At 58.4% G+C, this 55997-nt stretch carries 54 protein-coding genes, 1 tRNA gene and 1 pseudogene (2 of these 56 cut by a window edge); 33 read left to right on the top strand and 23 right to left on the bottom strand.

The features are described 5' to 3' along the window. A protein-coding gene (gene pyk / locus ACKZ62_RS05355; protein ID WP_032890873.1) for a pyruvate kinase crosses the window boundary here: on the bottom strand, nucleotides 1-379 show its beginning. Its footprint begins 1073 nt before the window's first position; only the first 379 of its 1452 coding nucleotides appear in the window; the start codon lies at nucleotides 377-379; the stop codon falls past the left edge of the window. Nucleotides 380-554: 175 nt separating this feature from the next. Between pyk and ACKZ62_RS05360 the strand changes: the two genes are divergently transcribed. Continuing rightward, complete coding sequence (locus ACKZ62_RS05360; protein ID WP_032890874.1) at nucleotides 555-929, top strand: tol-pal system YbgF family protein; 375 nt, start codon at nucleotides 555-557, stop codon at nucleotides 927-929. A 225-nt stretch (nucleotides 930-1154) separates the two neighbouring features. Next, nucleotides 1155-1514, top strand: a complete 360-nt coding sequence (locus ACKZ62_RS05365; RefSeq protein WP_095185774.1) for a PilZ domain-containing protein — start codon at nucleotides 1155-1157, stop codon at nucleotides 1512-1514. 61 nt (nucleotides 1515-1575) lie between these two features. Here ACKZ62_RS05365 and ACKZ62_RS05370 read toward each other — a convergent pair whose 3' ends face one another. Genes ACKZ62_RS05370 through ACKZ62_RS05395 form a run of 6 tightly spaced genes read right to left on the bottom strand, consistent with a single transcriptional unit; the run spans nucleotide 1576 to nucleotide 8237 of the window. Then, the gene (locus ACKZ62_RS05370) at nucleotides 1576-2907 is read right to left on the bottom strand and encodes a DUF58 domain-containing protein (RefSeq protein ID WP_179179924.1); all 1332 of its coding nucleotides are present in this window, start codon (nucleotides 2905-2907) and stop codon (nucleotides 1576-1578) included. 7 nt (nucleotides 2908-2914) lie between these two features. Further along, the gene (locus tag ACKZ62_RS05375) at nucleotides 2915-3910 is read right to left on the bottom strand and encodes an AAA family ATPase (RefSeq protein WP_095185772.1); all 996 of its coding nucleotides are present in this window, start codon (nucleotides 3908-3910) and stop codon (nucleotides 2915-2917) included. Beyond that, on the bottom strand, nucleotides 3907-5064 hold the full coding sequence (locus ACKZ62_RS05380) for a DUF4350 domain-containing protein (protein WP_447096413.1): 1158 nt from the start codon (nucleotides 5062-5064) through the stop codon (nucleotides 3907-3909). Before ACKZ62_RS05380 ends, ACKZ62_RS05375 begins: the two co-directional genes overlap by 4 nt. Continuing rightward, the gene (locus tag ACKZ62_RS05385) at nucleotides 5061-6581 is read right to left on the bottom strand and encodes a DUF4129 domain-containing protein (RefSeq protein ID WP_095185770.1); all 1521 of its coding nucleotides are present in this window, start codon (nucleotides 6579-6581) and stop codon (nucleotides 5061-5063) included. Before ACKZ62_RS05385 ends, ACKZ62_RS05380 begins: the two co-directional genes overlap by 4 nt. Next, nucleotides 6568-7548: a stage II sporulation protein M gene (locus ACKZ62_RS05390; protein WP_447096414.1), complete on the bottom strand. Its 981-nt coding sequence runs from the start codon at nucleotides 7546-7548 to the stop codon at nucleotides 6568-6570. The genes ACKZ62_RS05385 and ACKZ62_RS05390 overlap by 14 nt, the downstream gene beginning before the upstream one ends. After that, the gene (locus tag ACKZ62_RS05395) at nucleotides 7545-8237 is read right to left on the bottom strand and encodes an RDD family protein (RefSeq protein ID WP_099602761.1); all 693 of its coding nucleotides are present in this window, start codon (nucleotides 8235-8237) and stop codon (nucleotides 7545-7547) included. The genes ACKZ62_RS05390 and ACKZ62_RS05395 overlap by 4 nt, the downstream gene beginning before the upstream one ends. A 167-nt stretch (nucleotides 8238-8404) precedes the next feature. On the opposite strand from ACKZ62_RS05395, the gene sbcB reads away from it, so the two are divergent. Continuing rightward, nucleotides 8405-9832: an exodeoxyribonuclease I gene (gene sbcB, locus ACKZ62_RS05400; RefSeq protein ID WP_095185768.1), complete on the top strand. Its 1428-nt coding sequence runs from the start codon at nucleotides 8405-8407 to the stop codon at nucleotides 9830-9832. Between the two features lie 89 nt (nucleotides 9833-9921). Here sbcB and mvaT read toward each other — a convergent pair whose 3' ends face one another. After that, nucleotides 9922-10296 (bottom strand): histone-like nucleoid-structuring protein MvaT, encoded by a 375-nt coding sequence (gene mvaT / locus ACKZ62_RS05405; protein WP_003175830.1) that lies wholly within the window; start codon nucleotides 10294-10296, stop codon nucleotides 9922-9924. Between the two features lie 350 nt (nucleotides 10297-10646). Here mvaT and purU point away from each other — a divergent pair, with 350 nt between their 5' ends. Together purU and ACKZ62_RS05415 are read left to right on the top strand one after the other, a co-directional pair. Next, on the top strand, nucleotides 10647-11495 hold the full coding sequence (purU, locus tag ACKZ62_RS05410; protein WP_015885632.1) for a formyltetrahydrofolate deformylase: 849 nt from the start codon (nucleotides 10647-10649) through the stop codon (nucleotides 11493-11495). 86 nt (nucleotides 11496-11581) lie between these two features. After that, complete coding sequence (locus ACKZ62_RS05415; protein WP_163033193.1) at nucleotides 11582-11752, top strand: hypothetical protein; 171 nt, start codon at nucleotides 11582-11584, stop codon at nucleotides 11750-11752. A 6-nt stretch (nucleotides 11753-11758) separates the two neighbouring features. On the opposite strand, the gene ACKZ62_RS05420 is transcribed toward ACKZ62_RS05415, so the two are convergent. Further along, nucleotides 11759-12523 (bottom strand): methyl-accepting chemotaxis protein, encoded by a 765-nt coding sequence (locus tag ACKZ62_RS05420; protein ID WP_371260758.1) that lies wholly within the window; start codon nucleotides 12521-12523, stop codon nucleotides 11759-11761. Between the two features lie 93 nt (nucleotides 12524-12616). Further along, nucleotides 12617-13648: pseudogene (locus ACKZ62_RS05425) on the bottom strand (HAMP domain-containing protein); the annotation flags it as partial. Nucleotides 13649-13838: 190 nt separating this feature from the next. Between ACKZ62_RS05425 and ACKZ62_RS05430 the strand changes: the two are divergent. Continuing rightward, complete coding sequence (locus tag ACKZ62_RS05430) at nucleotides 13839-15317, top strand: helicase HerA-like domain-containing protein (protein ID WP_447096415.1); 1479 nt, start codon at nucleotides 13839-13841, stop codon at nucleotides 15315-15317. Nucleotides 15318-15321: 4 nt separating this feature from the next. Here the strand turns inward: ACKZ62_RS05430 and ACKZ62_RS05435 are convergent, their stop codons facing one another. Beyond that, nucleotides 15322-15777 carry a DUF721 domain-containing protein gene (locus tag ACKZ62_RS05435; protein WP_032890886.1) on the bottom strand — a complete coding sequence of 152 codons (456 nt, stop codon included), beginning with the start codon at nucleotides 15775-15777 and terminating at the stop codon, nucleotides 15322-15324. 294 nt (nucleotides 15778-16071) lie between these two features. Between ACKZ62_RS05435 and secA the strand changes: the two genes are divergently transcribed. The 3 genes from secA to ACKZ62_RS05450 all read left to right on the top strand — a co-directional run bounded on the left by secA (nucleotide 16072) and on the right by ACKZ62_RS05450 (nucleotide 21112). After that, entirely contained in the window at nucleotides 16072-18807 is a 2736-nt protein-coding gene (gene secA / locus ACKZ62_RS05440; RefSeq protein WP_032890888.1) for a preprotein translocase subunit SecA, read from the top strand. Between the two features lie 124 nt (nucleotides 18808-18931). Further along, the gene (gene argJ, locus ACKZ62_RS05445; protein WP_032890890.1) at nucleotides 18932-20149 is read left to right on the top strand and encodes a bifunctional glutamate N-acetyltransferase/amino-acid acetyltransferase ArgJ; all 1218 of its coding nucleotides are present in this window, start codon (nucleotides 18932-18934) and stop codon (nucleotides 20147-20149) included. Nucleotides 20150-20167: 18 nt separating this feature from the next. Further along, entirely contained in the window at nucleotides 20168-21112 is a 945-nt protein-coding gene (locus tag ACKZ62_RS05450; protein WP_122680777.1) for a Nudix family hydrolase, read from the top strand. 78 nt (nucleotides 21113-21190) lie between these two features. Here ACKZ62_RS05450 and ACKZ62_RS05455 read toward each other — a convergent pair whose 3' ends face one another. The 3 genes from ACKZ62_RS05455 to ACKZ62_RS05465 are packed head-to-tail and all read right to left on the bottom strand — an operon-like array spanning nucleotide 21191 to nucleotide 24772. Then, a complete protein-coding gene (locus tag ACKZ62_RS05455) occupies nucleotides 21191-21769 on the bottom strand; it encodes a cob(I)yrinic acid a,c-diamide adenosyltransferase (RefSeq protein ID WP_095185765.1) in 579 nt (192 codons plus the stop codon). 2 nt (nucleotides 21770-21771) lie between these two features. Beyond that, on the bottom strand, nucleotides 21772-23808 hold the full coding sequence (locus ACKZ62_RS05460) for a sensor histidine kinase (protein ID WP_032890895.1): 2037 nt from the start codon (nucleotides 23806-23808) through the stop codon (nucleotides 21772-21774). A gap of 46 nt (nucleotides 23809-23854) precedes the next feature. Next, nucleotides 23855-24772, bottom strand: a complete 918-nt coding sequence (locus tag ACKZ62_RS05465; RefSeq protein WP_447096416.1) for a putative 2-dehydropantoate 2-reductase — start codon at nucleotides 24770-24772, stop codon at nucleotides 23855-23857. Nucleotides 24773-24895: 123 nt separating this feature from the next. Between ACKZ62_RS05465 and ACKZ62_RS05470 the strand changes: the two genes are divergently transcribed. Both ACKZ62_RS05470 and ACKZ62_RS05475 read left to right on the top strand, forming a co-directional pair. Continuing rightward, nucleotides 24896-25381, top strand: coding sequence for a YajQ family cyclic di-GMP-binding protein (locus tag ACKZ62_RS05470; protein WP_003175814.1), 486 nt, complete (start codon nucleotides 24896-24898; stop codon nucleotides 25379-25381). A 136-nt stretch (nucleotides 25382-25517) separates the two neighbouring features. Then, nucleotides 25518-26357 carry a mechanosensitive ion channel family protein gene (locus tag ACKZ62_RS05475; protein ID WP_032890899.1) on the top strand — a complete coding sequence of 280 codons (840 nt, stop codon included), beginning with the start codon at nucleotides 25518-25520 and terminating at the stop codon, nucleotides 26355-26357. A 267-nt stretch (nucleotides 26358-26624) separates the two neighbouring features. Here the strand turns inward: ACKZ62_RS05475 and ACKZ62_RS05480 are convergent, their stop codons facing one another. Next, on the bottom strand, nucleotides 26625-27965 hold the full coding sequence (locus ACKZ62_RS05480) for an OprD family porin (RefSeq protein WP_095185764.1): 1341 nt from the start codon (nucleotides 27963-27965) through the stop codon (nucleotides 26625-26627). Nucleotides 27966-28707: 742 nt separating this feature from the next. On the opposite strand from ACKZ62_RS05480, the gene ACKZ62_RS05485 reads away from it, so the two are divergent. After that, the gene (locus ACKZ62_RS05485; RefSeq protein ID WP_032890903.1) at nucleotides 28708-29133 is read left to right on the top strand and encodes an HIT domain-containing protein; all 426 of its coding nucleotides are present in this window, start codon (nucleotides 28708-28710) and stop codon (nucleotides 29131-29133) included. Between the two features lie 3 nt (nucleotides 29134-29136). Next, nucleotides 29137-29343: a SlyX family protein gene (locus tag ACKZ62_RS05490; protein WP_032890904.1), complete on the top strand. Its 207-nt coding sequence runs from the start codon at nucleotides 29137-29139 to the stop codon at nucleotides 29341-29343. Nucleotides 29344-29413: 70 nt separating this feature from the next. Here ACKZ62_RS05490 and ACKZ62_RS05495 read toward each other — a convergent pair whose 3' ends face one another. Continuing rightward, nucleotides 29414-30016 (bottom strand): cold-shock protein, encoded by a 603-nt coding sequence (locus ACKZ62_RS05495; protein ID WP_032890906.1) that lies wholly within the window; start codon nucleotides 30014-30016, stop codon nucleotides 29414-29416. 426 nt (nucleotides 30017-30442) lie between these two features. Between ACKZ62_RS05495 and ACKZ62_RS05500 the strand changes: the two genes are divergently transcribed. The 20 genes from ACKZ62_RS05500 to ACKZ62_RS05595 all read left to right on the top strand — a co-directional run bounded on the left by ACKZ62_RS05500 (nucleotide 30443) and on the right by ACKZ62_RS05595 (nucleotide 45509). After that, nucleotides 30443-30916 (top strand): Dps family protein, encoded by a 474-nt coding sequence (locus ACKZ62_RS05500; RefSeq protein ID WP_003193874.1) that lies wholly within the window; start codon nucleotides 30443-30445, stop codon nucleotides 30914-30916. Between the two features lie 180 nt (nucleotides 30917-31096). After that, nucleotides 31097-31438: a ribbon-helix-helix domain-containing protein gene (locus ACKZ62_RS05505; RefSeq protein ID WP_095185763.1), complete on the top strand. Its 342-nt coding sequence runs from the start codon at nucleotides 31097-31099 to the stop codon at nucleotides 31436-31438. A gap of 179 nt (nucleotides 31439-31617) precedes the next feature. Further along, entirely contained in the window at nucleotides 31618-31839 is a 222-nt protein-coding gene (locus ACKZ62_RS05510) for an FmdB family zinc ribbon protein (RefSeq protein WP_010208103.1), read from the top strand. Nucleotides 31840-31946: 107 nt separating this feature from the next. Next, nucleotides 31947-33722, top strand: coding sequence for an aspartate--tRNA ligase (aspS, locus tag ACKZ62_RS05515; protein WP_032890910.1), 1776 nt, complete (start codon nucleotides 31947-31949; stop codon nucleotides 33720-33722). Between the two features lie 135 nt (nucleotides 33723-33857). Next, entirely contained in the window at nucleotides 33858-34604 is a 747-nt protein-coding gene (locus ACKZ62_RS05520) for a YebC/PmpR family DNA-binding transcriptional regulator (protein WP_032890912.1), read from the top strand. 157 nt (nucleotides 34605-34761) lie between these two features. Further along, nucleotides 34762-35286 (top strand): crossover junction endodeoxyribonuclease RuvC, encoded by a 525-nt coding sequence (ruvC, locus tag ACKZ62_RS05525; protein WP_032890913.1) that lies wholly within the window; start codon nucleotides 34762-34764, stop codon nucleotides 35284-35286. 68 nt (nucleotides 35287-35354) lie between these two features. Further along, on the top strand, nucleotides 35355-35966 hold the full coding sequence (ruvA, locus tag ACKZ62_RS05530) for a Holliday junction branch migration protein RuvA (RefSeq protein WP_003175802.1): 612 nt from the start codon (nucleotides 35355-35357) through the stop codon (nucleotides 35964-35966). Then, nucleotides 35967-37025: a Holliday junction branch migration DNA helicase RuvB gene (ruvB, locus tag ACKZ62_RS05535; protein ID WP_003175801.1), complete on the top strand. Its 1059-nt coding sequence runs from the start codon at nucleotides 35967-35969 to the stop codon at nucleotides 37023-37025. 139 nt (nucleotides 37026-37164) lie between these two features. Further along, entirely contained in the window at nucleotides 37165-37620 is a 456-nt protein-coding gene (ybgC, locus tag ACKZ62_RS05540) for a tol-pal system-associated acyl-CoA thioesterase (RefSeq protein ID WP_032890914.1), read from the top strand. Between the two features lies 1 nt (nucleotide 37621). After that, nucleotides 37622-38317: a protein TolQ gene (tolQ, locus tag ACKZ62_RS05545; RefSeq protein ID WP_032890916.1), complete on the top strand. Its 696-nt coding sequence runs from the start codon at nucleotides 37622-37624 to the stop codon at nucleotides 38315-38317. 23 nt (nucleotides 38318-38340) lie between these two features. Further along, the gene (tolR, locus tag ACKZ62_RS05550) at nucleotides 38341-38793 is read left to right on the top strand and encodes a protein TolR (protein WP_160384999.1); all 453 of its coding nucleotides are present in this window, start codon (nucleotides 38341-38343) and stop codon (nucleotides 38791-38793) included. Further along, the gene (gene tolA / locus ACKZ62_RS05555) at nucleotides 38793-39866 is read left to right on the top strand and encodes a cell envelope integrity protein TolA (protein WP_032890917.1); all 1074 of its coding nucleotides are present in this window, start codon (nucleotides 38793-38795) and stop codon (nucleotides 39864-39866) included. Before tolR ends, tolA begins: the two co-directional genes overlap by 1 nt. A gap of 17 nt (nucleotides 39867-39883) precedes the next feature. Then, nucleotides 39884-41164 (top strand): Tol-Pal system beta propeller repeat protein TolB, encoded by a 1281-nt coding sequence (tolB, locus tag ACKZ62_RS05560; RefSeq protein ID WP_032890919.1) that lies wholly within the window; start codon nucleotides 39884-39886, stop codon nucleotides 41162-41164. Between the two features lie 55 nt (nucleotides 41165-41219). Next, the gene (gene pal / locus ACKZ62_RS05565) at nucleotides 41220-41720 is read left to right on the top strand and encodes a peptidoglycan-associated lipoprotein Pal (RefSeq protein WP_003209827.1); all 501 of its coding nucleotides are present in this window, start codon (nucleotides 41220-41222) and stop codon (nucleotides 41718-41720) included. 6 nt (nucleotides 41721-41726) lie between these two features. Further along, nucleotides 41727-42563 (top strand): tol-pal system protein YbgF, encoded by an 837-nt coding sequence (gene ybgF, locus ACKZ62_RS05570; protein WP_032890921.1) that lies wholly within the window; start codon nucleotides 41727-41729, stop codon nucleotides 42561-42563. 164 nt (nucleotides 42564-42727) lie between these two features. Further along, entirely contained in the window at nucleotides 42728-43375 is a 648-nt protein-coding gene (gene queE / locus ACKZ62_RS05575) for a 7-carboxy-7-deazaguanine synthase QueE (RefSeq protein ID WP_095185762.1), read from the top strand. 1 nt (nucleotide 43376) lies between these two features. Further along, nucleotides 43377-44054 carry a 7-cyano-7-deazaguanine synthase QueC gene (gene queC / locus ACKZ62_RS05580; protein ID WP_447096417.1) on the top strand — a complete coding sequence of 226 codons (678 nt, stop codon included), beginning with the start codon at nucleotides 43377-43379 and terminating at the stop codon, nucleotides 44052-44054. A 63-nt stretch (nucleotides 44055-44117) separates the two neighbouring features. Beyond that, nucleotides 44118-44193 (top strand) — tRNA-Lys (locus ACKZ62_RS05585). A gap of 190 nt (nucleotides 44194-44383) precedes the next feature. Further along, nucleotides 44384-44962 (top strand): NAD(P)H-dependent oxidoreductase, encoded by a 579-nt coding sequence (locus ACKZ62_RS05590; protein ID WP_032890927.1) that lies wholly within the window; start codon nucleotides 44384-44386, stop codon nucleotides 44960-44962. 163 nt (nucleotides 44963-45125) lie between these two features. Next, the gene (locus tag ACKZ62_RS05595; protein WP_032890929.1) at nucleotides 45126-45509 is read left to right on the top strand and encodes a MerR family transcriptional regulator; all 384 of its coding nucleotides are present in this window, start codon (nucleotides 45126-45128) and stop codon (nucleotides 45507-45509) included. Between the two features lie 102 nt (nucleotides 45510-45611). Here the strand turns inward: ACKZ62_RS05595 and ACKZ62_RS05600 are convergent, their stop codons facing one another. The 7 genes in view from ACKZ62_RS05600 to ACKZ62_RS05630 are tightly spaced (at most 50 nt apart) and all read right to left on the bottom strand, a layout consistent with a single transcriptional unit that may run on beyond the window. Then, nucleotides 45612-48221: an efflux RND transporter permease subunit gene (locus ACKZ62_RS05600; protein ID WP_095185760.1), complete on the bottom strand. Its 2610-nt coding sequence runs from the start codon at nucleotides 48219-48221 to the stop codon at nucleotides 45612-45614. A 35-nt stretch (nucleotides 48222-48256) separates the two neighbouring features. Further along, nucleotides 48257-49087: an outer membrane lipoprotein-sorting protein gene (locus ACKZ62_RS05605; RefSeq protein WP_032890933.1), complete on the bottom strand. Its 831-nt coding sequence runs from the start codon at nucleotides 49085-49087 to the stop codon at nucleotides 48257-48259. A 50-nt stretch (nucleotides 49088-49137) separates the two neighbouring features. Next, complete coding sequence (locus ACKZ62_RS05610; RefSeq protein WP_122756134.1) at nucleotides 49138-50421, bottom strand: DUF1302 family protein; 1284 nt, start codon at nucleotides 50419-50421, stop codon at nucleotides 49138-49140. Nucleotides 50422-50423: 2 nt separating this feature from the next. Then, nucleotides 50424-51188, bottom strand: coding sequence for an SDR family NAD(P)-dependent oxidoreductase (locus ACKZ62_RS05615; RefSeq protein ID WP_095185758.1), 765 nt, complete (start codon nucleotides 51186-51188; stop codon nucleotides 50424-50426). Next, complete coding sequence (locus tag ACKZ62_RS05620) at nucleotides 51185-51922, bottom strand: 3-oxoacyl-ACP reductase family protein (RefSeq protein WP_447096418.1); 738 nt, start codon at nucleotides 51920-51922, stop codon at nucleotides 51185-51187. Before ACKZ62_RS05620 ends, ACKZ62_RS05615 begins: the two co-directional genes overlap by 4 nt. Before the next feature lie 9 nt (nucleotides 51923-51931). After that, nucleotides 51932-54799 (bottom strand): aminotransferase class III-fold pyridoxal phosphate-dependent enzyme, encoded by a 2868-nt coding sequence (locus tag ACKZ62_RS05625; RefSeq protein ID WP_032890941.1) that lies wholly within the window; start codon nucleotides 54797-54799, stop codon nucleotides 51932-51934. 44 nt (nucleotides 54800-54843) lie between these two features. Further along, on the bottom strand, nucleotides 54844-55997 hold the 3' portion of the coding sequence (locus tag ACKZ62_RS05630; protein ID WP_447096419.1) for a beta-ketoacyl synthase N-terminal-like domain-containing protein. It continues 64 nt past the right edge of the window; 1154 of the gene's 1218 nt are visible here — the last part of the coding sequence; its start codon lies beyond the right edge, outside the window; the stop codon is at nucleotides 54844-54846.

Here is a 55997-nt window from a genome sequence, read left to right on the forward strand (position 1 = left end):
GCAGCAACTCGTCACCGACGCCGCAATCCTTGACGAGGTCCGGGTAGTCGATACCCACGACGTCCTGGTTACCTTCGGTCAGCGGGTGGCTGGTGGAGAAGGTGAATTTGTCACCGATCTTCAGCTCGATACGCTTGTTGGTGAACTTGGCAATACGGATTTTCGGGCCTTGCAGGTCACCCAGCAGTGCGACGAAGCGGCCGTGCTTGGCGGCCAGGTCACGCACCAGCTTGGCGCGAGCCTTGTGCTCGTCCGGGGTGCCGTGGGAGAAGTTCAGACGGGCAACGTCCAAACCAGCCAGAATCAGCTGTTCGAGGACTTCCGGCGAGTTACTGGCCGGGCCAAGGGTGGCGACGATTTTGGTACGACGGACGGACATGCACAGACTCCTGAGTTCAAGCGCTGAGGAAGGCTACTATGCTCTTTGGTTGTAGTCATTGTTCGTTTGCACTACTTATCGCCGATTCACTTGTTTTCGCGCCGATTGAATAGATGAACATCTTTGAAGATTTTGGACGAGGGGTCGATACACTGCACAAGACAGGAGAACCTTCATGCGAATTTTGCTCATTGCTGCCCTGGCCGTCAGTGTTGTCGGCTGCACCCGCTGGTCGATGGACCACCATTTGAACAACGCCTACCGCGCTTACAAGGTCGGTGACTGCGAGCGTGTCACCTTGGAATTGTCCCAGGTCGACCGCGAGAGCCGCACCCGGCGTTATGTACAGCCAGAGGTCTCGATGTTGCGCGGGCAATGTTTGGAACGACAGAAACTGTTTGTCGACGCGGTGCAAACCTACCAATTCATCATTAATCAGTACCCGTCGAGCGAATACGCCTACCGAGCACGCGCAAGGTTGGACACCCTGCAACAACTGGGTCACTACCGCGGCGTGAGTGTTGCACAGCCGCGTCCAGCCTCATTGTGATGAGATTCGCCACTTTATAACTGGCCTCTTGCCAGTCTTGGGCTATTCTTTGGATGTCCGTTTGTATAGGTTTCTATTCAAATGGAGGCAGGGCCCGGATTCGGCAGCTGTCTAGTGACAGAGCGTTGTCTTTTGTCATACCGAGATCCAGGGAGAGCGAGCAATTACGCTCGTTCCGAATCACTGGACCGGCCACAACCATGGCCACTGCATGGCGATCTCACCATGTTTACCGACCGACGGATTGAGCGGCATCAACTACGTTATTTCCTCCAGGTGTTTAACCGTGTTACCGACAAGCCCATCGGCTATTTGGGCAACGTCTCTTGCGACGGGCTGATGTTGATCAGCGAGTTGCCCATGATGGTCGATGCTGATTTCGAGCTGCGCCTGAAAATTCCCGGGGCTGACGACACCTTCCATGCCGTTGACCTCACGGCAACCTGCCTGTGGAGCCGTGAAGATATCAACCCGCAGCGTTACGACTCCGGGTTCAGCGTGCTTCAGGCTCCAGCGGAATATGGGCAACTGATCAAGTTGTTGTTGCGGTACTTCAGCTTTGACTCATTGCAGGCTTCAGCCTAAGAAGCAGCGAGCGGTCGACGCGGCTGGGGTGTTGCTGTCCAGCCGTAGTCGTACGCTTTTTTCAGAACACTCCCGCTTTCTTCCAATCCAGATAGCGTGTCACCAAGGCTGCTCCCATGTCTGATGGCAACGTATCCAACACCGACAGGCCGTGGGCGTTCAAGCGGTCGTGCAGTTCATTCCGGGTATTGAGGTAGTCGACAGTGCCGCTGTAGGCCAGGGCTTCGGGCAAGGTTTGCACAGGAGACTGGCGCAGTAGATCGAGCACTTCCTCTCGCATGCTGGCCACCATTACCCGATGTTGGCGACTGATGCGCTTGACGGCGCAGAGTAGCGCTTCATCGTCCTCGTCTCGCAGATTACTGACCACAATCACCAATGCCCGACGCTTTTGCCTAGAGAGCAGTTGACTGGCCGCCGCCTCGTAGTCGGCAGTTCGACGGGTGGTGTCCAGGTCATATACCGCATTGAGCAGCAGGTTCAACTGACTGCTCCCTTTGACCGGCGCCAAGTAGCGTGGCTGGTCAGAAGCAAAGGTGCACAACCCCACGGCATCGCCCTGGCGCAAGGCCACGTAACTGAGCAGCAGGCAGGCATTGAGTGCGTGGTCGAAATGGGACAGCTCATCATCCTGGCTCCGCATGCGTCGGCCGCAATCGAGCATGAACACGATCTGCTGGTCGCGCTCGTCCTGATACTCCCTTGCGATGGGGGTACGTTGCCGCGCCGTGGCTTTCCAGTCGATCTGCCGCAGGCTGTCGCCCTCACGAAACTCGCGCAGCTGATGAAACTCCAGCCCCAAACCGCGACGCTGACGTTGACGCACTCCCAGTTGACTCAACCAGTTATCCACCCCCAGCAGTTGTGCCCCGTACAGGCGAGCGAAGTCTGGGTAGACGCGGGTGGCATCCTCGACTTCGATGAAGCGCCTGGCGGACCAGAGCCCCAATGGGCTGGGCAGATGGATTTCGCAGCGGCTGAACGTGAAATGCCCTCGCCGCAGGGGGCGCAGGCGATAGCCCAGTTCACTGCGTGCACCGGGGCGCAACTCAATGGATTGGGGCATGTTCTCCATGCTCAACCCATCGGGGACGTGATCGAACACCTGAACCGTCAGCGCCTGCGAGGAGTCGTGTTCCAGGGCCAGACGTACGTCGCCCCAGCGACCCAGCGCCAGGCTGCCGGGCATATGCCGATGCACGCGAGGCGACGGTCGACGGCGCAGTCGCGCGGCGTCCAGCAAGGCCAGCAGCAACAGCGCCAGGAGCAAGCCCCACGCCACCGAGTGCAAGGTGGCGGGCACCTTGAACTGCAAGGCGGTTGCAGTGCCTAGCAGGATGCTCAAGCCCAGCAGTACGCCAAGCCAAGCTGATAACAGGCGGGTCGGTTTCATGGGCGATTCATTGCCGGGGAGCTGCAATCTGGTCGAGTAACTGTTTGAGTACCTGGTCGACCTCCAGCCCGTCGATGTCCAGTTCTGCCGCTATACGTACGCGATGACGGAGTACTGCAAGAGCGCAGCTCTTGACGTCATCCGGCGTGACGAACTGGCCCCCGCGCAACAATGCTCGAGCGCGGGCGCCGCGGACCAGTGCGATGGAAGCTCGCGGGCCTGCGCCGATGGCCAGACCTGGCCAACTGCGGGTGGCTCGTGCAAGGCGCACGGCATAGTCGAGTACGTGTTCATCCAGGGCTAGCTCACTGGCGATCTGTTGCAGTTGCAGCACATCTTCGGCCTGTAGCACGGTGCGCAACGGTTGCACATCCAGCATGTCGGCCCGTGAAGAGCGTGTCACTTCGCGCACCATATCCAGTTCCTGCTGCGCGTCGGGATAGTCCATGCGTACCTTGAGCATGAACCGGTCCAGCTCGGCTTCTGGCAGGGGGTAGGTGCCTTCCTGCTCGATAGGGTTCTGGGTGGCCAGCACCATGAAGGGTTGCCCGATGGGCAGCGCTTCACCTTCGAGGGTTACTTGTCGTTCCTGCATGGCTTCGAGCAGGGCGGCCTGGGTCTTGGCCGGGGCGCGGTTGATTTCGTCGGCCAGCAGCAGGTGGGTGAATACCGGTCCCTTGCGCAGCTTGAATTGCTCGGTGTGCAGATCGTACACGGCATGGCCAGTGACATCGCTGGGCATCAGGTCAGGGGTGAACTGGATCCGCGCGAAGTCGCCGTCAAAGCAGCGGGCCAAGGCGCGTACCAGCAAGGTCTTGCCCAGCCCGGGTACACCTTCAAGCAATACGTGGCCGCCGGCGATCAGTGCAGTCAGCACATCATCGATCACCTGATCCTGCCCGATCACCGCCTTGCGCAGTTCCATGCGCAAGGCCTGGGCTTGCTGGCTGGCGTGCTGTAAGGCTTCACCGGACAGGGTGTTAGCGCTGGGAATTTCGCTCATAGGGCATTCCTGAGAGTTTGCAGGCATGCCACCTGCCGGCTGAAATCGGCGCTGGAAAGCCGTTTTGCCGGGAGTGGGCCGAGGGCCTGGCTGATGACGTGAGAGGGTTGGCGCGTAAGGTGTTCCAGTACCCGCCATTGTTCTGAGTTGTCGAGATGTTCGAAGCCTGGATGGCGGCGTCGGGCCGCACGTAGGATGTCGTGCTGCAAAGCCTTCAGTAGCGTGCCTTGGCCGCTGCGGCGCAGCAGGAAGTCGGCGCTGGCTTTCAGGTGTTCGTGCAACTGCCGGCGCGCCTTCGAGGCGGGGGCTTGGATCGGGCCCTGGCGCATACCCGCCTGCCAGAGTACGAGGGTTATCAGCGCAATGAGTGCTACCACCGCCTGGGGGAAATATCGCAACAGCAGGGTGAACAGATCATCCACGTCGCTGTTGAACAACAAAGTCACGGCAGTCCCCTGGTTCAGGTGCCACAGCAGCCAGGCATTGTCGTGTTTGCCGATATCGGGTGTTTTCCACAGTTCGCTGTCGGTGATTACCGTAACGCGGCCTTGCCCGAGGTTAAGTTGCATCAGGTGGCTAGACCTGGCGCTATTGGCTGAAAATTGTGCGATGTGCTTGGGGTCGATGAGGTTGAAGTCAGTGTCGAAGCTGAAGTAGGCCGGAGCGGTGTCATTGTCGACATAGAGCTTGGTCAGGTCTGGCGTTTTGTTTTTACGGGCCGGTGCGGGTTCTTCGGGGTCGTCACTCAGCGTCTGGTGGATATACAGGCGATCTAGCAACAGGTCGCCGCTCTTGCCGGTCTCTTCATCCCACAGCGCTTCGGCCACTAACAATAGATGTCCGCCGGATTTGGCCCAATCCAGCAGTTGCCCTACCTGGCGTGGCGACATGTTGCTACGTTCGCCCAGTAACAACAGGCTATTGCCGGCGGCGGGCAGGGTGGCCAAGCGTTCGAGGCTATTGGCATGTGCCACGGCCAGGCCTTGCTGGCGCAGAAAATATTCGGCAGCCAGATAGGGGTTGGCAAGGGCTTCCGGGGCGGGGCCGCGGTCCACCACTTTTTCATAGGGGGTCGCTTTGCTCCAGGCGTAAAATCCGCCCGCAGTAAGCAGGCATGCCAGGAGCAATCCTATCCCTAATAAAAAACGGTTCATCGGGCGCCCTCCGAGCTGAACAGGGCACGCCAATCGCTGCATAATTTTTGCTGTGCTGAGGCGGGTGGGAGTTGATGGCCGTAGGCTAGGTTTTGCCAGTGCCGAGTCAACTCTTCACTGAACGCCAGCAGTTGCGGTTGCTGCAGCAGGTAAACGCGTTGCAGCACCTGGCCTTCAGTGTCGGCGTTTTTAAGTGGCAGGTTGAAGTCATGCAACAAGCGGCTCAGAAGACCACGATACAAAAGACCCAGGGCTTCCCGTGGTTGGCTAGGCCAGAGTTGTTCTGCAGTGCTGGCGATATCCGTGGGCAAGGTCTCGGTGCCCAATTCGAGGCCGAAAAGTTGTGCGGGCACTGGCCTGGCTGCTTTGGGGCCGCGTGGTCCGCGCCGGGTGACAAAGGTGCGTAGCCAGTCACGATAGCGCCACACCAACAGGGCCAGGCCGCCGATAAGTACGCTCCACAGCAGCACTTCCAGGCCTTGGGCCACATGCTTGAAAGTATCGCTGTTGAGGTTATCCAAGAGTGTCTGCAGCCACGCCGGAAGTTTGCCGTCACCGTGTGCCTTGTTTTTAACGGCGGGCTTTTCCTCACCAAAGCGATAGCGGGTGACGGTTTCCGGGTTTTTGAACGGGGGCTTTTCCAGCAGCGAATGGATTGACTGGCTTGCGCTTTCAGGGCTCAGCGGTTTGCTTTCATCAGCCATGGCGGGTGGGGTGTATGGCAGTAATGTCAGCCCTAACGCCAGTAATAAAAGTGACGCCACATTGCTCAGGCGCTGGCGTAGGCGGCGGAATACCAGTTCCAGATCCCAGGCTTCCAGCACGGTGCGACGATTGAGATAAAGGCTGAAGCCACAGGCGACATAGACGGGCTCCCAAAACACCAGAATCAAGGCGTAAAACGCGTTGCCCAGATGCTCCAGCCACACCGCTTCGGAGCCGGTCGCCAGCGCCAACCGCTGCCAATCCCAATCCAGTTCAAGTTGTTGCGGGATGAGTAGATAGAACAGCGCCATGCAGCCAAACCATAGGCCGATTTCCAGATGCACCCCGACAGTGGTTAACCAGCGAGCGGCGCCGGCGTTGCGCTGCAGCAGTACACCCAGGCGTTGCTGACGCGCCTGGCCGTCCATGCCTTCAAGCTGACTGACCGGCATCACAAAACTGCGGCTGAGGCTGAGTCTGCGCCAGGTCAGGCTGGCCAGCAGTTGGCTGTTAAGCAGTTTTGGCCATTGGCGCACAGCCTGCTTGAGGCTAGGCGCTTCGCCGAACAGGGCTGTGGAGAGGATATATAAAGGTAAGCGGTCGAAAGCCGGTTTCAACCACCAGAACAGGAACATGGCCATGGAGGGGTAATTCCATAGCAGTGCGGTGAGCAACGCAAAAACCGGAAGGGTCACCAGCGCCCAGCTCCCCATCAACAGCAAGCGATGTTCCTGGGCCATTAATACGCCAAGATCCATGGCCTCCCAGGCGGTGCGTGGGCGAATCACTACGCTGGCATCACTCAGACGCATGGCGAGCCCTTCCGGCAAAGGTCAGGTAAGCGCCCACCAACAGCCACAGTGCAGCGCCCACCAGGTATTTGATCCAAGGGGCTACCTGGGTGGTGGAAGACCAGTAGGCTTCGATAAAGGCTGCGATCAGTAGAAACACCATGACGCCGCACAGGAGTTGCACGCTCTCGCGAGCGGCAAGTCGCAAGGATTCGCTTCGTGTCAGTTGCCCAGGTGCAATCAGCGCCCAGCCCAGTTGCAAGCCTGCGGCGCCAGCGAGGGCGATAGCCGTCAACTCAAAGGCACCATGGCCGATGACAAATGACCAGAAGGTCTGCCCATAGCCGATTTCAGTCAGGTGCCCGGAAATCGCGCCGATGATCAGCCCGTTGAATATCAGGAAAAACACACTGCCCAAGCCGAACAGCAACCCGGCGGCGAATGTCTGGAAGGCGATGCCGATGTTGTGCATTACGTAGTAGCCAAACATCATCCAGTCTTCGCTCGATGCTCGCTCGGCGGCTCGACCCAAGCGGCTGGCATCGGGGTCATACATGCCCTGCATCTCCGCCACTTGCTGGGGGCTGACAATGCTGTAGATCAGGTCTGGAAACAGATAGACCAGCAAGGCAATGCTCAGCAGGCTGCCAAAGAACAGCAGGCTGGCAATCAACACGAAGCGCCACTGTTCCCGCACCTGTCGCGGAAAGTCGGCCAGCACAAAGCTCAGCACATTCGCCGCCAATTGGCTGCGGTGGCGATAGAGTTGTTGATGTCCGCGCAACGCCAGTTGTTGCAGCGGGTCCACCAGGTAACTGCTGTAACCGCGCTCCTGGGCCAGGGCCAGGTGCTGGCATAGACGCCGGTATTGGTGAGGGAAATCGGCCATGTCACCGGCCTTGGCCTTGCCTTGTTCCAACTGTTTCAGTTGTTCGGCAAAGGCTTGCCATTGCGGTTGGTAACGGCTTTCGAAGAGGCTCTGTTTCATGTTGGCCCCAACAGGCCACGGGCCAAGCCATTGAGTTGCTCCACGGCACGGGCGGGGGAGACTTGAAGCGGCGTTGCGAGGATGGAAGCGAGTTCGTGTACCCGCTCGGCGGAGAGTTCGCCTTGGCGTTCCGCGAAACCCAGGATCGCCCGCTGTTCACTCAGGTCCAGGGCAAACGGTAAGCGCAGTGCTACAGCTTGAGGCACCTGGGGGCGTTTCAGGGGCTGTTCTCGGTAGATCACCAGGGTGCCGGCGGCCAGGTCACCAAGGCGTTTGAAGTGAGGGTGTTGCAGGCAACTGATCGCGCCAAGAAAGTAGCCGAACGGCAGCATGTCGACAAACCGCAGCAAGTTGCGGATCAGCGAGGCTGACCAACTGATGGGCGTGCCGTCGTCCTGCACGACCCGCAAGCCCATAACCTGTTTACCCGGTGAGCAGCCCTGATTGAGCACCTCGAACAGCACCATGTACCACCAACTGACCAGGAACAGCAGCAGCGAGCCCAGGCCGATACCAATATTGCCGAGCAGGGCCAGTGGCACCAGAAGTACGCCCATTATCACTGCGCGGGCGACGAGGTCGAAGGCAAATGCCAGCGCCCGTGGCACCAAGCCGGCGGGGCGCAGTGGCAGGTCGATTCCTTCTGGGGTCTCGATCTGGTAGCGGGTATCCAATGGGATTGATGGCATCGCGATCCTTGGCAGTGCAGAGCGGCTGGGTGGCACGGATGCTAACAGCGTCGGCGATGGAAGCAACTATTCAAGGTTTTGCTGGATGTTTGTACAGGTTTTTTGGTGCTGGCCCCGAACAGGGCTCAACGCCTAGACTTTGTGGATCTTAAACACAGGAATAGCCCGTGACCTCCATTTTCTGGTACGACTACGAAACCACCGGCATCAACCCGCGTAGCGATCGACCGCTCCAGGTAGCTGGCATTCGTACGGATCTCGAACTGAACGAGGTCGGCCCACCGGTCAACATTTACTGCCAGCCCAGCGACGATATCCTGCCCCATCCCGCCGCCTGTGCCATTACCGGGATCACCCCTGCCATTCTGGCCGAAAAGGGCCTGGCCGAGGCTGATTTCATGACTCGCGTACATGCCGAACTGGCGGCTCCGGGGACGTGCGGTGCCGGCTATAACACGTTGCGGTTTGACGATGAAATGACGCGCTACAGCCTGTATCGCAATTTTTTCGACCCTTATGCGCGCGAATGGCAGGGCGGTAATAGTCGTTGGGACTTGATCGACGTGGTTCGCACCGCTTATGCCCTGCGCCCGGAAGGTATCGAGTGGCCGCAGCAGGACGGGCGCGTGACCCTCAAGCTTGAGCGTCTGACTGCCGCCAATGGTATCGACCATGGTCAGGCCCACGATGCGTTATCCGACGTGCGCGCCACAATCGCCCTGGCTCGATTGGTGCGAGAGAAACAGCCCAAGCTTTATGATTGGCTGTTTCAACTACGCAGCAAACAACGGGTAATGGACCAAGTGCGATTGCTGCAACCGATGGTGCATATCTCCGGGCGGTTTTCCGCCGAACGTCATTACTTGGGCATTGTGCTGCCCCTGGCCTGGCACCCGCGCAACCGCAACGCGCTGATTGTCTGCGACCTTGGGCTCGATCCTCAGGGGCTGCTGGATATGGATGCCGACATTTTGCGTCGACGCTTGTACACCCGCCGTGATGAGCTCGCAGAAGGTGAGTTGCCGGTACCGCTCAAACTGGTGCATATCAACCGCTGCCCCGTGGTTGCGCCCTTGAACGTACTGCGGGTCGAAGATCGTGAGCGCCTGCAATTGGACATGAATGTTTTCCAGTCACGGGCTCTGCGGCTAACTGACGCACAGGAACTTTGGCTCGATAAATTGGCAGTTATTTACGGCGAGGAAGATTTTGCACCGAGTGTCGATCCCGAACAGCAGCTTTACGAGGGTTTTATCGGGGATCGTGATCGACGGTTATGTGAGCAAATTCGCGCGGCTGAACCTGCGCAATTAGCTCGTCAGCAGTGGCCTTTTGATGATCACCGTCTGCCTGAATTATTGTTTCGCTACCGGGCGCGTAACTTCCCCGATACGTTGAACAGCGAAGAGCTACAACGCTGGAAATTTTTCTGTCAGCAACGTTTGTCAAATTCCGAATTTGGCGCACCGAATACCCTTGAGGCATTTAATCAAGCGCGACTGGAGTTGATGGTTAGTGCGACGCCGTTTCAGCAGCAGGTGCTGGAGCAATGGCAGGAATATGCCGACTCTTTAGCTGCTCGTATGGACCTGTGATAGAGGTTTGTAAAAAATACGATCAATAAAAAACGCCAGCATGCTGGCGTTTTTAATGGGTCGCGCATCAGGCGCAGACCTGGTGAAGCTTAGCCCAGCAGGGTAGCCCAACCTTCAACCACGTCACCGCCCCACTTGGCTTTCCACTCTTTCAGAGTTTTGTGGTTGCCACCTTTGGTTTCAATCACTTCGCCGTTGTGCGGGTTTTTGTATTGTTTGACTTTGCGAGCACGTTTGGTGCCGGTAGTTTTCACAGCGCCACGTGGAGCTTTAACTTTCGACTCTGGGTCCAGCAGCGCGATGATGTCACGCAGGGATTTGGAGTACTCACCCATGAGGGTGCGCAGTTTGCCTTCGAATTCCAGCTCGGTTTTCAGTTTGTCGTCTTGGGACAGGTTCTTCAAACGAGCTTGCAGCTCTTTGATAGCTTCTTCGGTGGCGCGGTATTCGTTGATCAGAGACATGTGGACTACCTTATGTAGAACGCTGATTGACAGGGATAGTGGCCTAATAATAGTCAGGCGATTTGCTCAAGTAAACATTTAAGACTGCATTTAGGTGAATTACTTTGAATGTTTGTGAATGCGCTATGCAATCGAGTTAATTAAGTAGGTGATGCACCTGAAGATAATGCCGTTAATTTTTTGTATAACTGCGTCAGCCTGCGCTGTTCGTTCATATAGGGGTGGTAAAACCATACGCTATTAAGGGATGTGCCTCGGGGGCGGATCAGAATAAGGCTCATTGAATACTGCAGTTTTTCTGCACAATCGCTAGAATGGCGGCCTTTGCGAAGTTCTGGAGTTTCCCCCTAATGCGCACTTTTCGGCTGGTGATTGCTTGCCCGGACCGGGTCGGCATCGTTGCCAAGGTCAGTAATTTTCTGGCCTCCCATAACGGCTGGATTACTGAGGCGAGCCATCACTCGGACAATCTCAGCGGTTGGTTCTTCATGCGTCACGAAATTCGTGCCGACACACTGCCCTTTGGCCTTGAGGCTTTTCGCGAGGCATTTGCGCCAATCGCTGAAGAGTTCTCGATGACTTGGCATATCACCGACACCGAGCAGAAGAAGCGCGTGGTGTTGATGGCAAGCCGCGAATCTCACTGCCTGGCCGACTTGCTGCACCGCTGGCACAGTGACGAACTGGACTGCGAGATCGCGTGCGTAATCTCAAACCATGACGACCTGCGCAGCATGGTCGAGTGGCATGGCATCCCTTACTACCATGTGCCGGTCAACCCTCAGGACAAGGAGCCTGCATTCGCCGAGGTTTCTCGCCTGGTGAAGCAGCATGAGGCTGACGTGGTGGTGCTGGCGCGCTACATGCAGATCCTGCCGCCGGAACTGTGCCGCGAATACGCCGGCAAGGTGATCAACATTCACCATAGCTTCCTGCCGTCCTTTGTGGGGGCCAAGCCTTACCATCAGGCGTCTCTGCGTGGCGTGAAGTTGATTGGTGCAACTTGCCATTACGTCACCGAAGAGCTGGATGCCGGCCCGATCATCGAGCAGGACGTAGTGCGTGTCAGCCATAGCGACAGCATCGAGGACATGGTGCGCTTCGGTCGCGATGTCGAGAAGATGGTGCTGGCCCGTGGCCTGCGTTACCACCTGGAAGACCGCGTGCTGGTGCACGGCAACAAGACCGTCGTGTTCTGATCAAGCCGTTTTGATTGAAGAAAAAAGGGCCTGGGCGTTAAATCGTTGCAGGCCCTTTTTCTTTGTCTGTCGTTGAGGATTGACCGATGAGTGACCCACTGGAAAAAGCCACCTCCAAAGCACCATCGACACTAGGTGAGGGGTGCTTGAGCCGTTACGACCCGGAGGATCTGGACAGTGAAGACGGCACCGAATTTCCCGGTGCCGCCGAGTTATGGGAACGCGAGCAGGCTAAGTCAGATCCCGCTGCAAAATAAAGCGAATCAGATCCGGAAGCTGCCCACCAATTGTTTCAACCGCGCCGCTTGCTGTTCCAGGTCGGAGCACGCGCGCAGGGTCGATTGCAGGTTTTCCACGCCTTCCTGATTGAGGGTGTTGATTTCAGTGATGTCCATGTTGATCGACTCCACGACCGAGGTCTGCTCCTCAGTGGCAGTCGCCACCGACTGGTTCATGCCGTCGATTTCCCCAATACGTTGGGTGACGCTGTTAAGACGCTCACCGGCCAGGTTAGCGATTTCTACGCTGTCATGACTGTGTCGCTGGCTTTCGCTCATGGTGCTGACCGACTCCCGGGCGCCGACTTGAAGTTCCTCAATCATCTTTTGTACTTGTTGCGCCGATTCCTGGGTGCGGTGTGCCAGGTTGCGCACTTCGTCGGCGACGACTGCAAACCCGCGTCCTGCTTCACCGGCACGTGCCGCTTCAATCGCAGCGTTCAGCGCCAGCAGGTTGGTTTGCTGGGAAATGCTGGTGATCACTTCGAGAATCTGGCCGATGTTCACGGTCTTGCTGTTAAGCGCTTCTATATTGCTGCTGGAGGCGCTGATCATCGCGGACAACTCAGTCATCGCCTTGATATTGCGCTCAACCACCTGTTGACCGTCTTCTGCCAAATGCCGCGCATCGCTGGCCTGGTTGGAGGCTTGCGCGGCATTACGCGCGATTTCCTGAGCTGCGGCGCCCAGTTCATTGATGGCAGCAGCCACGCTGTTGGTGCGGTTGGCCTGTTCGTCGGAGTTGACCATCGACGAGTTGGATGCGCTGACAACCCGCAGTGCTACTTCATTCACTTGCTCGGTGGCCGAGGACACTTCGCGGATGGACGTGTGAATACGCTCCACGAAGCTGTTGAACGCATTACCCAGGATGCCGAACTCATCGTGGTTCTGGATGGTCAGGCGACGTGTCAGGTCACCTTCGCCGTCGGCGATGTCCTGCATGGCGCGGGTCATCACATGCAGCGGTTGCAGCAGGACGCGAATCAGCATGCCCAGCAGGGCAATGATGATCACTACGGCAATGATCGTGGCGATCACCGCTGAGGTGCGAAATTCGCTGAGCATGGCGAAGGATTTGTCTTTATCCACCGAAATACCCAGGTACCAGTTCACCGACGGCAGGCCTTTGATCGGTGTGAAGGTCACGATGTTGTCCTTGCCATTGGCTTGAACTTCACTGAAATCGCCGCTGATCTTCGGCGTGTTTTTTGGATACATGTCGGCCAGGGTTTTCATCACCAGGCTTTTGTCCGGGTGTACCAGCACTTTGCCGTCGGCGCTGACCAGGAACGCGTAGCCCATGCCACCGAAGTTCAGCGCGCCAATGTTATCCACCAGGGTTTGCAGGCTCAGGTCGCCGCCCACCACGCCAATGCTCTGGCCGCCTTTGGCGCTGGGGGTGGCGATGGAAATGATCAATTGACCTGTAGCGGCGTCGATATACGGCTCGGTCAGCGTCGAGCCGTTGCTGCTCTGGGCGCCCTTGTACCAGGGGCGAACACGTGGGTCGAAGCCATCCGGCATCTTGGTGTCGGGGCGGATGGTGAAGGCCCCTTTGCTGTCACCAACGTAGGTTGCCATGAAGGACGACGTCAGGGTTTTCTGTTCCAGCAGGCTGGCAACGGTCGAAGGCTCAGGGTTGATAGCGATGTTTTGTGCAGCGTTTTCCACCAGCGCAATACGCCCGGTGAGCCAGGTTTGAATGTTGCTTGCGGTGACATCGCCCATTTCGTGCAGGTAGCTGTTGAGGTCTTCACGAATGGCGTTACGTTGCAGGTAGTCGTTGTAGAGGGTGAATAGAGCGAAGGCCGCGATGACGATAAGGGAGGCTGCAAGCAGGATCTTGTGGCTGAAACGCAGATTTTTATTCATAGCTTGAAGGGTCCGCTAAGGTCTTAATATCCAAAGCGCGTCCTTGTGGAACACGCGGAGGGGTAGCGTAAAAAAAGTTTGATATTTCCGTTGGTCCCTGTAGGAGATATCTGAGCGATTTTTAGACTTTATGGGTCTCACATCTCTCTTATCGACCTGGCGGCACTAAAGATTAACCATGGGTGACGAAATGCCTGACTCCACACAACTTCTTATCGGTGCCGGTCTTGATGGCCAGCCAATTGCCCAGGCCATGCGCCTTGCCAACCGCCACGGGTTGATCGCCGGCGCCACGGGCACAGGCAAGACCGTCACGTTGCAGCGCCTGGCCGAAGCCTTCAGTGATGCGGGCGTCGCGGTATTTGCGGCTGATATCAAAGGCGACCTCTGTGGCCTGGGTGCCGCCGCCAACCCTCAGGGCAAGGTGGCCGAGCGTATTGCCGGGATGCCTTTCCTTAATTACACGGCCAAGGCTTACCCCGTCACGCTGTGGGATATCCACGGGCAGTCCGGTCATCCGTTGCGTACCACCATCAGTGAGATGGGGCCGTTGTTGCTTGGCAGTTTGTTGGAGCTGACTGACAGCCAGCAGTCGGCCCTTTACGCCGCATTCAAGGTGGCGGATCGCGAAGGCCTATTGCTGCTGGATCTCAAGGATCTCAAGGCACTTCTCAATCACCTTCGCTACCACCCGGAACTGCTTGGCGAAGACGCGGCGCTGATGACCACAGGCTCCAGTCAGGCACTGTTGCGGCGCTTGGCTGTCTTGGAACAGCAGGGTGCCGAGGCGTTGTTTGGTGAGCCGGCCTTGCAGCTTGAAGACATCTTGCAGCCCACAGGCGATGGGCGCGGACGTATTCACTTGTTGGACGCTAGCCGCCTGGTGCATGAAGCGCCGAAGGTGTATGCGACCTTCCTGTTGTGGCTGTTGGCAGAATTGTTCGAACAACTTCCGGAGCGCGGTGATGCGGACAAACCGCTGCTGGCGCTGTTCTTCGACGAAGCGCATCTCTTGTTTGCCGACACTCCCAAGGCTTTGCAAGATCGCTTGGAGCAAGTGGTGCGGCTGATTCGTTCCAAGGGGGTGGGGGTGTATTTCGTCACTCAATCGCCGGGCGACTTGCCGGATACCGTGCTGGCGCAACTCGGTTTACGGGTGCAGCACGGCCTGCGGGCGTTCACCACGAAAGAGCAGAAATCCTTGCGGGCGGTAGCGGACGGCTTCCGCCCCAACCCGACATTCGATGCGTTATCGGTTTTGACTGAGCTGGGCACCGGTGAGGCATTGGTGGGTACGCTGCAGGAAAAAGGCACGCCGGAGATCGTTCAGCGCGTATTGGTCGCGCCGCCGCAATCGCGCATCGGGCCGCTCAGTGCGGCAGAGCGTGCCGCATTGGTGGCCACTTCACCGCTGCAGGGTCGCTATGACAAGCCGATTGATCGGGAGTCCGCCTATGAAGTGTTGATGGCGCGCAAGGAGCTTGGGCCTAACGAAGAGCCTCGGCAGGGCGCCGAGGAGCCCAGCTTCACGGACAAAGCTGGGGCGTTCCTTGGAACAACCGCAGGCAAGGCGCTGAAGTCAGCGATGCAGCAGGCGGCCAACCAGATGGGGCGTCAATTGGTGCGTGGTTTGTTGGGGTCTTTGCTGGGCGGCAGTAAGCGCAAGTAGTGCCTCAGGCCTTGGGCTTGCCATGGGCGGCCAAGCGCTCAAGCGCGGCGCGCAAGCCTGGATCGTTGATGCCGTCGGCCGTGGCCTGAATCGTCTCGGCCGCATGCTCCGACAGGTCCAGAGTGTGTCCGACTGCGCCTTGCTGCACGGTCGGTGGCTGTACCTTGAACTGGATACGCGTCAAGCTGGCGAACTCATCGAATGCCATCAATTGACGCTGCAGGCGTTTTTGCTGATAGCGCAAACGGGTCGCCCAATGACCGTCTGTGACAATCAATAGCAAATTACCTTCACGCCACGACGCCACGTGGCAATGCTCGCGGGCGGCGGGTTGTAGTTGGCTTTCGAGCAGGCGTTGCAAATGGCCCAAGCGTTGCGCATGGCCAAAGATGGCTTTCAGCGGCTTGGCTTCGCGAAGCAACACGCTGGGCGCGCGGGCTGTAAGAGGGCGAAATGCCATGATTGGACACCTTAAGTAACAGAGCGGCCATCTTAGCAGAATGCGTCTGCGGGGCCCCTGACAATGCATTGCCGGGCGGTTTCCCAGGAAATCAATCGGCTCCATGGGTTGAAGTTCGCGCAAAAGCCCTTATTTTAAACAAGCCCTCTCACAGCACCATGCCAGCATCGGGGAACAACGCCACTTTCCTCACCCACGATTCCGGGTAGAATGCGCGTTCGCATGCGGCCGTGAGGGCTGCTCGGGCCACTCACGGTGCGCCCTCCATCCCTATGTGTGGAAGAACCTGCCGATATGTTTGCGCCTTTGTTAAAGAAACTTTTTGGAAGCAAGAATGAGCGCGAAGTCAAACGCATGCTCAAGACGGTGCAGCTGGTCAATGCCTTCGAAGAGCAGATGGTTGCCCTGTCGGACGAGCAATTGCGCGCCAAGACCCAAGAGTTCAAGGCCCGCATAGCCAAAGGTGAAACCCTCGACAAGCTGCTTCCCGAAGCCTTTGCGGTTGCCCGTGAAGCCGGTAAGCGTGTCATGGGCATGCGCCACTTCGACGTCCAGTTGATCGGCGGCATGACCTTGCATGAAGGCATGATTGCCGAAATGCGTACCGGTGAAGGCAAGACCCTGGTAGCTACTCTGGGTGTTTACCTCAACGCACTGTCCGGCAAGGGCGTGCACGTTGTGACGGTGAACGACTACCTGGCTCGCCGGGACGCCAACTGGATGCGCCCGCTGTATGAATATCTCGGCCTGACCGTCGGCGTAGTAACGCCGTTCCAGCCGCCGGAAGAGAAGCGCGCTGCTTACGCGTGCGACATTACCTACGGCACCAACAACGAATTCGGTTTCGACTACCTGCGCGACAACATGGCGTTCAGCATGGATGAAAAATTCCAGCGTGAACTCAACTTTGCCGTGATCGACGAAGTCGACTCCATTCTCATCGACGAAGCCCGTACCCCACTGATCATCTCCGGCCAGGCCGAAGACAGCTCGCGCCTGTACACCGAGATCAACAAGTTGATCCCGCGTCTGGAGCAGCACATCGAAGAAGTGGAAGGCGTTGTGACCAAAGAAGGTCACTTCTCCATCGACGAGAAGACCCGCCAGGTCGAACTCAACGAAGCCGGTCACCAGTTCGTCGAAGACATGCTGACCCAGATCGGCCTGCTGGCTGAGGGCGAGAGCCTGTACTCGGCGCACAACCTGGGCCTGTTGACCCACGTGTATGCGGGCCTGCGCGCCCACAAGCTGTTCCATCGCAACGTCGAATACATTGTGCAAGATGGCCAAGTGGTATTGGTTGACGAACACACCGGCCGTACCATGCCGGGTCGTCGTCTGTCCGAAGGCCTGCACCAGGCCATCGAAGCCAAGGAAATGCTCAACATTCAGGCCGAAAGCCAGACGTTGGCCTCCACCACCTTCCAGAACTACTTCCGTCTGTATAACAAACTGTCCGGCATGACCGGTACTGCGGACACCGAAGCGTTCGAATTCCACCAGATCTACAACCTGGCCGTGATGGTGATCCCACCGAACAAGCCGCTGGCGCGTAAAGATTTCAATGACCTGGTGTTCCTGACCGCCGAAGAGAAGTACGCGGCGATCATCAACGACATCAAGGACGGCATGGCCCAGGGCCGCCCGATTCTGGTGGGTACCGCCACTATCGAGACTTCCGAGCACGTGTCTAACCTGCTCAACAAGGAAGGTATCGAGCACAAGGTTCTTAACGCCAAGTTCCACGAAAAAGAAGCTGAGATCATTGCCCAGGCCGGTCGCCCAGGCGCACTGACTATCGCCACCAACATGGCCGGTCGTGGTACTGACATCCTGTTGGGCGGTAACTGGGAAGTGGAAGTCGCCTCCCTGGACAACCCTACCCCTGAGCAGATCGCCCAGATCAAGGCTGACTGGCAGAAGCGCCACCAGGCCGTGCTCGAATCCGGTGGTTTGCAGGTGATCGCGTCCGAGCGTCACGAATCGCGCCGTATCGACAACCAACTGCGTGGTCGTGCCGGCCGTCAGGGTGACGCCGGTTCCAGCCGCTTCTACCTGTCTCTGGAAGACAGCCTGATGCGCATCTTCGCCTCGGATCGGGTGAAGAACTTCATGAAAGCCTTGGGTATGCAGTCCGGTGAAGCGATCGAGCACCGTATGGTGACCAACGCCATCGAGAAGGCCCAGCGCAAGGTTGAAGGCCGTAACTTCGATATTCGTAAGCAACTGCTTGAGTTCGACGACGTCAACAACGAACAGCGTAAAGTGATTTATCACATGCGTAACACGTTGCTGGCCGCTGACAACATTGGCGAGACCATCGCCGATTTCCGTCAGGACGTGCTCAACGCGACCGTCAGTGCACACATCCCGCCACAGTCCCTGCCAGAGCAGTGGGATGTTGCTGGCCTGGAAGCCGCGTTGAAGAGCGACTTCGGTGTCGACTTGCCGGTCCAGCAATGGCTCGACGAAGACGATCACCTGTACGAAGAGACGCTGCGCGAGAAGCTGATGGCCGAGCTGCTGGCCGCGTACAACGAGAAAGAAGAGCAGGCGAGTGCCGAAGCACTGCGCACCTTCGAGAAACAAATCGTACTGCGCGTGCTGGACGACCTGTGGAAAGACCACCTGTCGACCATGGACCACCTGCGTCACGGCATCCACCTGCGTGGTTACGCCCAGAAGAACCCGAAGCAAGAGTACAAGCGCGAGTCGTTCACGCTGTTCTCCGAGTTGCTGGATTCGATCAAGCGCGATTCGATTCGCGTGCTGTCCCATGTTCAGGTGCGCCGCGAAGACCCGATCGAGGAAGAAGCTCGCCTGCGTCAGGAAGCCGAGGCACTGGCTGCGCGCATGCAGTTCCAGCACGACGAAGCGCCGGGTCTGGAAGCGCCTGAGGTGTTGGGCGAAGAGGTCGATGTGGCCTTGGCTCAGGCGCCGGTTCGCAATGACCAGAAGCTGGGCCGCAACGAACTGTGCTACTGCGGTTCGGGCAAGAAATTCAAACACTGCCACGGCCAGATCGAATAAGATTTTCGCCTGACGCTGCAATACCTAGCGCCGCGACCGGCCTCTGCCGTCGCGGCGTTTTGCCATTAATTTCACCGTCGATCACGACGGCACAGACATCATCTATCTTTTAAGGAGCGCGTTCATGGCTGTTGGTCTTGGTCCTTTGCCCACATTGCACCCGGTTGCCGGTTTTGAGCTCGGTATCGCGTCGGCCGGCATCAAGCGCCCGGGGCGCAAGGATGTGGTGGTGATGCGCTGTGCCGAAGGTTCGACCGTCGCCGGTGTTTTCACCCTCAACGCCTTCTGTGCCGCTCCGGTGATCCTGGCCAAGCAGCGCGTTGCCGGCTCCATCCGTTACCTGCTGACTAACACTGGCAATGCCAACGCAGGCACCGGTGAGCCTGGTCTGGTCGCTGCTGCGCGTACCTGCGCCAAGCTGGCCCAGTTGACTGGCGTGGATGCCAGCCAAGTGTTGCCTTACTCCACCGGTGTCATCGGCGAGCCGCTGCCGGTTGAGAAAATCGAAGGCGCCTTGCAGGCCGCGTTGGACGACCTGTCTGTGGATAACTGGGCGGCCGCCGCCACTGGCATCATGACCACGGACACCCTGCCGAAAGGCGCGAGCCGTCAGTTCGTGCACGACGGCGTGACCGTCACCGTGACCGGTATCAGTAAAGGCGCGGGCATGATCCGCCCGAACATGGCAACCATGCTCGGCTACATTGCTACCGACGCCAAAGTTTCCCGCGACGTGCTGCACAGCCTGATCCTCGACGGCGCCAACAAGTCGTTCAACCGCATTACCATCGATGGCGATACCTCGACCAACGATTGCTGCATGCTGATCGCTACCGGCAAAGCTGATCTGCCGGAAATTACCGAGGCCAGCGGCCCGCTGTTCGCGGCATTGAAGCAGGCTGTGTTCGAAGTGTGCATGGACGTGGCCCAGGCCATCGTGCGTGACGGCGAAGGTGCCACCAAGTTCGTGACGGTTGAAGTCAACGGCGGCGGCAATCACCAGGAATGCCTGGATGTCGGCTACACCGTGGCCCACTCGCCGCTGATCAAGACGGCACTGTTCGCCTCCGACCCCAACTGGGGCCGCATCCTCGCCGCCGTTGGCCGTGCTGGTGTGCCGGATCTGGACGTGAGCAAGATCGACGTGTTCCTCGGTGACGTGTGCATCGCCAGCCGTGGCGCTCGTGCCGAGAGCTATACCGAAGCACAGGGCTCGGCGGTGATGCAGCAGGAAGAAATCACCATCCGCATCGAGTTGGGCCGCGGCGATTGCAGCGAAACCATCTGGACCACCGACCTGTCCCACGAGTACGTGAAGATCAACGCGGAATACCGTACCTGATAGAAGAGGATAACCGCGGTGAAACGAGTGCATGTAGCAGCAGCGGTGATCCGCGGTGTCGACGGCAGGATCCTGCTGGCGCGCCGCGCGGATACCCAGCATCAGGGCGGTCTCTGGGAGTTTCCCGGTGGCAAGGTGGAGGCCGGTGAGTCGGTCGCCTCGGCCCTGTCCCGTGAATTACAGGAAGAACTGGGTATCCAGGTCGCCACGGCTCGGCCGTTGATCAAGGTGCAGCATGACTATCCGGACAAGCAGGTCTTGTTGGATGTCTGGGAAGTCTCGGCTTTTACCGGCGAGCCCCACGGTGTCGAAGGGCAACCCCTGGAATGGGTGGCGCCTCGGGATTTGCTCAACTACGAGTTCCCGGCCGCTAACGCTCCAATCGTTGCCGCCGCGCGCTTGCCTGCCGATTACCTGATCACCCCCGGCGAACTCGAAACCCCGACGCTGTTACGCGGGATTCAGAAGGCTGTCGCGGGCGGCATCAAGCTGGTCCAACTGCGTGCGCCGAACGGTTACGACCCGAAATACCGCGACCTCGCGGTAGATGCGGTGGGTCTGTGCGCTGGCAAGGCGCAGTTGATGCTTAAAGGACCGTTTGAATGGCTGGGGGATTTTCCTGCCGCCGGCTGGCACATGACCTCGGCGCAACTGCGCAAATACGCGAGCAAGGGCCGGCCGCTGCCGAAAGACCGTTGGTTGGCTGCTTCCTGCCACAACGCTGAAGAACTGGCGCTGGCAGAAATGATGGACGTGGATTTTGTCACGCTGTCGCCGGTGCAGCCGACCCAGACCCACCCTGATGCCCAGCCTTTGGGTTGGGAGCAGGCGGCAGAGTTGATCCGTGGGTTCAGCAAACCGGTGTTTCTGTTGGGTGGGGTTGGACCTGCTGATCGGGAACAGGCTTGGGAAGCTGGGGCTCAGGGTGTAGCGGGTATCAGGGCGTTCTGGCCACAAGTTTGAAGCTGCTCTGGCGGGCCTCATCGGGTGCGACGATTCGACTTGCCCCCCGATCAGGCCCTGCCATTCAGCGAATCGTGATCAGTGTGGCTTAGCCGCCGCCTGCCACAAAATCTCCGCAATCCCCTGGCGCCTGGCAATCACCCGCGCCGCCACAAACAGCAAATCCGACAGCCGATTGATATACGCCAACCCCACTCCCTCTAACGGCTCCACCGCGTTGAGGTGCTGACAGCGCCGCTCCGCACTGCGCGCCAGGCTGCGACACACATGGGCCTGGGCGATCAACGCCGAGCCACCGGGCAGGATGAAGTTTTCCAGCGGCCCGACCTCTTCATTCCAGCGATCAATCGCGGCCTCCAGCCGATCCACTTCCGCTGCGTTCAGCGCCTTGTACACCGGCATCGCCAGCTCACCGCCGAGGTCGAATAATCGATGCTGGCATGGGGTCAGTACCTCGATCACATCTTTGAGTTCCGGATGCTTGCCACTTTGCTCTTCCAGGCCCGCCAGTAATAATCCCAGTTGGCTGTTCAGCGAATCGACTTCGCCGATGGCCTCAACTCGCGGGTGGTCCTTGGGTACACGGCGACCGTCGCCGAGGCCGGTTTCGCCTGTGTCTCCAGTACGGGTGTAAATCTTCGACAGGCGAAAGCCCATGGTCAGTGCTCCAGTTGGGTCAGTTCATTGGGCGGCAGTTGGCTGCCCGCCAAGGGTAAGCGCAGGGTAAAACAAGTGCCTTGACCGAGGGTGGAATGCACCTCCATCTGCCCTTTGTGGTTGTTGGTGACGATGAAGTACGAAACCGAAAGCCCCAGCCCAGTGCCCTGGCCGATCTCTTTGGTGGTGAAGAACGGCTCAAAAGTGCGTTTACGTACGTTCTCACTCATGCCGATACCGTTGTCTTCCACCTGAATCTCTGCCCACGGCGGGTTAAGACGTGTGCGCAGGATGATGCGCCCCGGTTCGCGATCGTCTTCACGCAGATGAATGGCCTGGGCTGCGTTTTTCAGCAGGTTGAGCAGTACTTGTTCCAGCTCGTTGGCAGTGCCGGGCACCGGGCCCAATTGGGGGTCGAACTGACGAATGATCGCCTGGCCCTTGAAGTCGAAACCGATGGCCAGATCGAAGTCGTTACCGGCAATTTCCACGGCCTGGTCGATCAGCGCCGGCAGGTCGCAAGGCGCCATCTGCCGGTTGCTGCGGCGGCTGAAGCTGAGCATGTGAGTGACGATCTTGGCCGCTCGCGCACCGGCTTGCTGGATGCCATCCAGCAATTGTGGCACCTCACGGCCTTCCAGGTAGCGGTTGATCTTTTCCAGTTCGATACCTGCCTGCTCGGCGAACTCCAGGTTTTTGGGTAGGTCGGACGACAGCCGGCGCCGGATGTTCTGCACGTTATGCAGGATCGCCCCCAGCGGATTGTTGATCTCGTGAGCCATACCGGCGGCAAGCCCACCGACCGAGAGCATTTTTTCCGACTGCACCATCATTTCTTCCAGGGACAGACGCTGAGTGATGTCGTCGATACGGATCACCACGCCCCGCCCGGCACCGCCCATCAGCGGGTAGAAGGTCAGGGCGTAATGCTTGGGTTCATCATCCTTGATCCAGGTGACACGCTCGATGCGTTCTACCGTGTGCTGCTCCACAGTAGCCTTGATCTGCGGCAGGTACGGCTTGAGCGGTTGAAAAGCGAGGTAGATCGGCTGATTCAGCGCTTCATCCAGGCGCGTACCGGAAAGCGCGCTGGCTTCCTGGTTCCACTGGGTGACGTAGAGTTGTTCGTCCAGGGCGATCAACGCCGAGGGCATCGAGTCGATGATGCTGTTCAGGTAGTTTTGAAAACCGGTGAGTTTTTTCTCGATCTTGCTGCGAACCTGGACTTCCAGCTCCAACTTTCGGTTGGTATGGCGTGTTTCTTCGGCCAGGCCTTGGGCTTGGTCGTAAGCGGCCTGGGAGTCGTCCCGTGCGCGCTTGAGCTGCTGTTCGCGAGCTTCGATACGCGACAGCATGGTGTTGAAGGCTTCGGCCAGGCTGCCGATTTCATCGCGGTTACCACGGCCGGCGCGCAGGGCGTAGTTCTCTTCGCGGGTTACTTGGCGCGACAGTTCTTCCAATTCGTGGATCGGCCGGGTAATCAGGCGCTTGATCTGCCGGGCGATGATCAGCCATAGCAGCACACTGAAAATCAGGATACCCAGGCTGGCCGTCAGCGTGCCGGTGTAGAAGGCCACCGGCAGTTCGCTGCTGGCCACCAGCAGCAAATGCCCGGAAGGTTGGCCTGCCCGGGGCAGGGTGATGATCTGGTTGCTGCGAAACTCGGTAACACGCCACGCCTCGATATGCCGATAGTTGTCCGGCAAGTGCAGGCGATCGCCGTGTTGCATCTGCGCCAGGCGGTTGCCTTCGCCGTCATACAGGGCGGCGGCGCGTAATGGCGAATAGCTGGTCAGCTCACTGAGCAGGGCATCGGCTTGGGCGGGGGATTCGAGTGCTTCAGCGGCGAGGCCCGGGTTGGATACCAGGCGACCGATGGCCTGCAACGCCTGAGGTGCCATGCTTTCCTGGGAAATCCAGTACGCGGCGCTGATAAAGGTCAGGTTGGCCACCAGCAATACGGTGGTCAACAACACCAACAGGGCGGCCAGCAGTTTCTGCCCAACCGGTAGATTTTCGAGGCGCTGGCGCAACGGCATCAGGGTTATCCCAGGTGATAGACAGGCGGGCAGGGTAGCGCGTGGTTCAGTCGTGGGGCAATCCGCGTGCAACTAACTGATCAATCAAACGCACCTGCAACTGCTGCAAATGCGGCAGGTTCAATTGGTGGCGTGCGGCCGCCTGGCAAGCATAGCCCAACAGGTAACTGATTTCGGTGCGGCGGGCGTTGGCGACGTCCTGGTACATGGAAGAGTAGTTAGCGGCTGTGGCGTGGATCACCCGTTCCACTTCGTGTTGCAGGTCCAGCGCGGCGTCGGGTTGGCCGCAACATTCCAGCAGCTCACCGAGTTCAGCGCACAGGGTTGCCACTTCACATTGATGGGTTTGCAGTTCGCCGTTGCGGCACTGGTAAAGCACGGTCAGCGGGTTGATCGCGCAATTGAGCGCGAGCTTGCGCCATAGCCTCGTAAGAATGTCGGTGCTCCATTCGTGGGGGATGCCGGCGGCGTGCAGGTCGTTCAGCCACAGCGGTGGGGCAGGGTGGGCTGCATCCCCCAGCCAGGTGTAGCCGTGGCCTGCAAACACCACGCGCCAATCGCCGTCGCGAAACGCGCCTTCGGTGCTGGAGGCGAAGATGCAGCGTGCTTGGGGGAACTGAGCAACCACTGCGTCCTGGCTGCCAAGGCCGTTTTGCAAAAGGATCAGTTCGGCGTGTGGCGACAGGCGATGCTGCAAATGTGCGACGGCGCTCTGGGCGTCGTAGGCTTTGCACGCTACCAGCAGGCGATGAATCGGCTCGGGGTTGTCAGGCGTTTCGCCAATCACCGGATAAGTCTTTTCTATACCGTGTTCGACCAACGTCAGCCCCTTACCGGCCTGATAGCTGGCAAGGCGCGCCTTATCGCGCAGGATCATCCTCACGGGCAGGCCGGCGCGAGCCAAGCGCGTGGCCCAGAGTGTGCCAAGGCTGCCGGCGCCGAGAATATGCCAGGTGGTCGACATCAGTTTGTGCTCCGTAGGGTCGCCTGCGGTGAACGGGGCGAAAGAACCGCTATAATGCCCCGGCATTTTAGCTCGGGCGCGCTCCATCTCTACTGAACCCGCCCCTTATATTGGAGAAATCACATGCCTTCGTTCGACGTGGTATCTGAACTGGACAAACACGAAGTCACCAACGCCGTCGAGAACGCCGTCAAGGAGCTGGACCGTCGCTATGACCTGAAGGGCAAGGGCAGCTTCGAGTTCAAGGAAAAGGAACTGACCGTCAACCTGACCGCTGAAGCCGATTTCCAGCTGGAAGCGATGATCGAGATCCTCAAGTTGTCGCTGGTCAAGCGCAAGATCGATGCACAGTGCCTTGAAATCAAGGACGCCTACGCTTCCGGCAAGCTGATGAAGCAGGAAGCAGTGTTAAAGGAAGGCATCGATAAGGAGCTGGCGAAGAAGATCGTCGCCCATATCAAGGACGCCAAGCTGAAAGTCCAGGCGGCCATCCAAGGTGAGCAGGTTCGCGTCACTGGCAAGAAACGTGATGACCTGCAAGAGGCCATCGCTGCCCTGCGCGCCAAAACCTTTGACATGCCGCTGCAGTTCAATAACTTCCGCGACTGATGGCATTTTGTGGAACCAGCGGGCGATTTTGACGTCCCACGCCCCATAACCTGTGCCTGCACTTGAGCCCTACGGGGCTCATTTGCGTTTTTAGGCCGTCAATAAAGCCGCACATCCGCCAAACAGGAGACGATAGATGGATTTCAATGCTGAAGTGGATCACCTGATCAAGACCTCACAGTCGTGGATCCCGATGATCATGGAATACGGCAGCCGAGTACTACTGGCAGTGATTACCCTGGCCATTGGCTGGTGGCTGATCAACGTATTGACCCACCGTGTAGGTCGCTTGCTGGCTCTGCGTAACGCGGACCTGGCACTGCAACACTTCATCACCAGCCTGGCGAACATTGCGCTGAAGGTCATGCTGATTGTCAGCGTGGCCTCGATGATCGGCGTGGCGACTACCTCGTTCGTGGCGGCCATCGGTGCCGCGACCCTGGCCATCGGCCTGGCATTGCAGGGCAGCCTGGCCAACTTCGCCGGTGGTGTGTTGATTCTGTTGTTCCGCCCATTTCGCATTGGTGACTGGATCGAAGCGCAGGGCACCTCGGGCACTGTCGACAGCATCCAGATCTTCCACACCGTGCTGCGCACTGGCGACAACAAGACCGTGATCGTACCTAACGGCATCCTGTCCAACGGCATCATCACCAACACCAACCGTCAGCCGACCCGCAAGGTGGTGTTTGATGTGGGCGTGGATTATGACGCCGACCTGCAAAAAGCCCGTGACGTGCTTCTGGAACTGTCAAAAGATCCCCGTGTACTGACTGATCCTGCAGCGGTTGCGGTGGTCTCGACATTGGGCGATAGCTCCATCACGGTTTCCCTGCGTTGCTGGACCAAAACCCCGGATTATTGGGATGTAGTCTTCATGCTCAATGAACTGGCGCGTGATCGTTTAAAGGCGGCGGGGATTGATATTCCGTTTCCGCAACGGGTTATTCGTGTGGTTCAGGAAGCGGCTGTGTAATCAGTTGCTTTATTAACTTGGCCGCTCGGTCAGCTATTGCTGTTAAAGACAAGGGGCTTCATGCCCCTTGTTTTTTGTCACTCCCCTTTGGCAACTATCAAGTTTTAATCGACGCCGAGTAACACAACTAGTAAGCCTAGGTTTCTTAGTTAGCTTGCTATGTAAAATTGAAGCGCTTTTTGTAGGTCATAAAAAAACCGGCGACCTGATTAAGGGCGCCGGTTTTTATTAGCGTTACGCGTTAGCGCAATCAGCTGACCACTGAAATTACAAGATGCTCAGTGGGTATTCTACGATCACACGGGTGTCGACCAGGTTGTCGTAGTTGGTCGCGCGGTAATCGCTGTTGGTGCCGCTGTAGATTGCGTTACGAACGCGGAAGGACAGACCTTTGGCCGGGCCTTCTTGCAGTACGTACTTGGCTTCCACGTCCCACTCGTGCTCTTTACCATCGCTGGAATCTGCAACGGTAACGTTGCTACCGCGAGTGTAACGGGTCATGAAGCTCAGACCTGGCACGCCGAACGAGGCCATGTTCAGGTCGTAGCGAGCCTGCCAGGACTTCTCGTCTTCGCCAACGAAGTCGGAGATTTGCACGGAGTTGGCCAGGTAAACGGTACCGCCACCGTCGACACCGTAGTTGTAACCGGTTTTACCAGAGGACTGCTGGTAAGCCAGGGTGAACTTGTGTGCGTCGATGCTATACGCAGCTGCCAGGCTCCAGACGCGGTTGTCCAGGTCGCCGTTCAGCTTCTTGCCGTCGTCCTTGCTGCGGTAGCCGTTGAAGTCGAAACTCAACGATTGCTTGTCGCTCAGCGGCAGGGTGTAGAAGACGTTGACGTACTGTTTCTTCCAGTAGTCTTCAACATCGGAGGCGTGGAACGCGAAAATGAAGTTCTCAAGGCCCGAGTAGGTAAAGCCAGCGATATTCGCTGCACTCAGCCCTGGGTTTTGCTTGCCGGTAACACGGCTGCGACCGTTGATGCTGTCACGGCCCATGCCGGTTTGCGCGCTCAGTGCGGTGAAGCGGCCAGCGGTCAATTCCAGACCTTTGATCTCGTTGCTGGTGATCAAGGTGCCGGTGGCGACTTCAGGCAGCAGACGGCCGTCGTCGGTAGTGAAAACCGGGCTGGATACGAACTGGTTACCATATTTCAGCACGGTGTCGGAGATGCGGAGTTTCGCTGCCCCAGCCACTTTGGACTGAGTGGATTCTGGCTCGCCAGCGCCATTGGTTGCGAACAGACCGTTACCGGCACGGCCCGCACCGCCATCAAGCTTATAGCTGCCCATGCCCATGAGATCGACGCCGAAGCCGACGGTGCCTTGGGTGTAGCCGGATTGGTAGGTGAGCAACTCGCTGATACCGGTGTCTTGACGGTAGCCGCTGACTTTGTCGTCGGTGCCGGTGGTGTAGGTACCGTTACCACGACGCACGTTACCCACGCCGTCCTTGTAGTCACGGTTCATGTACATTGCACGGGTTTTCGCGGTCAGGGTGCTATCTTCGATAAAGCCCTTTGCGTCGTCCTGAGAGGACGCGATTGCGAACTGCGAGGTGCCTGCAGAAACAGCCAGGGCGATCATGCTCCACTTCATCACGCGCATCGTGATTTGCTCCTTTGGTTTTCGGAAGAGTACTGCCGTCCCACCTGTATTTTTATCTGGGCGGCTCTTTCTTTTTTGTGTCGGCGCAAAGTTATATCACGCAGACTCTAATGACGATACTTACCAAACTTTCCTTTCAGCTTCTTTACGAGGCTGTCGTAAATTGCTAGGTCCATGTCGCAAATTCACAGTCCTGAATGTTACGGGACTGACAACTTCAATGCTGTTTTCAGACCTCTTTCGAAGTTTGAAACCTTCCGTGGGGCGCATCGAAACGCTGCTGTTCTTTTATCGCGAAACACCTGCTTCCAAACGGGTGTCGTTGCCGACGATGTGAGTGTGAATGCAACAAGCGCGCCCAAACCGGTAACCGAATGTCATTTTTTCGTGAAAAGCGTGGTGGGCGTGTAAAAACCTCATAAGTACGGGGTTTTTACGCCGTTTTGTTTGGGCTTGACGTGCATGGGTTACGCCTGTTCGGTGGTACTAAAACACTGTGCCAGAGAAAAACGTTACCGGTTCACCCTACAAGTGGGTAGTCGGCGGATCCCTTTGATGCACAAGTGGGTCATTTTGGTGCGCCCTTGAAAGGCCCGGATTAGCGTAGCTCAAATATTTGCCTGCCTCTTAAGAGTGCAGGTTTTTATCGGTTTGCGTTACGTTGCTGCCATTCGCCGTGAAGCCTGGCGCGTTCAAAGGTATGCTGGCGCCTGAAACTGACCTGCCGAACGGAGTGCCCGTGGTGTTCGCCTTAGATCAACGTTTGCAACAAGACACACTGGTCATCGGGGACTTCCCGCTGTGCCGCCTGCTGCTGTCCAATGATTCGAACTACCCCTGGTTCATCCTGGTGCCGCGTATCAACGGTATCAGCGAAGTGTTTCAGCTGGATGTCGCAGATCAACATACCTTGTGGCAAGAGACCACTGCCTTGGCGCAGTGGCTGAATGAAGGGTTGGCCGCCGACAAGATGAACATTGGCGCGCTGGGCAACGTCGTCAGCCAATTGCATGTGCATGTGATCGTACGCAAGCGTGATGACGCTGCCTGGCCTGCTCCAGTGTGGGGCAAGCATCCGGCCCAGCCGTACACTGAAGAGCAACTGGTCGCCATTCGTTCGCGTCTGCGCGAGCTGCTGCCCGCCGACTTTATCTTTACCCAGGGCTGAACCATGGATCTGCAAGACCGCGTCACTGAACTGGAAAGCCGCCTGGCCTTCCAGGACGACACCATCGAAACCCTGAATGACATCCTGGTCACCCAGCAGCGGGCCGTCGAACGGCTGCAGTTGCAGATGACCGCGCTGCTTAAGCGCCAGGAAGAAATGGGCGGGCAATTCGAGTCATCCGAAGAGGAAGCGCCGCCGCCTCACTACTGATCGACAGGCAATAAAAAAACCGCGACCCAGCCAGGCTGGATCGCGGTTTTTTTTGCTGCGACGGCTGGAATCAGCGACGCGGCAATGCAGCGATCACGTCTTCGGCTTGTAGGCCTTTGTCGCGATTCATCACGGAAAACTCCACGCGCTGGCCTTCAACCAGAACACGATGGCCTTCGCCGCGAATGGCCCGGAAGTGGACGAAGATATCGTCGCCCGAATCACGGGAAATAAAGCCGAAGCCTTTGGATGTGTTGAACCACTTGACGGTACCGGTATCCCGATTGGTCATGTCGTAGTTTTGCGACGCGGCCGCGGGGGACGAGCGGTAGAAGCTGATAGCCAGGTGAAGAGCGATGGCGACCACAGCAATTACCAGGCTGAGCAGGATGGCCGGATGGCCGCCGACTTCAGGCATGGGTGCCAGGAGGGTGAGGGTTTGTACGACAACGGTCAGTACCAGCAGCGCGCTGACCAGGTTTTGCAGTTGATGGCGCGTGCCTTTGTTCCAGTAAGGGATTACTGGGGCGAGCGTCAGGTTAAGAAGGCCGAACAAGGCCAGGTACAAAGCGTCATGTTGTTGCAGGTAGGGCAGGCTTTCAGGCTGCAGGCTCGGGATAAAGGACAGCAGCAACGCTGCAACGCCCGTTAGCAGGTGGACGATTTTCAACATTTTGATTAACTCACGTTAAGACGGATCACAAGGAAGAGCTGACTGGCACGGTTCGCTTCTGAACAATGGGAGGCGTTGGGCACGTGCACGGGTATCAGCCTATGCCGCTCGCCGTGAAAAAACGGCGGCGACACGCTGCCTATTTAACAGCAAAGGCTGTGCCTACTCAAATCAAGCATTTTCGTGCTTTGCAGGGTGCGGGGCATTTCTGCGTGAAACGCTGGTCCTAGACAGGTGCAGGTGTTTTTTGGGCGGTTGGCGGGAATTTTCCTGCGTAGCTCAAAGGGCTTGGTTGCCGCCGAAGAGGGCGTAAAGCGCAGGACCATTTGCCGCACCGTGTCCTTGGCGGGCTGCGCGTCAGCAGCACTCTTGCTACAGTGGTCCTGCACCTGATCAATGAATGCTTGTCAATTGAAGGGGATAAACATGGCAATCGATATCGGTATCAGTGAAGAAGATCGTAAATCCATCGTCGATGGGCTTTCACGACTGCTTTCCGATACCTATGTACTGTACCTGAAGACCCACAACTTCCATTGGAACGTCACGGGCCCCATGTTTCGGACGCTGCACTTGATGTTCGAAGAGCAGTACAACGAGCTGGCGCTGGCGGTTGACTCTATTGCCGAGCGTATCCGTGCCCTGGGTTTTCCGGCGCCGGGTGCCTATTCGATCTATGCCCGTCTGTCTTCCATCAAGGAAGAAGAGGGCGTACCCAGCGCAGAAGAGATGATCAAGCAGTTGGTGGCGGGCCAGGAAGCTGTCACACGGACCGCGCGGGGTATTTTCCCGCTGCTTGATAAAGTCAGCGATGAGCCGACTGCAGACTTGTTGACTCAGCGTATGCAGGTTCACGAGAAAACCGCGTGGATGCTGCGCTCTCTTCTCGAAAATCAGTAGTCGTTGACCCCAAGTGGCGCCATCGCGGCGCCACTTGCTTGTTTCCATGCATTTCCTAGCGTTGTCCTACGCCTTTCAACGTCCCGTCTTCTGGCTGCCTGCCTCGTCCTGCTGTTTTATAGGGTCACTGCCCAATGGGAGGACCCGTGGGCTGCTGTTTGGCAATGGAGTGTCAGGTGTATGTCACGTGGAGTGGATATTGGAGTAATGGAAACCGGTGGTTTTCATAAGATAAACGTCGACCCCTTCGCCAAGGGATTCGATATGGGGCTGGCCAAGCCAATGTCCCGATCGGTACGGCTCAATGGGTTTTCCACTTGTCTGCGGCTTGAGCAGATCTATTGGAACATCCTCACGGAAATAGCCAGGATCAATGCCTGCTCTGTCAGTGCGCTGCTGTCCTATGTCGATCGGGAAGTGCACTTGCGGTATGGAGGTGTGAAGAACTTCAGTGGCTTGGTCAGGGTTGTGTGCGTGGTTCATCTATTAAAAGGCCGTGTTGCCTCGCCAAACCCTGAGTGATCGGTCGGCTTTGGGGCCGGTCCGCCGTCGAAGTGGACCAGGCTCCGGGCAGAAAGCCGGCTGCGCTGCCTCGATTTACCAGATATAATCTCGCGCTTTGCTGCTGCCGGGGCTTTCTCCCTCTGCTCTACTCCAAGAGCGGGCGCGGCACAGTAACGATCGATCGCCGAGACATCGCCATGCCCATGTACGACTATCAATGTGCTTCCTGTGGACATCAGTTGGAAGCCATCCAGAAGATCAGCGCCGCGCCGTTGGTCGATTGCCCGGCCTGCCAGGCACCCGAGCTCAAGAAGATGTTGTCCATGCCAGGCTTCCGCCTGAGCGGCAGCGGCTGGTACGAGACCGATTTCAAGACCGGCTCGAAGAAGAATCTGGCCGGCGGCGACAAAGCAGACTGAGTTGAACTCCACGCGCAGGCTACTGCATTATCCGTCCCCTGCTTAACTGTGCGGTGACGAGGCAAGCCTCCACCGAATTTCGAATTACGAGAAGTGAAACCACGACCATGATGCGCAGCCACTATTGCGGCCAACTGAACGAGACCCTGGAAGGTCAGGAAATTACCCTTTGCGGATGGGTTCACCGTCGCCGCGACCACGGCGGGGTGATCTTCCTCGATATCCGTGATCGTGATGGTCTGGCCCAAGTGGTATTTGACCCGGACCGCGCCGAGAGCTTCGCCGCCGCTGACCGTGTGCGCAGCGAATACGTCGTGAAGATCACCGGCAAGGTTCGCCTGCGTCCGGCCGGTGCCGTGAACGCGAACATGGCGTCCGGTGCGATCGAAGTGCTGGGTTATGAGCTGGAAGTGCTAAACGAGTCGGAAACTCCGCCGTTTCCACTGAATGAATATTCCGACGTCGGCGAAGAAACCCGCCTGCGCTACCGCTTCCTCGACTTACGTCGTCCGGAAATGGCCGAGAAGCTGCGTCTGCGTTCGCGCATGACCACCAGCATCCGCCGCTTCCTCGACGAAAACGGCTTCCTTGACGTAGAAACGCCAATCCTGACCCGGGCCACCCCGGAAGGCGCGCGTGACTACCTGGTGCCTAGCCGTACCCACGCCGGTTCGTTCTTCGCTCTGCCGCAATCGCCGCAGCTGTTCAAGCAACTGCTGATGGTGGCCGGCTTCGACCGTTACTACCAGATCGCCAAGTGCTTCCGCGACGAAGACCTGCGCGCCGACCGCCAGCCGGAATTCACCCAGATCGACATCGAGACCAGTTTCCTCGATGAAAAAGAGATCATGGGCCTGACCGAGCAGATGATCCGCAACCTGTTCAAGGAAGTGCTGGACCTGGAGTTCGGCGAATTCCCGCACATGACCTTCGAAGAAGCCATGCGCCGCTACGGCTCCGACAAGCCAGACCTGCGTAACCCGTTGGAACTGGTGGACGTTGCCGACCAACTGAAAGAAGTTGATTTCAAAGTTTTCAGCGGCCCGGCCAACGATCCTAAATGCCGCATCGCGGCCCTGCGCGTGCCTGGCGGCGCGAGCATGCCGCGCAAGCAGATCGACGACTACACCAAGTTTGTCGGCATCTACGGTGCCAAGGGCTTGGCGTACATCAAGGTCAACGAGCGCGCCAACGGTGTTGACGGTCTGCAATCGCCGATCGTGAAAAACATTCCGCTGGACAACCTCAACGCGATTCTGGATCGCGTTGGCGCGGTCGACGGCGACATCGTGTTCTTCGGTGCAGACAAAGCCAAGATCGTCAGCGAAGCCTTGGGCGCGCTGCGTATCAAGCTGGGCCACGACCTGGACCTGCTGACCTGCAAGTGGGCACCGATGTGGGTTGTCGACTTCCCAATGTTCGAAGAGAACGACGACGGCAGCTTCAGCGCCTTGCACCATCCGTTCACCGCGCCGAAGTGCTCGCCTGAGGAATTGGAAGCCAACCCGGCTGGCGCACTGTCCCGTGCCTACGACATGGTGCTCAACGGCACCGAACTGGGTGGCGGTTCGATCCGTATCCATCGCAAAGAGATGCAACAAGCGGTATTCCGCCTGTTGGGCATCAACGAAGCGGAGCAGGAAGAGAAGTTCGGCTTCCTTCTCGACGCCCTGAAGTACGGCGCGCCGCCTCACGGTGGCCTGGCGTTCGGTCTCGACCGTCTGGTGATGCTGATGACCGGTGCCCAGTCGATCCGTGAAGTGATCGCCTTCCCGAAAACCCAGAGTGCTGCGGACGTCATGACCCAGGCTCCGGGTGTGGTGGATGCCAAGGCGCTGCGCGAACTGCACATCCGTCTGCGCGAGACGCCAAAGGCTGAGTAAGGCTGCTGCGTGAAAGCGCTATAGGGTTTTACGCAGTCAAAAAGGCGCATCTTCGGATGCGCCTTTGCGTTAAAGAGCTGTATCCCGCCTGGGGCGGGGTTGATCAAGGTTTCTAGAGAATTTCGGAGTTGTGTTATGGCTGGCCATTCCAAGTGGGCGAACATCAAGCACCGCAAAGAGCGTCAGGATGCCAAGAAAGGCAAGATTTTCACCAAGTGGATTCGCGAGCTGACCGTCGCTGCCCGTCAAGGCGGTGGTGATCCGGGCTCCAACCCGCGTCTGCGCCTGGCACTGGACAAAGCGCTCGGCGCCAACATGAGCCGCGACATTATCGACCGCGCTGTGGCCCGTGGTGCCGGCGCTGCCGATACCGACGACATGGTTGAGCTGACCTACGAAGGCTATGGCCCAGGCGGCGTGGCGGTGATGGTCGAGTGCATGACCGATAACCGCAACCGCACAGCCGCCGCTGTGCGTCACGCGTTCAGCAAGTGTGGCGGCAACCTCGGGACTGACGGTTCGGTGGCCTATCTGTTCGAGCGCAAGGGCCAGATTTCCTTTGCGCCTGGCACGGATGAAGATGCGCTGATGGAAGCCGCGATGGAAGCGGATGCCGACGACGTGGTGACCAACGAAGACGGTTCCATCGATGTATTCACCTCGTTTGCCAGCTTCTATGCCGTGCGCAACGCCCTAGAAGCTGCTGGTTTCAAAGGCACCGACGCGGAAATCGTGATGCTGCCGACCACCAGCGCCGAGTTGGACTTGGATGGCGCGCAGAAGGTGCTGAAGCTGCTGGATATGCTGGAAGACCTGGATGATGTGCAAAACGTGTATTCCAACGCCGATATTCCGGAATCCGTGGCCGAACAGCTAGGCTGAGGAATGACGTAGATCCAAATGTGGGAGGGGGCTTGCTCCCGATGGCGGTCGTCCAGTTAGACATAAGCTGACTGACACACTGCTATCGGGAGCAAGCCCCCTCCCACATTGGAACTACGGTGTATCAAAAAATGTGTTTATCCAACCTGCAGGCGTTATGACTTTAATCCTAGGTATCGACCCCGGTTCGCGCATCACCGGCTTTGGTGTGGTGCAACACACCCCGCGCGGCTGCGTCTATGTCGCCTCGGGCTGCATCCGCACCGGCGCGGGCGAGTTAGCCGAGCGCCTGCAGATTGTTTATCGCGGCGTGCGCGAAGTGATCCAGACCTACGGGCCGGTGACCATGGGCATCGAAAAGGTGTTCATGGCAAAAAACGCTGACTCGGCGTTGAAGCTCGGCCAGGCCCGTGGCGCTGCCATCGTCGCCGGCGCCGAAGAGAGCCTGGAAATCGCGGAATACACTGCTACTCAGGTCAAGCAGGCCGTGGTCGGCACCGGCGCCGCTAATAAAGAGCAGGTTCAGATGATGGTCATGCACATGCTCAAGCTCACCTCAAAACCGCAGATTGATGCCTCTGACGCCCTGGCTATTGCCATTTGCCATGCACACACCCGTTCCAGCCTGCTGCCCCACGGGTTGGGCACAGCACGCAGTCGTGGCGGGCGGCTGCGTCTCTGATAGCATCAGCGCAATCGAAATTTGCGGTCAGGCCTCGATCTGACCCCCACGCTTTAAGGATTTGAACCGTGATTGGACGCTTGCGCGGCACCCTGGCTGAGAAACAGCCGCCGCACCTGATTCTGGATGTAAACGGGTTGGGGTATGAGCTCGAAGTGCCCATGACCACACTCTATCGCCTACCGTCGGTCGGTGAGCCGATAACGCTGCATACCCATTTGGTGGTGCGCGAAGACGCGCAACTACTCTATGGTTTCATCGGCAAGCGTGACCGAGACTTTTTTCGCGAACTGATTCGCCTCAATGGCGTAGGGCCGAAACTGGCGCTGGCCTTGATGTCGAGCCTGGAAGTAGACGAGTTGGTGCGTGCCGTTTCGGCCCAGGACACCTCGGCTTTGACCAAGGTACCGGGTGTGGGCAAGAAAACCGCTGAGCGCCTGTTGGTCGAGCTCAAAGACCGCTTCAAGGCCTGGGAGGTTGTGCCGAGCATGTTCGCCCTGGTGCCGAACCAGCCGGATATGCCGGCGGGCCAAGTAGCGAGCGCCGAAAGCGATGCGGTCAGCGCGCTTATCTCTCTGGGCTATAAGCCGCAGGAGGCAAGCAAGGCGGTGTCGGCGATTAAAGACAAGAACCTGAGCAGCGAAGACATGATCCGCCGAGCCCTGAAGGGAATGATTTAAGTGATTGAAGCTGATCGTCTGATTGCGGCCACTGGTCCGCGCGACCGTGAAGAAGTTCAGGACCGGGCCATCCGCCCCCTGAGCCTGGCCGACTACATCGGCCAGCCCACCGTGCGTGAGCAAATGGAGTTGTTTATCCAGGCCGCGCGCGGGCGCAGTGAGTCCCTGGATCACACATTGATTTTCGGTCCACCGGGGCTGGGTAAAACCACCCTGGCCAATATCATTGCGCAGGAAATGGGGGTGTCGATCAAATCCACCTCCGGCCCGGTGTTGGAGCGTCCGGGTGATCTTGCGGCGCTGCTCACCAACCTTGAACCTCACGACGTACTGTTTATCGACGAGATTCACCGGTTGTCGCCCATCGTTGAGGAAGTGCTGTACCCGGCGATGGAGGACTTTCAGCTCGACATCATGATCGGCGAAGGTCCGGCGGCGCGCTCGATCAAGCTCGACCTGCCACCGTTCACCCTGGTGGGGGCGACGACTCGTGCGGGCATGCTCACCAACCCATTGCGAGACCGTTTCGGCATTGTTCAGCGTCTTGAGTTCTATAGCACGGCGGATCTGGCGACCATCGTCAGCCGTTCGGCGAGCATACTTGGCTTGCCCCTGGACCCGGAAGGCGCGTTTGAGATTGCGCGTCGTGCCCGTGGCACGCCACGGATCGCCAACCGATTGCTGCGTCGTGTGCGCGATTTTGCTGAAGTGCGGGCCAAGGGGCATATCACCAAGGCAGTGGCTGACTTGGCGCTGAACTTGCTGGACGTGGACGAGCATGGTTTCGATCACCAGGATCGACGTCTACTCTTGACCATGATCGAGAAATTCGACGGCGGCCCGGTGGGCGTTGACAGCCTGGCTGCGGCCATCAGTGAAGAGCGGCATACCATTGAGGATGTTCTTGAGCCGTACCTGATCCAGCAGGGCTACATCATGCGCACGCCAAGAGGGCGGGTGGTGACGCGTCACGCTTATCTGCACTTTGGATTAAACATTCCGTCACGATTGGGTGAGATGCCCGTGGTAGACGAATTCCTCGATGCAGTGGACGATTAAAAGCTTCATGGGGGTCGATTTATTCGATGTTTGTGCTGTCCCAGTGTCTGGCGTCGTCATTCAGTCACTGCAAATGTTTCAAAGAATGAAAAAACAGTTGCCCAGCCGGATTGGCAACCTCAGGAGTAAGCACTAGAGTATGCGCGCGCAAAACGGGGATCAGTCGTTCGCACATCGCTGTCGCGTTTATTACGAGGACACCGATGCCGGCGGCATCGTTTATTACGTCAATTACCTCAAGTTCATGGAGCGGGCTCGAACCGAGCGGCTACGGGAGCTGGGCTTTGCCCAATCCCAGCTGGCAGGGGAGGACCTGTTATTCGTCGTGCATTCCAGCGAGGCGCGTTACCACGCGCCGGCGCGACTGGACGACGAGCTTCTGGTTAGCGCTGAAGTAATCGAATTGAACCGTGCCAGCCTGCGTTTCAAGCAGCAGGTCAGGCGGGCAACGGATGCAACGCTGCTCTGTGAGGGGCAGTTCCTGGTGGCGTGTGTACGCACCAACAGTTTGAAACCTCGGGCCATTCCCGAAACTCTACGTGCGGCCTTTGCCGCCGTGAGCGGCGCGGGTAAACAATCAAAGCAGGAGATTTAGCGTGGAACCTACCGTCGTCGACCATTCCTCCATGTGGAGCCTGGTCAGCAATGCCAGTGTTGTGGTTCAACTGGTGATGCTGATCCTGGTAGCCGCATCGGTTACCTCTTGGGTCATGATTTTTCAGCGCAGCAACCTGCTGCGTGCCGGTCGACGTGCCCTGGAGAGCTTTGAAGAGCGCTTCTGGTCGGGTATCGACCTGTCCAAGCTCTACCGCCAGGCCGGCAGCAACCCGGACCCGGATTCGGGTGTGGAGCAAATCTTCCGTGCCGGCTTCAAGGAATTCTCGCGTCTGCGTCAGCAGCCGGGTGTTGATCCGGAAGCAGTGATGGAAGGTGTGGCTCGTGCCATGCGCGTCGCCATCTCGCGTGAAGAAGAGAAGCTGGAGCAGAGCCTGCCGTTTCTCGCCACCGTTGGTTCCGTCAGCCCGTACATCGGCCTGTTCGGTACCGTGTGGGGGATCATGAACTCCTTCCGAGGCCTGGCCCAGGCCCAGCAAGCTACCCTGGCCACAGTGGCCCCAGGTATCGCCGAAGCTCTGATCGCTACCGCGATCGGCCTGTTCGCCGCTATCCCCGCTGTTATCGCCTACAACCGTTTTGCCGCGCGCGGCGAGAACCTGATTGGCCGTTACTACACCTTCGCCGATGAATTCCAGGCGATCCTGCACCGTAAAGTGCACACCAGCGAAGAATAAGCAGGTACTCCCCGATGGCTTTAATCACTCGAGCTCGAACCAAGCGCAAGCCGGTCGCCGAGATGAACGTAGTGCCTTACATCGACGTGATGCTGGTGCTGCTGGTGATCTTCATGGTGACCGCGCCGATGCTCAACCAGGGTGTGAAGGTTGATCTGCCCAAGGTTTCCAGCGAAGCCTTGCCTCAGGACAACAATACCCAGGTCTTGACCATCTCGATCAAGGCTGACAAGACCTATTACTGGAACCTTGGCAGCGAAGTCGACACCCAGAAGCAGCAGGACAAGGCTCTGACCCTGCCGGCGATGACTGATGCTGTGACCAAGATCATTCGCTCCGGCAACGAAGGCGGCAAGCACACCCAGGTCTTCATTCGCGGCGACAAGTCGGTCGACTACGGCTCCGTCATGGGCGCCATGGGCGGGCTGCAGAAGGCCGGCGTCGGTAACGTTGGCTTGATTACCGAGGCGCCCTGATGCAGCAACAGCGAGAGCCGTCCGCCTCGGAAAGCTACTTCTGGCCTAGCGTCTGGGCAATTGCCCTGCACGTCCTGGTGTTTGGCATGTTGTTCGTCAGCTTTGCCATGACTCCGGACTTGCCGCCAGCCAAGCCGATCGTGCAGGCGACCCTGTATCAGCTGAAATCGAAAAGTCAGGCCACCACCCAGACCAATCAGAAGATTGCGGGTGAGGCCCAGAAGTCGGCTGCGCGCCAGACTGAAGTCGAACAGATGGAACAGAAGAAGGTCGAGCAGGAAGCGGTGAAGGCTGCTGCGGAACAAAAGAAAGAAGAGGCGGCTCAAAAGGCCGAGGAATCGAAAAAGGCTGACGAAGCGAAGAAGGCCGACGAGGCGAAAAAGGCTGATGAAGCCAAGAAGTCCGAGAAAGCTGCCGAAGCTAAAAAGGCTGAAGAGAAACAATTGGCTGATATAGCCAAGAAGAAATCTGAAGAAGAAGCGAAAAAAGCTGCCGAAGAAGAGGCCAAGAAAAAGGCCGCTGAAGAGGCCAAGAAAAAGATAGTCGAAGACGCGAAGAAGAAAGCCGCCGAAGACGCCAAGAAAAAAGCTGAAGCAGACGAGGCGAAGAAGAAGATCGCCGACGACGCGAAGAAGAAAGCTGCCGCCGACGCCACCAAGAAAAAGGCCCAGGAAGCAGCGCGTAAATCCGCCGAAGAGAAAAAGGCCCAGGCCTTGGCAGATTTGCTCTCCGACACGCCGCAGCGTCAGCAAGCCTTGGCCGATGAGCGTGGTGATGAAGTCGCGGGCAGTTTCGACGACCTGATTCGGGCACGGGCAGCAGAAGGCTGGACACGTCCACCTTCGGCGCGCAAAGGCATGACAGTAGTGCTGCAGATCGGCATGTTGCCGGACGGTACGGTGACTTCGGTCAGCGTGGCCAAGTCCAGTGGTGATGGTTCGTTCGACAGTTCGGCGGTTGCCGCAGTCAAGAACATTGGCCGGTTGACCGAGATGCAGGGAATGAAACCAAGCGACTTCGCTCCCTATCGTTCATTCAAGATGACATTCACACCTGAGGATCTAGCCTTGTGAGAAACCTTCTTCGAGGAATGCTTGTCGTTATTTGCTGTATGGCAGGGATAGCGGCGGCGGATGAAAAGAACATCCTGGTAACCAGCGGTAGCGACCGGGCCACCCCGATCGCTGTTGTACCGTTCGGTTGGCAGGGCGGCAGTGTGCTGCCGGACGACATGGCCCAGATCGTCAGCGACGACCTGCGCAACTCCGGTTACTACGCGCCGATTCCGAAAGGCAACATGATCAGCCAGCCGAACCAGGCCAGCGAAGTCGTGTTCCGTGACTGGAAAGCCGTTGGCGCCCAGTACCTCATGGTCGGCAACATCGTGCCGGCCGGCGGTCGCCTGCAAATCCAATACACCTTGTTCAACGTGGCCACCGAGCAACAGGTCCTGACCGGCAGCGTTTCGGGCACCACCGAACAACTGCGGGACATGGCCCACTACATCTCGGACCAGTCGTTTGAAAAACTTACCGGTATCAAAGGGGCGTTCTCAACCCGCCTGCTTTACGTAACGGCTGAGCGTTTCTCTGTAGATAACACCCGCTACACTCTGCAGCGCTCGGACTACGACGGCGCACGTGCCGTGACGTTGCTGCAATCGCGTGAGCCAATCCTGTCGCCGCGCTTTGCGCCGGACGGCAAGCGCATTGCCTACGTGTCGTTCGAACAGAAGCGTCCGCGCATTTTCGTCCAGCACATCGATACTGGTCGTCGTGAGCAGATCACCAACTTCGAAGGCCTCAACGGTGCGCCAGCCTGGTCGCCGGATGGTTCGCGCCTGGCATTCGTGCTGTCTAAAGACGGCAACCCGGATATCTACGTGATGAACATGGCTTCGCGCCAGATCAATCGTGTTACCAGTGGCCCGGGTATCAATACTGAACCGTTCTGGGGCAAGGATGGTTCGACCATCTATTTCACCTCTGACCGGGGCGGCAAGCCACAAATCTACAAATCGAGCATTAGTGGTGGCGGCGCGGAACGAGTGACCTTTATTGGTAACTACAACGCTAACCCTAAGCTTTCGGCTGATGAAAAGACGTTGGTGATGATTCACCGTCAGGATGGCTTCACTAATTTCCGGGTTGCGGCCCAGGATTTGCAGCGTGGAACCGTAAAAATCCTCACAGATACCAACCTTGATGAGTCAGCTACTGTTGCGCCCAACGGCACCATGGTAATCTACGCCACCCGCCAGCAGGGCCGGGGAGTCTTGATGCTCGTGTCCATTAATGGACGCGTGAGGCTCCCGCTTCCTACCGCTCAAGGCGAAGTCAGAGAACCGTCCTGGTCCCCTTACCTGAACTGACGCGGCGCTACAAAAAGAAGTACTTAACACACTGGGGTTCATTAGGAGTTTCACGATGGAAATGCTGAAGTTTGGTAAGTTTGCTGCTCTGGCTCTGGCTCTGTCCGTAGCCGTTGGTTGCTCGTCTAAAGGCGGCGACAATGCCGGTGAAGGCGCAGCTGTTGATCCAAACGCTGGTTACGGCGCTAACACTGGTGCAGTTGACGGCTCCCTGAGCGAAGAAGCTGCTCTGCGCGCTATCACCACTTTCTACTTCGAATACGACAGTTCGGACCTGAAACCAGAAGCCATGCGCGCTCTGGACGTTCACGCGAAGGACCTGAAAGCTAACGGCGCTCGCGTTGTTCTGGAAGGTAACACCGACGAACGTGGTACTCGTGAGTACAACATGGCACTGGGCGAGCGTCGTGCGAAAGCCGTTCAGCGCTACCTGGTACTGCAAGGTGTTGCTCCAGGCCAACTGGAACTGGTTTCCTACGGTAAAGAGCGTCCAGTTGCTACTGGCCACGACGAGCAGTCCTGGGCTCAAAACCGTCGCGTCGAACTGCGTAAGTAATTCGTCATGCGAACGTGCCGTCGTGCTCTAACTGTATTGGCTCTCAGCTTCGCACCGCTTGCGGTGTGGGCTGCGGTTCCTGTGGAAGATAGCAACTCTGGCTATAACAATAGCGGGAGCAGCTATCCGCCAGCAGGTTATGGCACGAACGGCGCCTATGCTGGGGGGGCGGCTACGTCCGCCCCTTCGGCACAGGGCGAACTGTTCAACCAGCTGCAACGCATGCAGGATCAATTGGCGCAGCAACAAGGCACCATTGAAGTTCTGCAGAATGAAGTGCGTCAGCTGAAGCAAGAAGGCCTGGAGCGTTACCAGGATCTTGATCGACGCATAGGAGCCGGCGTTACACCTGCCGCTACTCCTGATAATTCTTCTGCCGGTGGCGCGCCAAGCGCCGCTGCCGGTGGTGCAGCAGTAGGCGCCGCGGCCGCGAGCCAAGCCCCTGCCGCCAGCAGTGAACCGGGTGATCCTGCGAAGGAAAAGCTGTATTACGATGCAGCCTTCGACCTGATCAAAGCCAAGGATTTCGATAAGGCCAGCCAGGCGTTTACCGCCTTCCTGCGCAAATACCCAAACAGCCAGTACGCGGGCAACGCCCAGTACTGGTTGGGCGAGGTGAACCTGGCAAAGGGTGATTTGCAGGGGGCGGGCCAGGCATTTGCCAAGGTCAGCCAGCTGTACCCCAAGCACGCCAAGGTGCCGGATTCGCTGTACAAACTCGCTGACGTAGAGCGCCGCCTGGGTCATACCGACAAGGTCAAAGGCATTCTGCAGCAGGTCGTTGCCCAATATCCGGGCACTTCTGCTGCACAGTTGGCTCAACGGGATCTGCAACGCTTGTAAGCGATCCTGTCCGTTTAGAAGAAACCCGCGCCTGGCGCGGTTTTTTTCGTTAGAATCCACGCCCTTTTATGACACCCGCTTCCTGGGGCCTACGCGTTGGCGGGGTTCCTTGAAGTGCCTGACGGAGGCGGACAGCCTGTTTAGCTGTTACGCCCGTGGCGACTATGCAAGACACATTACGCATCACCGAAGTTTTTTACTCGTTACAGGGTGAAACACGCACCGCCGGCCTGCCCACAGTATTTGTGCGCCTGACCGGCTGCCCGTTACGTTGCCAATACTGTGACAGCGCCTATGCCTTCAGTGGCGGCACCGTTCGAACCCTTGAAGACATTCTGGAGCAGGTTGCCGGCTACCGGCCGCGTTACGTCTGTGTGACAGGCGGCGAGCCCCTGGCCCAGCCCAACGCCATTCCTTTGCTCAAGCAGTTGTGTGATGCCGGTTACGAAGTCTCCCTGGAAACCAGTGGTGCTTTGGATATCTCCGCGGTAGACCCGCGTGTGAGCCGAGTGCTAGACCTCAAAACCCCAGGCTCCAAGGAAGCGCACCGCAACCTTTACGAGAACATCGAACTGCTGACGCCCAACGATCAGGTCAAGTTTGTCATCTGTTCTCGTGAGGATTACGACTGGGCCAACTCCAAGTTGATCCAGTACGGCCTCGAACGCCGTGCCGGTGAAGTGCTGTTCTCCCCCAGCCACCATGACCTGAACGCACGCGATCTGGCCGACTGGGTGGTTGCCGATAACTTGCCCGTACGCCTGCAATTGCAGCTGCATAAATACCTGTGGAACGACGAGCCGGGGCGCTGAGATGACTGATCAAAAGCGCGCAGTCATTCTGCTGTCCGGTGGTCTCGACTCCGCCACATTGGTGGCCATGGTGCGAGCGCAAGGCTATAGCTGTTACACCATGAGCTTCGATTATGGCCAACGTCACCGCGCCGAGTTGAACGCGGCTGCGTGCGTCGCCCGCGACCTCGGTGTGATCGAGCACAAGGTGGTTGGCCTGAATCTAGGCGGCATGGGTGGTTCGGCGTTGACCGACAGCACCATCGACCTGCCAGAAGCGCCCTCGGAAGGCATCCCGGTCACTTACGTACCGGCACGCAACACAGTGTTCCTGTCCCTGGCCCTTGGCTGGGCCGAAGTGCTTAACGCCCGCGACATCTTTATCGGCGTCAATGCGCTGGATTATTCCGGTTACCCGGACTGCCGTCCGGAGTTCGTCGAATCCTTTGAGCGCATGGCCAACCTGGCCACCAAGGCCGGCGTAGAAGGGCTGGGGTTTCGTATCCAGGCGCCGCTGCAAAACATGAGCAAGGCCGATATCGTGAAGGCTGGCGTAGGACTTGGCGTCGATTACGCGCTGACTGTTTCCTGCTATCAGGCAGACGAAGGCGGTAGTGCCTGTGGGAAATGTGACAGCTGCCGGCTGCGTGCAGAGGGCTTCAAAATGGCCGGAATTACGGACCCAACGCGTTATTTCTGATTTATTTCAAATAAGGTGTTGAATAATCCTTAGAAATCAGTATTATACGCGCCACCACACAGCGGGTCGTTAGCTCAGTTGGTAGAGCAGTTGGCTTTTAACCAATTGGTCGTAGGTTCGAATCCCACACGACCCACCATTTTTGGCGGTTTAGAAAATCCGGAAGGCCCACGTAAGTGAGGATTTCCGGGTTTTTTTTTGCCTGCGATTTGGAGCTTACCTGCCGGTGCGCAATGCACCCGGCTATACCAGCATTTGGCAAACCTCCCTGTTGACTCTCCCGTTACGGGCACACCCTATTCTGAACGCTCAACTTTCAGGATGAAGTGATGATGAGTAAGCGAGTTCTGGTGATTTTGGGGCATCCCTCAACCGACAGTTTCTGTGGAGCACTGACCGACACTTATGTGGAGGCGGCTACACGTGCGGGGCATGAGGTGCGTCTGTTACGGCTGGATGCGCTGCGCTTCGATCCCGTGCTGCACGATGGCTACAAGCAGGTTCAGCTCTTGGAGCCTGATCTGCTCAAGGCGCAGGCCGATATCACTTGGGCTGAGCACCTGGCGTTTGTGTATCCCATCTGGTGGGGAGGGATTCCGGCCTTGATGAAAGGCTTTTTCGATCGGATATTCCTTCCCGGTTTCGCCTTCAAGTACCGCGAAGGCAAAGCCTTTCCCGACAAGCTCTTGAAGGGGCGCACCGCTCACTTGCTGGTCACGATGGATACCCCGCCGTGGTACTACAAATGGTTCTATCGCATGCCGGGGCTACACCAGATGCGCAAGACCACGTTGGAGTTCTGCGGCATCAAACCGTTGAAGACCCTCACGTTCGGGCCGATCCTCGGTTCCGGCGATTCCCAGCGACAAGCCTGGCTCAAGCAAGCTCAGGAGATCGCTGCTCGTTGACACACCGCTGTACAGCATCGCCTTGCAACAGGCGATGCCTGCTTCATCTCTGCCACTGCATAGCCTTTTGACACTGTCGGGTTTCAGACGCCGCACACATGTGTGAAGATGCGGCGCGCCAAAGTGCGCACCCCCCGTCTGTGCCATAAAAAAGGACTTTTACATGTATATCGGCAAAGCAGCCCAGCTGTCGGGCACGACAGTCAAGACCATCCGCCACTATGAAGACATTGGTTTGCTGCCACCGCCTGCGCGCGAAGGTAAGTACCGGGTCTACAGCCAGCAAAGCGTTGAACTGCTGACGTTCATCAAATGCGCGCAGCAGCTTGGCTTCAAACTCAAGGAAATGCAGGCGATCCTTCAGGATCACCGCGGCCAGGAGCTGCCGTGGGATTTGGCCAACCAGGCCATTGCGGATAAAAAGCTGGAACTGAAGACTCAGATCGAAGGATTGCAAAGCATCTACGACGGCCTTGAACAGTTCGAAAGCAGCCTCAAGGACGCCCAGTACCAATGCCAGTTTGAACATCTGTCCAAAACGGCCTGAACGAACGTGCTGCACAATCTCATGAAGCGGTGTGTGCGCTTCGCAAACGCCGGCAATCCGTGGGTGCTCAATGGATATGGCCGGCGTCGTCCTCTTCAGCGTTTATCCCAAAGCGCCCTGGCGTTCTGGGTGTTCGCGTTCATCTCCCCGTTGCTCGGGCACAATGGCTGCGAAGAACCACGGAGATATCAGCGTTACTAACAAAATGGTCATCACACCGCTGGAGAACAGAGCCAGCGCGACCAGCGTGCCCAAGTCAATGACCGGCTTGTAGGCGGAAAACAGCAGGGCCAGGAAACCTACGGAGAAAATCACCACGTTGACCACCGTCGAACGCCCGACACTGTGCATCGCCGTCAAAATCGCCTCGTCCACGTGGATACCTTCCTGGACCAGCAACTTGATACGCGACAGCAGGTGCACCGCGTAATCCACCACGCCCACTACAAGGAACGTTACCAGTGTCGTGCCAATGTTCAGCTCAATGTTCAGCAGGTACATAAAGCCGTACACCGTCACCGAGGTGGTCAGCAGCGTCAGCATGCCCAGAATCCCCAGCCGGACGGATTTCAACCAGAACATCATCATCAGCGTGACCACCAGCAGCGCGAGCGAGAAGCTCAGGACTTGGCCCTGGGTGATCTCCGCCAGGATGCCGGTCCAGATTTTCGGCGTACCGGCATGGGTCACCTGCAGGTTGGCCGGCTTGTTCACCAACAGCCAGGCGTCCAGGCGATCAAGCATGTCTTTGTAGTCGCTGGCCACCGAAGAGGTCATGGTGTAGAGCGTCAAGGCCTTGGAGTAGTCGGCATTGAGCACGTTCTGCAAGTCTGAGCCGCCGCCGTTCTCGAACATCATGATGTGTTGCTCGATCAGCGAGTTTCCGTCGACTTCAAAGGTTTCCGCCTGCCCCTCATCGTTGACTGACGTCACCTGCTCCACGGCCTGCGGTACTCGCAGGTATTCGGGGTTCATGTCATTGAGCACAAGGTTCATGCGCTTGACGTAGGCCGCCACCGAATAGGTATAGCTGACGTTGGGCTGGGACTTGAGAAAGTGGTCGAGTTTGTCGAGGAACTGCACGGTCTCAGTGGTCAGCGCGCCACGCGGAGTCTTGGTATCGAACGCAATCCAGCCAGGGGAAGTGCCCGCGATCCGTGAGCGGTTGATGAACTCATCGGAAACACGCACTGGGCTGTCTTTCTTGAAGTAAGCGATGCCCGAGTCTTCGATATCGACCATGAAGGTAAACACCGTCATCAGCGCCAACATCGGCAAGCTGACCAACAGCACCGGTTTGCGCCAGCGGATCAGGCGGGCACAAAAAGCCACCAGGTAGCGCGAGATAATCGACTCTTTGTGTACGGTTTTACGCAACGGCTGGTCTTTACCCCAGATGGAAATCCACGCCGGAATCAACAGCAGCGAGATGATCAGCGCGGCCGTCAGCCCGATGGACATGAATACCCCGAAATTGCGGATGCTGACGATGTTGTTGGTGGTGGAGATCATGAACGTGGCGATGGTGGTCACGGTGGTCAACACGACCGGGACCACCATGCGGCGCATAGTCTCGCGGTTGGCCTCGCGGTACGTCTTGCCCGCATTGAGTTGCTCATAGTACTCAGCCATCACGTGTATCGCGTCGGCACAGCAGATCGTGAACAAAAATACCGGCAGCACACTGGTAAGCAGGTCGATGGGCACCTTCAACAATGCCATCAGCCCCAGCGTCCAGATCGTGCAGAAGAGGATATTGAACAGCGGCAGGAACACGCCCAAGGGCTTGCGGAAAAAGAACACCAGCATGGAGGTCACGAGCAGGAACACGATCGGAAACAGCAGCGCCAGGTCGTGATCGATGATCTCTTGTTGGGCGGCGATGAAGATCGGGGTTCCGGCGATAAACACTTCATCGGTGAACTGCGGATGTTTGCTCTGGTAGTCAGCGACGATCTGGCGAACCTGTTGGTAAGCCCGCAGTTGCGCCTGAGCATCGTCTTGCTTGGTGCCTAACTCGGCCACCACCACCGCGACTTTCCTGTCAGGGGAAACCACTCCACCGACCATTTGCTCATTGCCCATGATCTGGGCTTCGACGAGTTGCGGGTCCATGTCCAAGGCGTGCAGTGTCTTGTGAATCCACAGTTCGCCGTCGGCGCTCAGGCTGATGTTTTCCAGGTCCGCCATCGAGGCCATTTCCTGGATCGGATTGATCCGTTCTGCCAGGAAGGCTAGAAACTGCTGATCGCGTTCCTCCCAGCCCTGGCTGCGGGCGTGATCGCGCAGGGCCTTGGCTTGGGCGTAATCGTTCTGGCTGAACCCATCGCCGAGGATATCGCTGGCCAACAGTTGGGCGCGACTGTCGCTTTCGTGTTTGCCGACAATGCGGCGCAACTCGACCTCATCGTCGGCATTGGCCAGCATCAGCCGGCGAAGGGCCTGGGAGATTTCGAACTGGGCGTTAAGCGACTGAGTGTTAAACACACTGTGCGCATTACTCTGGGCCACCATGACCGAGTCATAGGTGCCGGTGAACTCGTGTTGCAGTTCAATAATGGTTTTTCGCGCTGGATGGCTTTCCTTGAGCAAATAGGGATTGGTGTCCGACATCAGCGAGCCGAGGGCGTAGGTGAAGTAGGCCGTGATCGCCACCAGCACAAATACAATCGTGCGCGCATAGCGCTCAACGAAGTTCAGGTATCGTTCCATAGTTCAATCGGTTCCACGAAAGGCAGGCGCAGTATTCAGCGAGCGGAGACGGCAAATTCAGGCAGGTCGCCAGTTTTGAGGCCGCGTTTGATCGCGGTCTGGTTGAACAGCCAGTCGTCCAGTTCGACGTTGTACTGCAACTGGTTGAACTTCAGTTGGGAGCGCGTGCCGGCGATGAAGTCTTCGGTTTCGCTGAGGGTGATGCTGTCGATTTGATCGACTGTCTCGACTTTCAGCGTCCGCATCTGCTTGAACATCACGCCTTTGACGTCGAAGAAATCCTGACGCATGACCAGCCTGTTCTGCTTGTCGATCCAGACCTTGAGTTGGTTGTAGCCGGTTTTGGCCAGGATCTGCGCAGACACCGGCGTGCGCTCGATGACGTAGCATTCACGCCCGTTGATGGTCTCTTCGCCTACCAGTGTCTGGCTGTAGTCATCGGCCCGGATCTTGTCCAAATCCGCGTAGGAGTAATCACTGCCCATGAATGCGCCACGCTTGTCGGTGGTCGAGATCCGGCGGGTTTGCCGGCTGACCGGCAGGTACATCCATTGGCTGTCCTCGGCACTCAGGGCTTCGTGGGGGTTTTCGATGTGGAAGGCGACGTTGCGGACATCGTTGGGGGCCGAGAAGTACATGGTGAACTTGTCACTGTCCGGGTAATCCTTTTGCAGGTAGCTGAACTCGCGCACCCGGCTGTTGCCTTGCTTGTCCAGCAGGATCAGCGAAACCTGCGACATGAAGCTTTTGCCGTCATTGCGGTCACGGGCCTGACGAATGATTTCGTCGGCGTTCGGGGCGGCCAGTGCCCCCATGCTGGTGAGCATCAGGAGGCTGGCGGTCAGGACCTTGAGGGGCGGCAACATAGAAATTTCCTTTTCTTGAAGTGGTTTTTTTATTGAGGTCGGAACGGGGCTCAGAACAGATAACCCGCCGACACACGCAGTTGGTCGCGCTGGCTGTATTGGCCAAACGTGCGGTCTTCTTTGCCAAAAAACACATCCACCTCCAGCCCCAGCTTCAGCCAGTCCACGGGGGTGTACGTGAAGATGCCTTGCAGCAAGGCGTCGTCCTTGGCGGGAGGGGACATCGCCAGTACCAGGCGGGATTTGAGGCGGTCACGCAGGTGGGTGCCTTCGGCGGACAGCGTGAACAGCGGCTCGCGTTTGTCCTGCACCATGCCCTGCTGCCAGTCGAGCAATTGCTGCTCCTGCCATTGCACGGAGATCAGCCAGTTGCGCAGCAGGTAGTCCACGCCCAGCAAGGACTTGACCATCGGGCTCTGGCTGCTGCCGTGGTTACGGTACGGATTGGTGACGTGCCAGCGGTCGAAGTAGGCCACCTCACTGCGCACCACGATGCTGTGGCCGGCGTCGATCGCCAGGCCGGCACCGCCCATGCTGTAGCGAGGGAACTGGCGCTCCAGAACCACGCGCTGATCGTCAGCGATACCTTCGACGGCATACACCGGGTCTTGCTGGCGGGCGTTGAGGGCGACAAAGCTGGCGTCCACCGAACCGATCCTGCCGTTGGCGCTCATGCCATAGGAGAACCCCTTTTGCCCGCTGTAGTCCGGCTTTGAACCGACCAGGAACAGGTTCGGGTCCGGTACTGCGAACAACGGAGCGTCGAATTCGCTGCCTTGGGCCGGCGCCTGGTTTTTCAGGAAGTCGGTTATCCACAAGGCTTCTACTTCCCACTCGCCCACGGGTTGGGTCAAACGCACCATTGGCACCGCGATGCGGCTGTCTTCAAGCAAGGCCGTCACGCCTTCGCGGTAATCGATAGGGTTGACCTGGTCCAGCACCCGCAACTCATCGGCGCGGCCCCAGACGACTTGCTGCCAACCCACGGTGACCTCACCGTCACCCAGGTAATGGCCCCAATACAGATGCCGCCAGTCGGCACTGAAACGGTAGTCATCCCGTGCCTCCTGGCTATAAGGGTTATGCCCGTCATAGCGCGCGTCGTAGCGTACCCGGCCTTTGGCCTTGTAGTAGCCGCTGTCCCAGTTGTCTTCCAGGTTGGCCTTGAAATACACCGCTTTCTGCGTGACCGGATCATCCCCGTGCAAGCGCAGGGCACTGGCCAATCCCACTTCCGCGTCGGCATGGGTCGGCAGCAGGTCCGCACCCGCCAGGCGTGGCGCCAGCGATATCAGGCCAAGCAACAGGCTGCGTGTGAGCAATGCTGTGTTCATGGCTACATCCCCAACCCGGCGCCGCCGTCGATCATCAGGCTCTGGGCCGTGACGCCGGAGGCCTCCGGGCTGACCAGGTAACGCACCATGGCGGCGACTTCGTCAGCCTGGATGAAACGGCGCAACGGCAGCTTTTTCTTGGCATTGCGCAGGATCTGCTCCTGACTGATTCCGGCAATACTGGCTTGAGTCGCCAATTCGCCTTGAAGCATTGGCGTATCAATCCAGGCTGGCAAAATCGCGTTCACGGTAATCCGGCGCGGTGCCAGGTCCAGCGCCAGTGCTTTTGTCATGCCGATAATGCCGTGCTTGGAGGCGCAGTAAGCGGTGTTGCGGACCTTGCCGATGCGGCCCAGGATCGACGACAAATTGATGATTCGCCCTCGGTCCGCCAGCAGTGGCAGGCACAGCGAAGTGACATAAAAGGTGCCGTTCAGATTGACCGAAATCACCTTGTGCCAGTTGTCCAAGTCCTCCGGTTCGTTCTCGTTGCAGACACCGGCGCTGTTGACCAGGACATCGATGTAACCGAGGCGCACCGACAGGTCGTTGAATAACGCTTGCACGCTCGCAAGGTCGGCGATATCGACGCCATGGGTTTCGATGCTTGCGGCAAATGCCCCGTTGCCGACCCAGCTTTGTAGCTGGGCCAGGTCACGGTCCACCAGGATCAGGCGATGGGCTTCGTCGGTGGCGAAGTGTTCCGCGACTGCGCGGCCGATGCCGTTGGCGGCACCGGAAATTAAAAAAGTTCGAGATGCGCTCATGGCATTTTCAACCCGCCATTGACCGACAACACTTCGCCGGTCACATAGGTGGCGCGGTCGGCCAGGTACAGCACGGCCTCGGCGATATCCCCTGGCACGGCAAAGCGCTTGATCAGCAGACGCGACTGGACCTCCTGCTCGTGGGTTTCGAGCAAGGCGGCGGTCATGTCGGTGCTGACGATCCCCGGCGCCACCGCGTTGACGCGGATATTGCGCGGCGCCAACTCGACCGCCAGGGCACGTGTTAGCGCCTCCACACCTCCCTTGGCGGCGGCGTAGCTGCTTTGGCCTTTGCCGGGCTTTTGCGCCGCCACCGAACTCAGGTTGATGATGCAGCCTTGACGCTGGCGCATCATGCCGGGCACCACCTGTTGGCAGCAGAGCAGTGTGCCGATCAGGTTGGTCTGGATCACCTCGCTGATGGCCTCGACCGAGAGCGTTGCCAGCAAACCATCCCGAGTAATCCCGGCGTTGTTGACCAGGAGGTCGATGCGTTCGAAGCGTTGTTCAACCTGTTCGAAAAACGCCTTGATGCTGTGGGCGTCGCTGATGTCGCACTGCGCGGTAAGGCATTCGCCGCCCATCTTTTCGACTTCATCGCGCACCGCCAGGGCCGCCGCTTCGTCACGCACGTAGTTGAATGCAACCCGGTAGCCGGCCTCGGCCAGTGCCAGGACAACCTCTTTGCCGATGCCGCGACTGCCTCCGGTGACTACCGCTGTTTTAGTGGTCATGGCCGTTCCTTAGAGTGAGTTGTGGGTCTTGAACTGCGCCAGGCCAAAGCCATGGATCGCCGCCAACGCACGAATCTGCTGCACTTGTTCGCGGCTGATGTCGCCGTAGGAGTAATGCTGGGTAATTCCCGCAAGCCCCATCAGTACCGACTCGGCCATGCAGGCATACAACTGGCCCTGTTTCAGGTAGGCCCGCACATTCGGCGCGAGCCCGTCGTCGAACGGCGTCTGGACAATGCCACCGTGCATGTACAGCACGTCGCTGCGCTGGGTGCCGATCGCTTGGTCAACGTTCAGCGGCACGGCGATGTCGCAGATCACGCTGTGTTCGGCGAAATGCCCAGCGTCGAGAAACGGCTGCGCTGCGTTTGCCGCACACAGCACGATGCGTGCGCGCTTGAGTGCTTGCAGGTCATCGGTGACGGTAATGAAGGCGTTGGCCCCCAGGCGTTCTTGCACCAGGCGCGAGACCTGCAGGCCCAACTGCGAGCTGCTGCCGAAGTCCTTTAGCAGCGCGTGAATGCCGTCGATGTCGAGCAGGCGCTGCGCCAGCAAGTCGTCGCTGGCCGTGCCCTTGAGAATCGAGCGGGCCGCGTCGGCGTAAATCAGATGGGCGGTTTTTTCCAGGCGGCGCAGCGAGCCATCGCGGCCGCTGCCAATCAGGATCACGTGGTCGACAGCGGCTGACAGCAGCGACGCATAGGTCGACGCCACGTTACCGGCCGCGCCGACCACGGCTGCCGTTTGTGCGTGCAACTCAAGCCCCTGTTGTTTGCAGCCTTGCTCGATGGCCTCAAGGCCCATGCCGATGGTCAAGGCGTTACCGGACGTCAGCGCCATGTCCGGAATTTTCAGGGCCTGGCAGTTGTTGGTCACGATGGAGGTGTACATCCCCAACCCGGCAACGCGGTAGCCATCGGCGCGTGCGTCCAGGATGCGATTGCCGACTTCTTTGCGAATCACGTCGAGATCGCCGCTGATGATGTAGTCCGCCATGGCGTTGGAGTCCATGCACAGTGGGTACAACGTGAACTCCACGGCCATGCCCAGCTTCGAGCGGATCACCACCGGGCCCACCGGGGCCGCCCGGCGTTCCGGTGCGGTGCGTTGCATGAACACACATTTTTGTTCGGTGCTCAGTTGGCCGAGTGAGGGATCGACATCACCGAGGATGTCGGCATCGATCAAGTGATTGATAAAGGCCACGCGGGCGACGATGGGGGTGTCCTGCGGGGCGTTGGGCAGGGCGTTGACCTGGAAGCCGGTGTCGCGCGGCGCGACCGCCGGGATCAGGTCATTGCAAATGGTAGCGGCCAACGGGAACGCATCTCCGCGTTGCAGCATGTCGCAGACCTTTTGCAGGGCTTTGATCAGCCCGTCGATCTCGGCGAATGTGATGCAGGCGGGCGGCTCCAGGCGGATCACATTGGAGTTGCTGCCCGAAGGCGCCACGCGCAGGGCTTCAAACTGCAACAGGTAGCCGGCAATCAGGTAACCCAAGGCGTCGTTGTACTGGGCTGAAGCCTGCACCAGCGAGCTGTTGGTGCTTTGGTCGTGCAGCTCAAAGCCCAGCAACAGGCCGCGGCCCCGCACATCGGCGATCACCCCTGGGTAGGCCGCCTTGAGCTCAAGCAGTGAGGCCTTTAGGTATTCGCCCTTGGTGTGCACGTCCTTGAGCATCGCTTGGTCATCGGCAAACAGACGATTGAGCGCCGAGAGGGCGATGTGGCAAGAGGCATCGTCTTCGGCGAAGGTCGAGCTGTGGATATAGCTGAAGTCTTTTTCATAGTGGCTGCTGCGAATCACGGTGGCCGCGATCTTCATCAGGCCACCGCCCAGCGCTTTGGACAGGCAGTAGTAATCGCCTTGCAGATTGAAGTGACTGCTGGCCAGGAAGGTGCCGGTTCGTCCGAAGCCCGACTGCACCTCGTCGATAATCAACGGGCACTGCTGCTCGTTACACAGGCGACGCAACGCCCGGTAAAAATCAGTCGAGAATTCGATGATGCCGCCTTCGCCCTGGATTGGCTCCATCAATACGGCGGTGATCGCGCTGAACGCATCGCGCTTGACCAGCAGTTGATCCCCGCTCCATTGCAGGCTCAGCCAATGTCGGGTGTGGCGCGCGGGCAGCTCCTGGAGTTGATGGGGTTGCTGGGGGTCAATGAACTCCACGTTCAGGCCGAACCGCGCGAACGGCTGGCGATACTGGCGGCCGTACGTCAGTTGCACAGTGTTGACCAGCTTGCCGTGAAAACTTCCGCGCAAGGCGACAAAGACCGGCTCGACATGCAATTCGGCGAGGTTGTGCTGGCGCACCGCTTCAACCACCTGGCGCACCGTGGCCGTGTTCAGGTGCGCGGGCAGCAGGCCTGCCGGCAAGTCGAGGTCAGCGACATCCACTTCGCGGTAGGCGCGGTCGCTGGAGGTCAATTGGGCCAGGGTGAAGTCGAGTTCGTCGAACTGGCGTTGCAGGTTTTTCTGACGACGAAACTCGGCATGCTTGACGGCAATTTCGACCGCTTCGGCACCACTGTTGGAAAAGGTCGAAATGTATTGTTCGTTGTTCTTCAGCTCGCGATTGAAGGCTTCGCTCAACGCTCGCGCTAGGGCTCCGGCCGTGCCGCGGATCGACATCTGGGCGTTAAAGGGCACGTCATTGCGCAACAGTGTGCAGAGCTGTTCGACAAACTGCGGGTCGTTGTGACCAAACAACGCCGCGCCATAGCCACCGAGAAAATCCGTCACGGTGACCTCGTCACCCTTGCGGTTGCGGTAGAACAATTGACTGCCCAGTGCGCGTTTGAACTCACACTCAAGCCCCAGGGCCTGGAGCAGGTCTACAAACTTTGGGCGAACAAAATCACGGTAATCCATCACATCCATGTCCTATAAAAGAGGAGGGTGTTGTACAAAAAACGTCAGGCGTTATTGGCCTGCTCGCTGTACTTCAATTGGTAACAAGCGCTGAAACCGTTGTCGTCGCGGTTTAGCACCAGGCAATCGGTGAGCGTCGTTGAATAGGGAGCGCCCATCACAAAGGGCAGGTGTGCGGCCACGGGTTGGCTTAGCCCGGCAATCGGTGGCACACGCTGGGCGAGCAGGGCGCAGCGGGCCAGGATCAGGTCTGCCAGGCTGGGAGCCGCACTGAGCAGGCCGGTCACCGGCACGCTACTGGTGATGTGGGCGCCGCCGGTGCGGCCCAGTACGTGGCTCAATTGCCGATCTTTGTCGGGCGTGCCGGTGCCAGTGCACACCAGCAGATCGGTTGGCTGGTCTGGCAGGTTCAGTGCCTCGATAGAGACATGGGCGGTCATTGTTTGCAGGCAGACCTGGGGTTCATCCCCCAGATCCTCGCGACGGCGCAACACCAGGGCTGCCGCGCCTTCACCCGCGATACCACCCGTGCCTTGCGCGTCGAAAGCTCGCAGGGTCTCCGAGCCGTCCGCACTGATGGTGCCGGCCTGTACCAAGGCGCTGAGTGCCAGGGCATCGAGTTCGCTGCCCGCACCGACAATGATCGCTACATCAATGCGCCCGCTCTGCAAGGCGGCACAGGCTTCACGCAAGGCTGCCAGGTTGCCGGAGACGCCCTGCATGTAGGCGTTGCATTCACACTCCAGCTTGAGCGCCAGGCTGGTCACGCCCAGCAGGATATTGCTCAGGCCCTTGAGCACCAGGAACGGATCCTGCGCCCGCTCCTGCAAAATACGTCGGGCCAGCAGGTGCATGTCTGCCCCTTCGCCCTGGCGGCATTCGTGGAGCAATTCGCCGTAGGACGCCAGAGAAGGGTGGGTGTATCCACCCTGGCAGCAATAGAGCCCATAGGTCAGGCCGTCTGCACCGGGTGTCAGGTCGGCATCGGCCAGTGCCTGACGAACCGCGCTGACACCCCAGATGACGGCGGGCGTGCAGTAGCGTTGCAGGTTCTGCGCGAGGTCCTGACGACTGCGTTGATGATCGTCATAGTGGATCTGGCCAAAGGCCGTGACCCGCTCGCTATGAAACTGCAAGGAGCGCAATGGCTTGATCCCGCTGCGCGACTCGCAGGCCGCAGTCCAGAACGCGTCCACGC

The organism is Pseudomonas sivasensis (assembly GCF_052938085.1).

Excerpts from the sequence above, each read along its gene's own strand:
- ACKZ62_RS05360 (WP_032890874.1), top strand. The coding sequence starts at position 555 with ATGCGAATTTTGCTCATTGCTGCCCTGGCCGTCAGTGTTGTCGGCTGC.
- ACKZ62_RS05365 (WP_095185774.1), top strand. The coding sequence starts at position 1,155 with ATGTTTACCGACCGACGGATTGAGCGGCATCAACTACGTTATTTCCTC.
- ACKZ62_RS05370 (WP_179179924.1), bottom strand. The coding sequence starts at position 2,907 with ATGAAACCGACCCGCCTGTTATCAGCTTGGCTTGGCGTACTGCTGGGC.
- ACKZ62_RS05375 (WP_095185772.1), bottom strand. The coding sequence starts at position 3,910 with ATGAGCGAAATTCCCAGCGCTAACACCCTGTCCGGTGAAGCCTTACAG.
- ACKZ62_RS05380 (WP_447096413.1), bottom strand. The coding sequence starts at position 5,064 with ATGAACCGTTTTTTATTAGGGATAGGATTGCTCCTGGCATGCCTGCTT.
- ACKZ62_RS05385 (WP_095185770.1), bottom strand. The coding sequence starts at position 6,581 with ATGCGTCTGAGTGATGCCAGCGTAGTGATTCGCCCACGCACCGCCTGG.
- ACKZ62_RS05390 (WP_447096414.1), bottom strand. The coding sequence starts at position 7,548 with ATGAAACAGAGCCTCTTCGAAAGCCGTTACCAACCGCAATGGCAAGCC.
- ACKZ62_RS05395 (WP_099602761.1), bottom strand. The coding sequence starts at position 8,237 with ATGCCATCAATCCCATTGGATACCCGCTACCAGATCGAGACCCCAGAA.
- mvaT (WP_003175830.1), bottom strand. The coding sequence starts at position 10,296 with ATGTCTCTGATCAACGAATACCGCGCCACCGAAGAAGCTATCAAAGAG.
- purU (WP_015885632.1), top strand. The coding sequence starts at position 10,647 with ATGCGCACTTTTCGGCTGGTGATTGCTTGCCCGGACCGGGTCGGCATC.
- ACKZ62_RS05415 (WP_163033193.1), top strand. The coding sequence starts at position 11,582 with ATGAGTGACCCACTGGAAAAAGCCACCTCCAAAGCACCATCGACACTA.
- ACKZ62_RS05420 (WP_371260758.1), bottom strand. The coding sequence starts at position 12,523 with ATGGTCAACTCCGACGAACAGGCCAACCGCACCAACAGCGTGGCTGCT.
- ACKZ62_RS05430 (WP_447096415.1), top strand. The coding sequence starts at position 13,839 with ATGCCTGACTCCACACAACTTCTTATCGGTGCCGGTCTTGATGGCCAG.
- ACKZ62_RS05435 (WP_032890886.1), bottom strand. The coding sequence starts at position 15,777 with ATGGCATTTCGCCCTCTTACAGCCCGCGCGCCCAGCGTGTTGCTTCGC.
- secA (WP_032890888.1), top strand. The coding sequence starts at position 16,072 with ATGTTTGCGCCTTTGTTAAAGAAACTTTTTGGAAGCAAGAATGAGCGC.
- argJ (WP_032890890.1), top strand. The coding sequence starts at position 18,932 with ATGGCTGTTGGTCTTGGTCCTTTGCCCACATTGCACCCGGTTGCCGGT.
- ACKZ62_RS05455 (WP_095185765.1), bottom strand. The coding sequence starts at position 21,769 with ATGGGCTTTCGCCTGTCGAAGATTTACACCCGTACTGGAGACACAGGC.
- ACKZ62_RS05460 (WP_032890895.1), bottom strand. The coding sequence starts at position 23,808 with ATGCCGTTGCGCCAGCGCCTCGAAAATCTACCGGTTGGGCAGAAACTG.
- ACKZ62_RS05465 (WP_447096416.1), bottom strand. The coding sequence starts at position 24,772 with ATGTCGACCACCTGGCATATTCTCGGCGCCGGCAGCCTTGGCACACTC.
- ACKZ62_RS05470 (WP_003175814.1), top strand. The coding sequence starts at position 24,896 with ATGCCTTCGTTCGACGTGGTATCTGAACTGGACAAACACGAAGTCACC.
- ACKZ62_RS05475 (WP_032890899.1), top strand. The coding sequence starts at position 25,518 with ATGGATTTCAATGCTGAAGTGGATCACCTGATCAAGACCTCACAGTCG.
- ACKZ62_RS05480 (WP_095185764.1), bottom strand. The coding sequence starts at position 27,965 with ATGCGCGTGATGAAGTGGAGCATGATCGCCCTGGCTGTTTCTGCAGGC.
- ACKZ62_RS05490 (WP_032890904.1), top strand. The coding sequence starts at position 29,137 with ATGGATCTGCAAGACCGCGTCACTGAACTGGAAAGCCGCCTGGCCTTC.
- ACKZ62_RS05495 (WP_032890906.1), bottom strand. The coding sequence starts at position 30,016 with ATGTTGAAAATCGTCCACCTGCTAACGGGCGTTGCAGCGTTGCTGCTG.
- ACKZ62_RS05500 (WP_003193874.1), top strand. The coding sequence starts at position 30,443 with ATGGCAATCGATATCGGTATCAGTGAAGAAGATCGTAAATCCATCGTC.
- ACKZ62_RS05505 (WP_095185763.1), top strand. The coding sequence starts at position 31,097 with ATGTCACGTGGAGTGGATATTGGAGTAATGGAAACCGGTGGTTTTCAT.
- ACKZ62_RS05510 (WP_010208103.1), top strand. The coding sequence starts at position 31,618 with ATGCCCATGTACGACTATCAATGTGCTTCCTGTGGACATCAGTTGGAA.
- aspS (WP_032890910.1), top strand. The coding sequence starts at position 31,947 with ATGATGCGCAGCCACTATTGCGGCCAACTGAACGAGACCCTGGAAGGT.
- ACKZ62_RS05520 (WP_032890912.1), top strand. The coding sequence starts at position 33,858 with ATGGCTGGCCATTCCAAGTGGGCGAACATCAAGCACCGCAAAGAGCGT.
- ruvC (WP_032890913.1), top strand. The coding sequence starts at position 34,762 with ATGACTTTAATCCTAGGTATCGACCCCGGTTCGCGCATCACCGGCTTT.
- ybgC (WP_032890914.1), top strand. The coding sequence starts at position 37,165 with ATGCGCGCGCAAAACGGGGATCAGTCGTTCGCACATCGCTGTCGCGTT.
- tolA (WP_032890917.1), top strand. The coding sequence starts at position 38,793 with ATGCAGCAACAGCGAGAGCCGTCCGCCTCGGAAAGCTACTTCTGGCCT.
- tolB (WP_032890919.1), top strand. The coding sequence starts at position 39,884 with ATGCTTGTCGTTATTTGCTGTATGGCAGGGATAGCGGCGGCGGATGAA.
- pal (WP_003209827.1), top strand. The coding sequence starts at position 41,220 with ATGGAAATGCTGAAGTTTGGTAAGTTTGCTGCTCTGGCTCTGGCTCTG.
- ybgF (WP_032890921.1), top strand. The coding sequence starts at position 41,727 with ATGCGAACGTGCCGTCGTGCTCTAACTGTATTGGCTCTCAGCTTCGCA.
- queE (WP_095185762.1), top strand. The coding sequence starts at position 42,728 with ATGCAAGACACATTACGCATCACCGAAGTTTTTTACTCGTTACAGGGT.
- queC (WP_447096417.1), top strand. The coding sequence starts at position 43,377 with ATGACTGATCAAAAGCGCGCAGTCATTCTGCTGTCCGGTGGTCTCGAC.
- ACKZ62_RS05590 (WP_032890927.1), top strand. The coding sequence starts at position 44,384 with ATGATGAGTAAGCGAGTTCTGGTGATTTTGGGGCATCCCTCAACCGAC.
- ACKZ62_RS05595 (WP_032890929.1), top strand. The coding sequence starts at position 45,126 with ATGTATATCGGCAAAGCAGCCCAGCTGTCGGGCACGACAGTCAAGACC.
- ACKZ62_RS05600 (WP_095185760.1), bottom strand. The coding sequence starts at position 48,221 with ATGGAACGATACCTGAACTTCGTTGAGCGCTATGCGCGCACGATTGTA.
- ACKZ62_RS05605 (WP_032890933.1), bottom strand. The coding sequence starts at position 49,087 with ATGTTGCCGCCCCTCAAGGTCCTGACCGCCAGCCTCCTGATGCTCACC.
- ACKZ62_RS05610 (WP_122756134.1), bottom strand. The coding sequence starts at position 50,421 with ATGAACACAGCATTGCTCACACGCAGCCTGTTGCTTGGCCTGATATCG.
- ACKZ62_RS05615 (WP_095185758.1), bottom strand. The coding sequence starts at position 51,188 with ATGAGCGCATCTCGAACTTTTTTAATTTCCGGTGCCGCCAACGGCATC.
- ACKZ62_RS05620 (WP_447096418.1), bottom strand. The coding sequence starts at position 51,922 with ATGACCACTAAAACAGCGGTAGTCACCGGAGGCAGTCGCGGCATCGGC.
- ACKZ62_RS05625 (WP_032890941.1), bottom strand. The coding sequence starts at position 54,799 with ATGGATTACCGTGATTTTGTTCGCCCAAAGTTTGTAGACCTGCTCCAG.